Raw genomic sequence first — 57,671 nt, forward strand, 5'->3', positions numbered from 1 at the left:
AGCGGCTGGAAACGGAGCGTGCCCGCCTCGACGGCGAAGTGACGGCCCAGCGGGGCGCCCTGGCGCGCTGCGAAAGCAAGAATGCCCAGCTGTATGCGGCCGGGCAGGACATCCTGCAAGCGTATGAAGGTCTCGACGTGCTGGACGTCATGAAGGCGCGCCAGCCGTTCGCCGCGCAAAGCCGGGTAAAACTCGAGCAAATCGCGCAGCAGTACGGCGACCAGCTGTACCAGGGCCGCTTTGATGCACGTCAAACAGAAACGCCGGCCCCCCAATAATTTTTTTGAAATGAATGGAATGACGATGGAAAACACGAATACCAACTTGCTGACCACCCTGAACGCGGAACAAACGGCCGAGGCCATCAAGGCGGCCGGCTGTGCCGTGACCAGCATCGAACACGACGGCGTCGTGCGCCTGCACAGCGCCAGCCATGGCATTGGCTTCCAGGTGCTGTGGGGCAATGAAGCCGCGCCTGGCCAGTACGCGGATCTGACCCTGAGCTGCCCGCTGCGCGTGCAGGGCGGTGACTTGCCGGCCGGCTTGCTGGCCGAATGGCACCGCAGCAAGCGCTTCGCCCGGGTGGCCCAGCATGGCGATTTCGTCGTGCTGGAGATGGATGTGCTGGTCGCCGGCGGCGTCAGCACGGAGTACCTGAATATCAATCTGCAACTGTGGACGCAGATGATGGGCCAGTTCTTCTTGTTTTTGCGCAACTTTACGCCGGCCGATACGAGCACCGCACCCGTAGTCGAGGCCGCCAGCGTGGCAGAAGAAGAAACTGTGCCGGCTTGATAAGCCGTCCAGTGGAGGAAAAATGGCCCGTGACGGGCCATTTTTGCCGTCTGCGGGCCTCAAGTGTCGTATTAAATACTTATTTTTTAGGCATCGCGCATTAAAACTGCTCAAAGAGCGTGTGTGAATCAAGCCAGCAACGGCTGTATGGCGGATAATATTGCCTGTTGCCGATTTGGATACGACCTTTACACAAAAATGCGCCCCATGGATTTTACCCGCGACGAAACCAGTGAAACCCCAGTTGCCCCGGCCAGCGCGCCGGGAGCGCCTTTGCCGTATGCCGTCGCCACCTGGCTGCAGCGGGTGGAGGCTGCCGCCCATCCGAAGGCCGTGCTGACGATTGCCGAGCCTGATCCCAAACTCAACCAGCACCGCCTGATCTACGTGCTGGCGCCCACCAGCGGTGGCCGCCACGTGGCCCTGTGCCTGTACAAGGCGCGGCTGCGGCCAAATGGCGACGTGGCGGCGGCGTCGCCCATCAGCGAAATCTTTTCCCTGTTGTCGGCGCCGCCCACGTTTTTGACGCCGGCCGACGAAGACCTCGTGCGTTTCTTCGTGGCCATGCGCAGCGGGCAGAATTCGCAGACGGGCAGCGCCACGGAGCCGAAGGGCAAGGTGGGCGCGGCCCTGCTGAAAATGCTGGCCGAGCAGGATAAATTGTTGTGGGCCAATTCCTGGGCCGACGTCGGCAATGGCCTCGTGTATCCGTTGAAGGAAGGTCCCGTGCGTCCCGCCCGCCTTTTTTGGCGCGACGAAGGCAAGACCATGCGCCTGGGCTGGCAAGTGGACCCGCCGGAAGGCGCGAAGCACCATGGCGCCGACCAGATCGACTACATGCTGCCCACCGATCCGCCGTGGTACATCGACAATCTGTCGTGCGGCGTGCTGGAACTGAACCAGGGCGGCTCCGACATTTCCCTGGCCGACTTGCAGGCGCTGGTGGCGCAGGCGCCGCCCCTGAACGCGAACGACAAGGTGCGCGTGTCGCAACTGCTGCTGGCGCAGGGCTTGCAGCATTTGATGCCGCTGCCGCAGCCGTTGCCGCAGCGCTTGCGCAAGGACGTGCCGGCGCAACCGGTCTTGCTGCTCGATAGCGCCATGCTGGCCGATGGCAGCATCCAGCGCTGGAGCGATTTCGCCGTGCTGTCCTACGACTACGACGGCGAGCGCGTCTCGTTCGATCCGTCGCAGCGCGTGGTGCGGCAAGTGGGCGAGGTGACGGAAATTATCCAGAGAAATACGGTCGATGAAGCGCGCGCGCTGGCCACCCTGGCCGAGCTGCAATTCAAGAAGCCGGGCTCAGCCCCCTTGAGCGGCTTGAAGGGCGCTTTGCAACTGCCGTCCCAGGCGGAATGGCTGCGTTTTGCCGAGTCCGGCATCGACGCCTTGCTGGAGCAGGGCTGGATCGTGGAAAAGACGGCCAAGTACCGCTACGACGTGAGCGACGTGGGCGACTGGTACGCGGAAATCGACGACCAGGACCCGGACAGCGGCAACGCCTGGTTCGAGCTGGAACTGGGCATCGTCGTCAACCACGAAAGGGTGCCGCTGCTGCCCGTGCTGGTGCAGCTGATCCGCAATGCGCCCAACGATTTCAACCCGAAAGTCATCGAAGCGCATGCGGACGACGACCAGATGCTGGCAACCTTGCCGGACGGCACGCGCGTGGCCCTGCCGTGGGGCCGGGTACGCCCCATCCTGAACACTCTGGGCGAACTGTATTTCAGCGACAAGATCAAACATGCCGTGCGCATGTCTACCCTCGATGCGGCGCGCCTGGAAGAGCTGGCACGCGGCCTGGAGATGGAATGGACGGGCGGCGAGCAGCTGCGCGCCATGGGCCGCAAGCTGAGCCAGTTCGGTTCCGTGCAAAAAGTGGCGGCGCCAGCCGGCCTGCACGCGACCTTGCGCGACTACCAGGCCGATGGCTTGGCGTGGATGCAATTCCTGCGCGACCATGACCTGGCGGGCATCCTGGCCGATGACATGGGTCTCGGCAAGACCGTGCAAACCCTGGCGCATATCCTGGTGGAAAAGGAAGCGGGCCGTCTCACGCATCCGGCCCTGGTGATTGCGCCGACAAGTTTGATGGGCAACTGGCAGGACGAGGCGGCCAAGTTCGCGCCTTCCCTGAAAGTGCTGCTGCTGCAAGGCAAGGACCGCGCGCAGCAATTCGACCAGATCGACCAATGCGACCTGGTGCTGACGACGTACGCGCTGTTGCCGCGCGACGAGGAAACTTTGCGCGAGCACGATTTCCACCTGGTCATCCTCGACGAATCGCACTACATCAAGAATACGCGCAGCAAGGCGGCGCAAAGCGCGGGCCTGCTGCGCGCGCGCCACCGCCTGTGTTTGTCCGGCACGCCGCTGGAAAATCATTTGGGCGAACTGTGGTCGCAATTCCACTTCCTGCTGCCGGGCTTGCTGGGCGACGAGAAGACGTTCAACACCCAGTTCCGTCATCCGATCGAGCGCCAGGACGACCCGCTGCGCCGCATGCTGCTGAACCGCCGCATCAAGCCTTTCCTGCTGCGCCGCACGAAGGACAATGTGGCCAAGGAACTGCCGCCGAAAACGGAAATGGTGCGCAAGGTGGAATTGACGGGGCCGCAGCGCGATCTGTATGAAACCGTGCGTCTGGCGATGGATCAAAAGGTACGCGAAGAAATCGACAAGAAAGGTGTGGCCCGCAGCCAGATCGTCATCCTGGAAGCGCTGCTGAAATTGCGCCAAGTCTGCTGCGACCCCCGTCTCGTGAAATCCTTGCCGGCGAAGAAGCAGTCGGCCGGCTCGGCCAAGCTGCTCGACCTGATGCAGATGGTGGAAGACTTGCTCGACGAAGGGCGCAAGATTCTTGTGTTCTCGCAATTTACCAGCATGCTGGAATTGATCGAGGAAGAACTCGAGTCGCGCGACATCCCGTACGCGCTGTTGACGGGCGAAACGAAGGACCGGGGCGCGCAAGTGGCGGCCTTCCAGCAGGGCGCCGTACCGATCTTCCTGATCAGCCTGAAAGCGGGCGGCGTGGGCTTGAACCTGACGGCGGCCGACACGGTCATCCACTACGACCCGTGGTGGAATCCGGCGGCGGAAAACCAGGCCACGGACCGCGCCTGGCGCATCGGCCAGGACAAGCCCGTGTTCGTCTACAAGCTGATCGCGAAGGGCACGCTGGAAGAGAAAATCCAGCTGCTGCAGCAAAAGAAATCGGAACTGGCGCAATCGATCCTGGCCGAAGGCGAATCGCAGAAGATGGCCCTCACGCAGGAAGACTTGCAGCAGATTTTCGCCCCGCTGGAAGATTGACGCTGCCGCACGCTTATACTTGGCGATTCTTTCCTGCCAGGTATAACGCATGCTGCCAATTTTCTTACTGCTGCTTGCCGGCGCCATCCTCATGGCGCTGCGTTTCGTCCAGTTGCGCCGCGCCCTGCTGCGCGCGCAGGCGGGCGAAGCGCAGTTCCGCCTGCTGGCCGAACACGGGCGCGACGCGGCCTTCCTGCTCGACGCCACCACCCTCGAATTGCTCTACATCAGCCCCGCCGCGCAGCGCCTGACGGGCCATGACCTGCCTGCCTTGCGCGAGCACGCTGCGCACCTGGCGGCGGACGTGCCGGCCCGGCTGCAGCGCTGGCGCGACGGCGACACCAGCCGTTTGACCTTGCTGCGCGAAGTGGAATTGCCGCATGCGGACGGCCACCAGATGGCGCTGGAAATCAGTTCGACCATCGTGCCCGCGGCGGCTGGCCGGGGCATGACCCTGGCGGGCACGGTGCGCGACGTCAGCGCGGCCCAGGCGCAGGAAGCGGAACGGGAAAAGGAGCAAAAGCGCTTCGCCTCGATGCTGTCGCATGAATTCCGCACGCCGCTGGCCACCATCGACGGCGCCATCCAGCGCCTCGTCTCGACATCGAAAGATGCCGACGAGGCCACGCGCAAGCGCTACGTGAAAATCCAGACGGCCGTCGACCGCCTGCTGGCCATGATCGACGATTATCTGTCGCCCGAACGCATGGCGGCCATCGGCCGCGAGCGTGCCGCCGACGGCATCGCGCCGCTGGCCTTGCTGCAGCAGGCGGCCGCCACCGTGCCCGCCAGCCACCCGGTGCAGCTGGAACTCGACGAAGACTTGCCGGCCCGGCTGCGCTGCGACGTGCCCGGCATGGCCCTGTGCCTGAAGATACTGCTCGACAACGCCGTCAAGTTCAGCCCGCCGGGCAGCGCCATTACCTTGTCGGCCAGGCTGGTGCCCGAAGGCGGCGTGGCGCTGTGCGTGCGCGATGCGGGGTCCGGCTTGCGGGAAGAAGAACTGGCGCAGCTGTTCGAGAAAGGAAGCCGCGGAAGCCATGCGACGCATCCGGGCGCCGGGCTGGGCTTGTACATGGCGCGCGCCGTGGTGGACGTGCATGGCGGGAGCTTGCAGGGGCATAATCTGCCCGAAGGCGGGGCAGTTTTCCGGATTTGGCTGCCGCTTCCTGGCTAGGCAAGGAAAAGCCTTGCTTCCGCTGAAGGCAACCGTGATAATTCCTTGACGTAAACCTATTGTGCCGTCCATCATGGTGCAGAAGTGAATGGCATGGTTTGCCCACGGTAGCTCACTAACGGAAGAATGGCGTTGCAATGACGAAAATACTGATCGTCGAAGACAATCTGGACTACGCCGAAGACATGGCGGAGTTTCTCGTTGAGCTCGAACACGAAGTTCATATCACCAGCTCCGCTGGCGGGATGTGGACGGCGTTGAGTCATGGCAATGTCGGCGTGGTCGTGCTGGACCTGGGCTTGCCCGATGAGGACGGCTTCAACGTCATCCCCCGCATGCGCCAGCTGTATCCGCAAATCGGCGTGCTGGTGCTGACGGGGCGCGTCGCCTTCGACAGCCGCATCCTGGGCTTGCGCCTGGGTGCCGACCACTATCTGACCAAGCCGATCAAATTTCCCGAACTGGCCGCCCACATCGAGGCGCTCGACCGCCGCGTCGGGCCGCAAGACCCCGTGCCCGAGCCGGGCAAGTGGACCTTGAAGGTAAGCGCTCGCCAACTTGAGCTGATGGGCGCCGTCATCGCCCTGACGGAAAAGGAATTCAATTTCCTGCACCTGTTGACCATCAATACCCGCCCCGTGCCGCGCGACGTCATCGTGGCGGGCATGGGCGGCGAAGATCCCGACGCGGGCCGCCGGGTCGACATGCTCGTCTACCGCCTGCGCAAGAAAGCCAAGACGGGCCTGGGCCAGGACTTGCCGCTGCGCAGCGCGTATGGCGAAGGCTACAGCCTGTCGGCCAGTTTCAACCTGTCCTGATTTGCCGTGTTGCGCCGCCCGCAAGTGGTCGGCGCAATAAAAGGGACAGAGTCGGCCATTTTTTTCAGTATGTCAAATAAAACGGGGTCAGAGTCGCGTCTCGCGCGCACAAGTGTGTAAAATCAAGGCCTTAGCCTTTATTTGCCGACTCTTGCCATGGCCCGTTTGCCCCGTCTTATCATTCCCGCACTGCCCCATTACGTAATCCAGCGCGGCAGCAACCGCCAGTCCGTGTTCCAGGACGCGGCCGACTATGCGCAATTCCTCTCCTGGCTGAAAACGGGTGCGAAAATGTTCAAGGTGGCCATTCACGCCTACGTTTTATTGCCTGATCAGCTACATTTATTGGCCACGCCCAGCGATGCGACCGGCCTGGGGCAGCTGATGCAGTGGCTGGGACGCTATTACGTGCCGTATTTCAACCAAAAATACGGCCGTGTAGGGGCATTGTGGCAGGGACGCTACAAAACTTCCGTCATCGATCCCGACAATTTCTTCCTCCTGTGCTGCCGCTACCTGGAATGCGTGCCCGTGCAAACGGGCGTGGCAGCCCAGGCGCTCGACCATGCGTGGTCCAGCTATGCCCACCATGCCGGCGTGCAACCCGATCCCGTCATCACCGACCACGCGCTGTACTGGGCGCTGGGCAACACGCCGTTCGACCGCGAGGCGGCGTATCTGCGCCTGTTCGAGCAAGGCCTGGGTAGCAGCCAGGTGAAAGTGGTGGAACAGGCTGTATTGAAGGGCTGGCCGCTGGGTTCCGAGCCGTTCAAGCAGGCGCTGGAGCAGAAAATGCAGCGCCAAGTGCTGCCAGCCAAGCGGGGCCGTCCCCGCAAAATCGTGGCCGTAGCGGACGTCAATTGAAACCCGTTCGCATTTAAAACAAAAAATGATTCCTTTCTGACGTTTTATTGAAATCGCTTTGACTGTGTCCCTATTAAATTTTCATGGCGACGGAATCGAATTTAATTCGACTCCGACCCTAATTATTGTGGTTGAGTTTTTTGTTGCGTTGCACTACTCTAGTTTTTCGATAGTCATATGCAGCGGAGAAGCCCATGAAAGCGCAAGGCCTGTACGACCCAGCCAATGAACACGATGCCTGCGGCGTCGGTTTCGTCGCCCATATCAAGGGCAACAAGACCCATTCGATCGTCGAACAGGGTTTGCTGATACTGAAAAACCTCGATCACCGGGGCGCCGTGGGCGCCGATGCGCTGATGGGCGATGGCGCCGGCATCCTGATCCAGATTCCCGACCAGTACTACCGTGAAGAAATGGCCAAGCAGGGCGTGGAATTGCCGCCGCCTGGCGAATACGGCGTGGGCATGGTCTTCCTGCCGAAGGAACACGCGTCGCGCATCGCTTGCGAACAGGAAATCGAACGCGCCGTGCGCATCGAGGGACAAGTCGTGCTGGGCTGGCGCAACGTGCCCATCGATACGGACATGCCGATGTCGCCCACCGTGCGCGCCAAGGAGCCCGTCATCCGCCAGATTTTCATCGGCCGCGGCCCGGACATCATGGTCACCGACGCGCTCGAGCGCAAACTGTATGTGATCCGCAAATCGTCGGGTCACGCCATCCAGGCCTTGAAACTGCTGCACGGCAAGGAATTCTTCGTGCCGTCAATGTCGGCCCGTACTATTGTGTACAAGGGCTTGCTGCTGGCCGACCAGGTGGGCGTGTACTACAAGGACTTGCAGGATGCGCGCTGCATCTCGGCCCTGGCCCTGGTCCACCAGCGTTTCTCGACGAATACCTTCCCCGAATGGCCGCTGGCCCACCCCTACCGTTTGATCGCCCACAACGGCGAGATCAACACCGTCAAAGGCAACTTCAACTGGATGCGCGCGCGCGAAGGCGTGATGAAGTCGGCCGTGCTGGGCGACGACCTGCAAAAGCTGTTCCCCCTGATCTATGAAGGCCAGTCCGACACGGCGTGCTTCGACAATGCGCTCGAACTGCTGTTGATGGCCGGCTACCCGATCGCCCAGGCGATGATGATGATGATTCCGGAAGCGTGGGAAAACCACACGACGATGGATGACAACCGCCGCGCCTTCTACGAATACCACGCCGCCATGATGGAACCGTGGGACGGCCCGGCCGCCATGGCGTTCACGGATGGCCGCCACATCGGCGGCACCCTGGACCGCAACGGCTTGCGTCCTGCCCGCTACATCGTCACGGACGACGACCTCGTGGTGATGGCGTCGGAATCGGGCGTGCTGCCGATTCCCGAATCGAAAATCATCCAGAAATGGCGCTTGCAGCCTGGCAAAATGTTCCTGATCGACCTGGAAGCGGGCCGCATCATCGACGACCAGGAATTGAAAAACACCTACGCCAACGCCAAGCCGTATAAAGCGTGGATCAACTCGGTGCGCATCAAGCTCGACGAGATCAAGCTGGCCGAAGGCCAGGCAAAGCTGGACCGCGCGCAGGGAGAAAAAGCCCAGCCGTCGTTGCTGGACCGCCAGCAGGCGTTCGGCTACACGCAGGAAGACTTGAAATTCCTCATGGCGCCGATGGCTGTCGCCGGCGAAGAGGCGACGGGCTCGATGGGCAATGACTCGCCGCTGGCCGTCATGTCGAACAAGCTCAAACCGCTGTATAACTACTTCAAGCAGCTGTTCGCGCAAGTGACGAACCCGCCGATCGACCCGATCCGCGAAGCGATGGTGATGTCGCTCGTGTCCTTCATCGGCCCGAAACCGAACTTGCTCGATACCAACAACGTCAACCCGCCGATGCGCCTGGAAGTGGCGCAGCCCGTGCTGGGCTTTGACGACATGGCCCGTCTGCGCAACATCAGCGCCCACACGGGCGGCAAGTTCAAGTCCTACGAACTGGACATCTGCTACCCGCTGGCCTGGGGCAAGGAAGGTGTGGAAGCCTGCCTGGCCTCGCTGTGCGCGGAAGCCGTCGACGCCGTCAAATCCGGCCACAACATCCTGATCGTCTCGGACCGCGCCATTTGCGCCGACCAGGTGGCGATCCCTGCGCTCTTGGCCACGTCCACCGTGCACCAGCACCTGGTGAGCAAGGGCTTGCGCGCTTCCACCGGCCTCGTCGTGGAAACGGGCTCGGCCCGCGAAACGCACCACTTTGCCTTGCTCGCTGGCTATGGCGCGGAAGCCGTCCACCCGTATCTGGCCATGGAAACCCTGGCCGACATGGCGCATGGCTTGCCAGGCGATTTGTCGGGCGACAAAGCCATCTATAACTACACCAAGGCTGTCGGCAAGGGCTTGATGAAGGTCATGTCGAAGATGGGTATTTCGACCTACATGTCCTATTGCGGCGCGCAAATCTTCGAAGCCATCGGCTTGAACAAGTCGCTGGTTGACAAATACTTCAAGGGCACGGCGTCGAACGTGGAAGGCATCGGCGTGTTTGAAGTGGCGGAAGAAGCGCTGCGCCTGCACGCGCTGGCCTTCGGCAACGATCCCGTGCTGTCGGACAAGCTCGACGCGGGCGGCGAGTATGCGTTCCGCGTGCGCGGCGAAGACCACATGTGGACGCCGGATGCGATTGCCAAGCTGCAGCATTCCACGCGCAGCAACAATTTTTCCAGCTATAAAGAGTACGCACAAATCATCAACGACCAGAGCCGTCGCCACCTGACCCTGCGCGGCCTGTTCGAGTTCAAGCTGGACCCGACCAAGGCCATCCCGCTCGATGAAGTGGAACCGGCCAAGGAAATCGTCAAGCGTTTCGCCACGGGCGCCATGTCGCTCGGTTCGATCAGCACGGAAGCGCACGCAACGCTTGCGGTGGCCATGAACCGTATCGGCGGCAAGTCGAACACGGGCGAGGGCGGCGAAGATCCGAACCGCTACACGCAGGAATTGAAGGGCATTCCGATCCGCCAGGGCGACACCATGGCGTCCATCGTGGGCGCCGAGCAGATCGTCGTCGATATTCCGCTGCAGGAAGGCGATTCCATGCGCTCGCGCATCAAGCAGGTGGCATCGGGACGTTTCGGCGTCACGGCCGCCTACCTGAACTCTGCCGACCAGATCCAGATCAAGATGGCGCAGGGCGCGAAACCGGGCGAAGGCGGTCAGTTGCCAGGCCATAAAGTATCGGAATACATCGCCAGCCTGCGCTTTTCCGTGCCGGGCGTGGGCCTGATTTCGCCGCCGCCGCACCACGATATCTATTCGATCGAAGATCTGGCGCAGCTGATCCATGACTTGAAGAACGCCAATCCGCGCGCCTCGATTTCCGTGAAATTGGTGTCGGAAGTGGGCATCGGCACGGTGGCCGCCGGCGTCACCAAGGCGAAAGCCGACCACGTGGTCGTTGCCGGCCACGACGGCGGCACGGGCGCCTCGCCATTGTCGTCAGTGAAACATGCGGGCACGCCGTGGGAGCTGGGCCTGGCCGAAACGCAACAAACCTTGGTGCTGAACGGCTTGCGCAGCCGTATCCGCGTGCAGGCCGACGGCCAGATGAAGACGGGCCGCGACGTGGTCATCGCCGCCCTGCTGGGCGCCGACGAGATCGGTTTCGCCACGGCGCCGCTGGTGGTCGAAGGCTGCATCATGATGCGTAAATGCCACTTGAACACGTGCCCGGTGGGCGTGGCCACGCAAGATCCGGTGCTGCGCGCCAAGTTCTCGGGCAAACCCGAGTATGTCGTCAATTACTTCTTCTTCGTGGCCGAAGAAGCCCGTCAATTGATGGCGCAGCTGGGCATCCGCACGTATGACGAACTGATCGGCCGTGTCGACCTGCTGGACAAATCGAAGGCGATTTCACACTGGAAGGCGCAGGGCCTGGACTTCTCGGCCATCTTCCACAAGCCGGAAACACCAAGCGGCCAAGCCTGCCGCCACGTGGAGTTCCAGGACCATGCGCTTGAGAAAGCACTGGACCACAAGCTGATCGCGCAAGCGCGCGCCGCGCTGGAAAAGGGCGAGCGCGTCTCGTTCATCTCGCCCGTGCGCAACTTGAACCGCACGGTGGGCACCATGCTGTCCGGCGAAGTGGCGAAGAAATATGGCCACGCCGGCTTGCCGGACGACACCATCCACATCCAGTTGCAAGGCACGGCGGGCCAGTCGGCCTGCGCCTTCCTGGCACACGGCATCACGATCGATCTGGTGGGTGAAGGCAACGATTACGTCGGTAAAGGCTTGTCGGGCGGGCGCATCATCGTGCGGCCCAATACCGAGTTCCGCGGCTGGGCCGTGGACAACATCATCATCGGCAACACGGTGCTGTACGGCGCCATCGCCGGCGAAGCTTTCTTCAATGGCGTGGCTGGTGAACGCTTTGCCGTGCGCAACTCGGGCGCCACCACGGTGGTCGAGGGCCTGGGCGACCATGGCTGCGAATACATGACGGGCGGCACGGTAGTGGTGCTGGGCAACACGGGACGCAACTTTGCGGCCGGCATGTCGGGCGGCATCGCCTATGTGTATGACCCGGCCGGCGACTTTGCCAGCAAGTGCAACGCGGCCATGGTCAGCCTGGACAAGGTCGTGTCGGCAGCGGAACAGCATGTCGACCGCGACGCCTGGCATACGCAGCATCGCGATGGCGTGCCGGAAGCGGACGAGGTCATCCTCAAGCGTTTGATCGAGCGTCATTTCAAGCACACGGGCAGCACCCGCGCCCGCGTCTTGCTGGACGACTGGGCGGCGGCGCGCGGCAAGTTCGTGAAAGTCTTCCCGAACGAATACAAGCGCGCGCTGATTGAAATGGCAGCCGATGCCGCCATGGAAGTCCAAGCCGTCGCCGCCTGAGCCAGCCAAGCTCATTGCCAAATGAATGACCAGGGAGCGGCCCGGCCGCTCCCCGCCAGCCAAATACAAAGGAACTATCGTGGGTAAAATTACCGGCTTCATGGAATTCAAGCGCCAGGACGAACACTATCTGGAGCCTGCCGCGCGCCTGAAGAACTACAAGGAATTCGTCTTGCACCTGTCGGACGCGCAAGCGACCGTGCAAGGCGCGCGCTGCATGGATTGCGGCATCCCCTTCTGCACCACGGGTTGCCCCGTGAATAACATCATTCCCGACTGGAATGACCTGGTGTACCGCGGTAACTACCGCGAAGCGCTCGACGTCTTGCATTCGACGAATAACTTCCCTGAATTTACGGGCCGCATCTGCCCGGCGCCGTGCGAATCGGCCTGCACCCTGGGCATTCATGAAGATCCGGTCGGCATCAAGTCGATCGAACATAAAATCATCGACATGGGCTGGGAGCACGGCTGGGTCACGCCGCAGCCGGCAGGATTCAGTACGGGCAAGAAAGTGGCCATCGTCGGTTCCGGTCCCGCCGGTCTGGCGGCGGCGCAGCAGCTGGCACGCGCCGGCCATGCCGTCACCGTGTTTGAAAAGAGCGACCGGGTCGGCGGATTGCTGCGTTACGGCATCCCCGACTTCAAGATGGAAAAGTCGCACATCGACCTGCGCGTGAAACAGATGGAAGCCGAAGGCGTGGTCTTCCGCACCAGCGTGCTGGTCGGCAAGGATTTCCCGGCCCACGTGAATAACTGGGCCAAGGAAACCATTTTCCCGGAAGACCTGGGAAAAGAATTCGACGCCGTCATCATGGCCGGGGGCGCCGAGCAGCCGCGCGACTTGCCCGTACCGGGCCGCGAACTGAAAGGCGTGCACTTCGCCATGGATTTCCTGCCGCTGCAAAACAAGGTCAACGCGGGCGACAAGCTCAAGGACCAGATCAAGGCGACGGGCAAGCACGTGGTGGTGATCGGCGGCGGCGACACGGGGTCCGACTGCGTGGGCACCTCGAACCGCCATGGCGCCGCCTCGGTGGCCCAGTTCGAACTGATGCCGCAGCCGCCGGAACAGGAAAACAAGCCGCTCGTCTGGCCGTACTGGCCGACCAAGCTGCGCACCTCGTCTTCGCACGAAGAAGGCTGCGAGCGCGACTGGGCCGTGGCCACCAAGCGTTTCGAAGGCAAGGGCGGCAAGGTGGAAAAGCTGATCGCCTGCAGAGTCGAGTGGAAAGACGGCAAGATGAGCGAAGTGCCGAACTCGGAATTCGAGATGAAGGCGGACTTGGTCTTCCTGGCCATGGGTTTTGTTTCACCTGTACAACAAGTTCTGGAAGCGTTCGGCGTCGATACGGATGCGCGCGGCAATGTCAAGGCGACAACGGATGGCGCCGCCTGCTACCAGACCTCGGTGCCGAAAGTCTTTGCCGCCGGCGACATGCGCCGTGGCCAGTCGCTGGTGGTCTGGGCCATCCGCGAAGGGCGCCAGTGCGCGCGCGCCGTCGATGAGTTCCTGATGGGCGCATCGCTGCTGCCGCGCTAAAAAAAACGAGCAATTGTTCGTTTTTTTGACAGGGCCACGGCGCGGATCGCGACGTGGCCCTTGTTATTTTTAGTTATCAAGTCAACAGCCATGCATGCCATCGGGCAGGGACGCGATGTGGCGGCCTAATTTCCACTACAATATCTGACTTTCGATTCATTAGTGTTGTATTCTTCCCCTTTCCGGGGCTGTCCCAAGGGGTGTCTCAGCAGAGGTTGGCGTTTCTGCACTACAATACGCCATTAAAATAGTGAGCTTCGTCGTGCCAAATCTTGTTGAGATCCGTGATTTACACTTTGCCTATGGAGAACGTTCGATTTTATCGGGCCTTCAAATGGATTTCCCACGTGGAAAAGTTGTGGCCGTCATGGGTGGCTCCGGCAGTGGCAAGACGACCGTACTGCGCCTGATCGGCGGGCAGCTGCGCCCCAGTTCCGGTTCCGTGAATGTGGACGGCCAGATCGTGCATACGCTGGGGACCGACGAGTTATACCAGCTGCGCCGCAAGATGGGCATGCTGTTCCAGCACGGCGCGCTGTTTACGGACTTGACGGCGTTCGAGAACGTGGCGTTCCCTCTGCGCGAACACACGGACTTGAATGAAGAGCTGATCCGCACCCTGGTGCTGATGAAGCTGCACGCTGTGGGCTTGCGCAATGCGGCGCAATTGAAGCCGGCGGAAATCTCGGGCGGCATGGGCCGCCGCGTCGCGCTGGCGCGCGCCATCGCGCTCGACCCCGAACTGATCATGTACGACGAGCCGTTCGCCGGCCTGGACCCGATTTCCATGGGCGTGACGGCCAATTTGATCCGCAATTTGAACGATGCGCTGGGCTCCACGTCTATCCTGGTATCGCACGATGTGAAGGAGTGTTTCGCCATCGCTGATTACGTCTATTTTCTGTCATCGGGCAAGATCGTGGCGCACGGCACGCCGGCCGAGATGGCCGTGTCGACGCATCCGTACGTCAAGCAGTTCGTCAATGCCGAGGCCGATGGCCCCGTGCCCTTCCATTATCCGGGCAAGTCGCTGGCCGACGACCTCGGTCTGCAGGCGGGGGGCGGCCGATGATCGCGCGTTTCCTGGCGTCGATCGGAGCGTGGTTGCGTCGTTCGGTACAAGACCTCGGCTTTGCCGTGCGTTCGTTTTTTATCATCATCGCCTCGTCGGGCGGCCTGTGGCGCCGTCCGCGCCTGGTGATTGAGCAACTGTTTTTTATCGGCAACCGCTCGCTGGTGATTACCGCCGTCTCCGGCCTGTTCGTCGGCATGGTGCTGGGTTTGCAAGGCTATTACACCTTGACCACGTATGGCGCCGAGCAGTCGCTGGGCTTGCTGGTGGCGCTGTCGTTGACGCGCGAACTGGGCCCCGTCGTGACGGCGCTGCTGTTCGCCGGCCGTGCCGGTACGTCGCTGACGGCGGAAATCGGCCTGATGAAGGCGGGCGAGCAATTGTCGGCCATGGAAATGATGGCCGTGAACCCGATCCAGCGCGTGCTGGCGCCCCGTTTCTGGGCCGGCGTGATTGCCATGCCGATTCTGGGCGCGATCTTCACGGCCGTCGGCATCATCGGCAGCTATTTGGTCGGCGTGGTGCTGATCGGCGTCGATGAAGGCTCGTTCTGGTCGCAGATGCAAGGCGGCGTGGATGTCTGGAAAGAAGTGGGCAACGGCACCATCAAGAGCCTGGTGTTCGGCATCGCGGTGACGTTCATCGCGCTGTTCCAGGGGTACCAGGCACAGCCGACGCCGGAAGACGTGTCCGGCGCCACCACGCGCACGGTGGTTATTTCGTCGTTGATGGTGTGGTGGCTCGATTTCATGATGACGGCGTTGATGTTTAGCAAGTAATTGCCCATAGGCGAAAAAATTATCGGCCTGGGCAGTGTTCTGCGCAGGTGGCGGCAAGTAAAAATTATTTAGGATTGTTTATGCAACGTAAATCTTTGGATGTCTGGGTCGGCTTGTTCGTCTTGCTGGGTGTGGCGGCATTGATGTTTCTGGCGCTCAAGGCCGGCAATATGAGCTCGCTGTCTTTCAGCAAGACGTATACCATTAGTGCCAAGTTCGACAATATTGGCGGCCTCAAGCCGCAGGCGCCCGTCAAGGGCGCTGGCGTGGTGGTGGGCCGGGTCTCGGAAATCGTCTTTGACGACAAGACCTACCAGGCGCTGGTGAAACTCGACATCGAAGATGGCTACAAATTTCCGAAAGACAGCTCGGCCAAGATTTTGACGGCCGGTTTGCTGGGTGAGCAATATATCGGCCTGGAAGCAGGCGGCGATCTGGCGAACCTGGCAGAGGGCGACAAGATCGCCCGTACTCAATCGGCCACAGTGCTGGAAGACCTGATCAATCAGTTCATCTACAGCAAGGCAGCGGAAGGAAAGGACAGCAAATGAGCGAGTCGACCAAACAATCCCAAGGCAGCCTGGCGCGTATCGGCCTGGCCCTGGCCATCGCCGCCAGCGTGAGTGCTTGCGCCACCGGCACCAATCCGCGCGACCCGCTGGAAGGGTATAACCGCGCGATGTTCAAGTTCAACGACACCGTCGACCAGGTGGCCTTGAAGCCAGTCGCCACGGCCTACAAGAAGGTGACGCCATCGTTCGTGCAAACGGGCGTGGGCAACTTCTTCGGCAACTTGTCCGATGTGTGGAGCGCCGTGAACAACTTGCTGCAAGGCAAGGGTGAAGCGGGCTTGCAAGACGTCGTGCGCGTCAGCATGAACTCGACTTTCGGTATCTTCGGCCTGATCGACATCGCCTCGCAGGCCGGCATTCCGAAGCATAACGAAGACTTTGGCCAGACCCTGGGCTGGTATGGCGTCCAGTCGGGTCCGTACGTGATGCTGCCGCTGCTGGGTCCGTCGACCGTGCGCGACACGGCGGCCCTGCCGCTCGATATCGCGGGCGACCCATGGCGCTACAAGGATCCGGTCAATGTGCGCAATATCGGCACCGTGACGCGCGTGGTCGACAAGCGCGCCGCGCTGCTCGACGCGACCAATTTGATGGAAGCGGCCGCGCTGGACCGTTATGAATTCATCCGCGACGGTTTCCTGCAGGCGCGCGAAAGCAAGGTTTTCGATGGCGATACGGACCGCCGCGACCGCAAAGTGCCAAAAAACGACACCAGCGATTACGAGCCGGAGTACGAGGCAAAACCGCAGCCTGCCAATGACGCGCCTGCGGCGACGGCCGCCGCCGTGCTGGCGCCTGCGGATCTCGTAACATCTGGTAGCAATACCGTTGCTTCCGAGGCAAAGCCGCAGGAGTAAACTGGACGCAAGAACACCACGGCTGCGATCAACGCCAGCCGGTGCATAGCAACACCATGAAAGGTAAAACCATGAAATTGATGAAACAACTGCTGGCGATGGCCACCATCGCCTTTGCCACCGCCGCCCAGGCCGCCCCTGCTGTCGAAGCGCCGGACGTCCTGGTCAAACGCATCAGCCAGGACGTGATCGACACGGCCAAGGCCGACAAGGGCATCCAGGCTGGCGACATCAAGCGCGTCACCGAATTGGTGGAAAGCAAGATCTTGCCGTACGTGGATTTCCAGCGCATGACGTCGCTGGCCGCCGGCCGCCACTGGCGCGACGCCACGCCTGACCAGCAAAAGCAGCTGGCTGCGGAATTCCGTACCCTGCTGATCTACACGTACTCGGGCGCCCTGTCGCAGATCAAGAACGAAACGGTGGAATTCAAGCCGCTGCGCGCCGACCCGGCCGACACGGAAGTGGAAGTGCGTTCGCAGGTGAACGTGGCGCGCGGCGAACCCGTGCCCCTGAACTACCGCGTGGCGAAAACCCCGTCCGGCTGGAAGATCTATGACATCAACGTGCTGGGCGCGTGGCTGGTGGAAACGTACAAAAGCAGCTTTGCCAGCGAGATCAGCAAGGGCGGCATTGATGGCCTGATCAAGACCTTGCAGGCAAAAAACAAGGCCCTGGCCAGCCGTCCCGCTGCCAAAGCCAAATAATCGGCTATCATATAGCTCCTGACCCAGCTCCAGACCAGCGCAGCCCGACGCCATGCCCGACTCTCTCGACACCTTGCAGTCCCTGACTTCCCTGACCGTGCACAATGCCACTTCGGCATTGGAGCAGGGTCTGGACGCCATCCGCTCGGGTCAGACGAAGTTCGACTTGCGCAACGTCAAGGCCGTCGATTCGGCCGCCGTTTCCGTCATGCTGACGTGGCAGCGCGCCGCGCAGGACGCCGGCGCCGTGCTGGAGCTGAAAAACCTGCCGAACAACCTGAAAAACCTCACCAAGCTGTATGGCGTCTGCTCGCTCGTCTCGAGCACCTTGAGCGCCGACGACTGCGGCAGCGCCGGCGGCCACGCCGAACGCAGCCCGTCCGACCTGCATCATCATTGATCCTGTCCCACTCCCCGCATCAGCAGTAGCTTTCAAGCCGGCAGGCCAGCAGCGTCGCCGGATTGATCTCCAAGTGTTCCACGAATTTTCCAACTATAATTGACTGTTGCGCCGTCCTCGCCTGAAGGTGGCGCCCTGCACCGGCCTGCCGGCCTGGATGTCTCCGGCAACTGGCGCATCACACCAGACGCATTACACTTGAAACAAGCACATGACCGCAATTCAAATAACGAATGTAGAAAAGAGCTATAAATCGCTCAAGGCGCTGGGCGGCGTGTCGCTGGCCATCGAAGAAGGCGAGTTTTTCGGCCTGCTCGGTCCCAACGGCGCAGGCAAGACCACCCTCATTTCCATCATCGCCGGCTTGATACGCCCCGACGCGGGCACCGTCAAGATCCATGGCCACGACGTGGTCAAGGACTTCCGCAACGCGCGCCGCAACCTGGGCGTGGTGCCGCAGGAACTGGTGTTCGATCCGTTTTTCACCGTGCGCGAAACCCTGCGCCTGCAGTCCGGTTATTTCGGCCTGCCGAACAACGACAAGTGGATCGACGAGGTCATGGAAAACCTCGACCTGACCGGCAAGGCTGACACGAACATGCGCGCCCTGTCCGGCGGCATGAAGCGCCGCGTGCTCGTGGCGCAGGCGCTGGTGCACAAGCCGCCCGTCATCGTGCTCGATGAACCGACGGCCGGCGTCGACGTGGAACTGCGTCAGACCTTGTGGAAGTTCATCTCGCGCCTGAACCGCGAAGGCGGCCACACGGTCGTCTTGACCACGCACTACCTGGAAGAGGCGCAAGCCATGTGCCAGCGCGTGGCCATGCTGAAGACGGGCAAGGTGGTGGCGCTCGACACCATGTCGGCCCTGATCCGCCGCATCGCCGGCTCGCAGCTGCAGGTGCACCTCAAAAACGGCAGCCTGCCGGACGACCTGCGGCACCTGGTGCTGCATGCGGAAGAACCGCGGGCGCCGAACAAGTTCAGCCTGCGCGTCAACGAATACAGCGAAGTCGAGAAAATCCTCGCCCGCCTGCGCGAAGCGGGCGCCGAGATCGATGAAATGCAATTGCAACAAGCCGACCTGGAAGATATCTTCTTGCAGATCATGGATAAAGGTACCGTATGATTTCGACAGGATTTCGCACCCTCGTCTACAAAGAGACGCTGCGCTTCTGGAAAGTGGCGACGCAAACCGTGGCCGCGCCCGTGCTCACGTCGATGCTGTACCTGCTGGTGTTCGGCCATGTGCTCGACGGCCGCGTCGAGCCGAGCCCCGGCGTCAGCTACACGGCCTTTCTGATTCCCGGCCTGGTGATGATGAGCGTGCTGCAAAACGCGTTTGCCAATTCCTCGTCCTCGCTGATCCAGTCGAAGATCACGGGCAACCTGGTGTTCGTGCTGCTGACGCCCCTGTCGCACTGGGAAATCTTCTCGGCGTATGTACTCGCTTCCGTCGCGCGCGGCCTGGCCGTGGGCTTTGGCGTGTTCGCCATCACCTGCTGGTTTGCCGACCTGTCGTTTGTCGCGCCGCTGTGGATCGTTGTCTTCGCGTTTCTCGGCGCCGCCATGCTGGGCACCATGGGCTTGATCGCCGGCATCTGGGCCGAGAAATTCGACCAGCTGGCCGCCTTCCAGAACTTCCTGATCATGCCGGCCACCTTTTTGTCGGGCGTGTTCTATTCGATCCATTCGCTCCCCGCCTTCTGGCAGACGGTGTCGCATCTGAACCCCTTCTTTTACATGATCGACGGCTTCCGCTACGGCTTCTTCGGCGTGTCCGACGTCAGCCCGTGGCTCAGCCTTTCCATCGTCGCCGGCTTCCTCGTGATCCTGGCGCTGGCGTCGATCCGCCTGCTGAAAAGCGGCTACCGACTGCGACACTAATTGCGCCGTTGATTGCGGCATATCACATCACTACATTATTCAATATCAAGGACTTATCGTGACCACCACTCCAGAACTGATCCACGGCTATCTGTCGGCCGGCCTCGAATGCACGCACCTCGAAGTGGAGGGCGATGGCCAGCACTTCCAGGCCGTGATCGTCTCGCCCGCGTTTGCCGGCAAGCGCCTGATCGCCCGCCACCAGATCGTCTACGCGGCGCTGGGCGACCGCATGCGCGAAGAAATCCACGCGCTGTCGATGAAAACCCTGACACCTGAAGAATTCCAAGGATAAGCACATGGACAAGCTCCTCATCAACGGCGGCAACCGCCTGAACGGCGACATCGCCATCTCCGGCGCGAAAAACGCCGCCCTGCCCATTCTGTGCGCGGGCCTGCTGACCGCGGGCGACCTGGACCTGACCAACGTGCCGCATCTGCACGACGTGGCCACGATGCTGAAACTGCTGGGTCAGACTGGCCTGAAAGTGCAACAGGACGGCGACCGCGTGGTCCTCAACGGCAGCGCCATCGACACCCTGGAAGCGCCGTATGAACTGGTGAAAACCATGCGCGCCTCGATCCTCGTGCTCGGTCCCATGCTGGCGCGCTTCGGCGAAGCCAAGGTCTCGCTGCCGGGCGGCTGCGCCATCGGTTCGCGTCCCGTCGACCAGCACATCAAGGGCCTGGAAGCGCTGGGCGCCGAGATCCGCATCGAAGCGGGCTACATCTACGCCAAGTGCGCCAAGCTCAAAGGCGCGCGCATCGTCACCGACATGATCACCGTCACCGGCACCGAGAACCTGCTGATGGCCGCGACCCTGGCCGAAGGCGAGACCATCCTGGAAAACGCCGCCTGCGAACCGGAAGTGACGGACCTGGCCCACCTGCTGGTGGCCATGGGCGCGAAGATAGACGGCATCGGCACCAGCCGCCTGGTGATCCAGGGCGTGGACGCCTTGCACGGCGCCTCGCACGCGGTGATCGCCGACCGTATCGAAACGGGTACCTTCCTGTGCGCCGTGGCGGCCACCGGCGGCGATATCACCCTGCGCAACGTGCGCACCGATATCCTCGACTCGGCGCTCGACAAGCTGCGCGCCATGGGCCTGACGATGACCTTCGGCGCCGACTGGATCCGCGCCGAGATGTCGGCCCGCCCGAACCCCGTCAGCTTCCGCACGACGGAATACCCGGGCTTCCCGACTGACATGCAGGCGCAGTTCATGGCGGTGAACACCATCGCGAATGGCGCCAGCCGCGTCACCGAGACGATTTTCGAAAACCGCTTCATGCACGTGCAGGAAATGAATCGCCTGGGCGCCGACATCACCATCGAGGGCAACACGGCCATCATCGCCGGCGTCAAGCAGCTGCGCGGCGCGCCCGTGATGGCGACGGACTTGCGCGCGTCGGCGTCGCTGGTGATCGCGGCCCTGGCCGCCGATGGCGAAACCCTGATCGACCGCATCTATCACCTCGACCGCGGCTACGACCGCATGGAAGTGAAACTGTCGGCCGTCGGCGCGAACATCGTACGCATCAAATAACAAGGAACGAGCATGAACGGATCGAACAACGGTGACAGCTCCCAGCTGATCTTGGCGCTCTCGAAAGGCCGTATTTTTGAGGACACCATGCCGCTGCTGGAGGCGGCCGGTATCAAGGTGCTGGAAAACCCGGAGACCTCGCGCAAGCTGATTTTGGCCACCAACGATCCGAACGTGCGCGTCATCATCGTGCGCGCCAGCGACGTGCCGACCTACGTGCAGTACGGCGCGGCCGATTTCGGCGTGGCGGGCAAGGATGTCTTGCTCGAACACGGCGGCGAAGGCCTGTACCAGCCGATCGACCTGAATATCGCCGCCTGCCGCATGTCGGTGGCGGTGCAGGCCGGTTTTGACTACGAAAAGGCCGTGCACCAGGGCGCGCGCTTGCGCGTGGCCACCAAGTTCGTGCACACGGCGCGCGAGCACTTCGCCGCCAAGGGCGTGCACGTCGACCTGATCAAGCTGTATGGCTCGATGGAGCTGGCGCCTTTGGTCGGTTTGTCCGACGCCATCGTCGACCTGGTCAGCACGGGCAGCACCCTGCGCGCGAACAACCTCGTCGAGGTCGAGCACATCATGGAAATTTCGTCGCGCCTGGTGGTCAACCAGGCTGCGCTCAAGCTCAAGCGCGAGCGCTTGCAGCCGATTATCGAGGCGTTTGAACGCGCTTCGCAAGCCTAGACATTCAGTAGCAGAAAGCCGATTATGCCGATACAGATACGCAAGCTCGATTCAAGCCAGGATGGTTTCCAACAATCGCTCGACACCTTGCTGGCGTTCGAGGAGGGGGCCGATGCGGCGATTGAAACGTCGGTCGCAAAAATCCTGGCCGACGTGAAAACGCGCGGCGACGCCGCCGTACTGGAATACACCAACCGTTTCGACCGCATCCCGCATGGCGGCGCGGCGGAAATGGCGGCCTTCGATATTTCGCAGGCCGAATTGCAGGCGGCCCTGAACGGCTTGCCGTCGGCCCAGCGCGAGGCGCTGCAGATCGCCGCCCAGCGCATCCGCGCCTTCCACGAACGCCAGCGCGAAGAACTGCGCGGCTTTACCTACACCGAGCCCGATGGCACGGTGCTGGGCCAGAAGATCACGCCGCTGGACCGGGTCGGCATCTACGTCCCGGGCGGCAAGGCCGCGTATCCGTCGTCCGTGCTGATGAACGCCATTCCCGCGCACGTGGCGGGCGTGAGCGAGATCATCATGGTGGTGCCGACGCCCGATGGCGTGAAAAACCAGATGGTGCTGGCCGCCGCTGCGATCGCCGGCGTGACGCGCGTGATCACCATCGGCGGCGCGCAAGCCGTCGGCGCGCTGGCGTATGGCACGCAGACGATTGCCGCCGTGGACAAGATCGTCGGTCCCGGCAACGCTTATGTGGCGGCCGCCAAGCGCCGCGTGTTCGGCATCGTCGGCATCGACATGATTGCCGGGCCTTCCGAAATCCTCGTGCTGTGCGATGGCACGACGGATCCGGACTGGGTGGCCATGGACCTGTTTTCGCAGGCCGAGCACGACGAACTGGCGCAAGCGATTTTGCTGTGCCCGGACGCCGATTACATCGCCAAAGTCGAAGAGAGCATCGCCAAGCTGCTGCCGACGATGCCGCGCCAGGCCACCATCAGCACCTCGCTGGTGGACCGCGGCGCCCTGATCAAGGTGCGCAGCATGGAAGAAGCGTGCGAGATCGCCAATGCCATCGCGGCCGAGCACCTGGAAATCTCGGCGGAAAACCCGCAGCAGTGGGCCGAGCAGATCCGCCACGCGGGCGCCATGTTCCTCGGCCGCTTCTCGTCCGAATCGCTGGGCGACTATTGCTGCGGTCCCAATCACGTGCTGCCGACGTCGCGCACGGCGCGTTTTTCGTCGCCGCTGGGCGTGTACGACTTCCAGAAGCGCTCGTCCATCATCTACGTGAGCGAAGCGGGCGCGCAAACCCTGGGCCGTGTCGCCGCCACCCTGGCGTACGGCGAAGGCTTGCAGGCGCACGCGCGCAGCGCCGAACTGCGCCTGAAGCCGCAGCCATGACGAAGTTGGCGGAGCAGCCGGACTGGGTCAACCGGGTCTATTGCGAAGATGCGCTGGCGGGGCTGGCGCGCATTCCCGATGGCTCGGTGGACCTGATCCTGACGGATCCGCCGTACAACCTGGGCAAGGATTACGGCAATGCCTCGGACCAGCAATCGGTGGCCGACTACCTGCGCTGGACGGAAGAGTGGATCGATGCGGCGCTGCCCAAGCTGAAGGCCAACGGCAGCCTGTATATCTTCTTGACCTGGCGCTATTCGCCGGAGATCTTCGTCATGCTGAAACAGCGCATGGCGATGATGAATGAAATCATCTGGGACCGCCGCGTGCCGTCCATGGGCGGCAGCGTGCGCAGCTTTTCATCGGTGCACGACACCATCGGCTTCTTCGTCAAGCGCAAGGATTACTACTTCGACCTTGACGCGGTGCGCATTGCCTACGACGCGGCCACCAAGAAAGCCCGTTCGCGCTCGATCTTCATCGGCGCCAAATGGCTGGAAGTGGGCTACAACCCGAAAGACTTGTGGAGCGTATCGCGCCTGCACAAGGAACACCCGGAACGGGCCGACCACCCGACGCAAAAGCCGCTCGAAATCATCGAGCGCATGGTCAAGGCGTCGTGCCCGCCCGGCGGCGTGGTGCTCGACCTGTTCATGGGCAGCGGCACCACGGCCCTGGCGGCAAAGCGCTGCGGGCGCGATTTCGTCGGCTTTGAATTGAACGCCGACTATTGCGCCATCATCGAACAGCGTCTGGCGGCGCTGACGCAGGAACTGGCCGAACCGGCCACATTGGCCGTGCCGAAGGCCGCCAAGGCGGCAGCGAAAAAGCCGGTGGCGGCCAAAAAGCCTGCCGTCGTGAAGAAACCGCCCGCCGTGAAAAAAGCGCCGGCCCGCAAGGCGCGCAGCGTCGCCGTGCCGGAAGACGTCGTCATTTAGTCTCCATTTAATTCCATCAGGAGTGTTTGCAGCATGTCTTTCCTCGATCAGTTAATCAGCAACACCGTGCGGTCCGATGTGCGGGCCGTCAAAAGCTACCAGGTCGCCGATGCCAGCGGTTACATCAAACTCGATGCGATGGAAAACCCGTATCCGCTGCCGCCGCATCTGCGCGAGGAACTGGGCGCGCGCCTGGCCGGCGTGGCGCTGAACCGCTATCCGCCGTCGTACGCCAGCCTGCAGGCGGCCATTTGCGCCAAGCTGGGCGTGCCCGCCGGCTACGATGTCATGCTGGGCAACGGCTCCGATGAACTCATTTCCATCCTGGCCATGGCGTGCGCCCATCAGGAGCCAGGCAAGCGCGCCGTGCTGCTGGCGCCCGTTCCCGCCTTCGTCATGTATGCGCGCTCGGCGCAGTTTGCCGGCATGGATTTCGTCGGCGTACCCTTGTTGCCGGACTTCAGCCTGGACATGCCGGCCATGCTGGCGGCCATTGAAGAACACCGCCCGGCGCTGGTCTTCCTCGCGTATCCGAACAACCCGACGGGCAACCTGTTTGCCAGCGCCGATATCGAGCGCATCCTGGCCGCCTTGGGCGACACGGGCATCGCCGTCGTCGACGAAGCATATGAGCCGTTCGCGCAGCACAGTTTCATGGGCCGTTTGCCCGAGTTCGAGAACCTGGTGGTGATGCGCACCGTGTCGAAACTGGGCCTGGCCGGCATCCGCCTCGGCTACATGTCGGCCGCGCCGGCCCTGCTGGCGCAATTCGAGAAAGTGCGCCCGCCGTACAATGTGAATGTACTGACGCAGGCGGCGGCCGAATTCGCGCTCGATCACATCGACGTGTTGAATGCCCAGGCGGCCTTGCTCAACAGCGCGCGCGACGCGCTGGCGCTGCGCCTGGCGGAACTGCCCGGTGTGACGGTATTTCCCTCGAAGGCAAATTTTCTTCTGATTCGTGTGGCTGATTCCGACGATGTTTGCGCAAAACTGCTTGCCCGCAGGGTTTTAATTAAAAATATGAGTAAAATGCATGCTGCGCTGGCCAATTGCCTGCGCATCAGCGTCAGCACCCCGGAAGAAAATTCCCTTTTTTACGATGCCTTCAAGGCATCCCTCGTTTAGCCTACCGCCAGAGCCTCCCATGAACCGCACCGCAGAAATCACGCGCAACACCAATGAGACGCAAGTTCGCGTCGCCCTCAACCTGGACGGCACGGGCCAGCAAAAGCTCAATACCGGCGTGCCCTTCCTCGACCATATGCTGGACCAGATCGCCCGCCACGGCTTGATCGATCTCGATATCGAAGCGACGGGCGACGTGCATATCGACAACCACCATACGGTGGAAGACGTGGGTATCACCCTGGGCATGGCCGTGGCCAAGGCCATCGGCGACAAGAAGGGCATCCGCCGCTACGGCCATGCATACGTGCCGCTGGACGAGGCGCTGTCGCGCGTGGTGCTCGATTTCTCGGGCCGCCCTGGCATCGAATACCACATCCCGTTTACGCGCGCCATGATCGCCGGTTTCGACGTCGACCTGACGCTGGAATTTTTCCGCGGCTTCGTCAACCATGCGGGCGTGACCTTGCATATCGACAACCTGCGCGGCACGAATGCCCACCATCAATGCGAAACCGTGTTCAAGGCTTTTGGCCGCGCGCTGCGCATGGCTGCCGAGCTCGACGAGCGCGCGGCCGGCATCATTCCATCGACCAAGGGCAGCCTGTAAGCGCCCGCGAACCACTGTAGATTCCGAGATCAAACATGAATAAAATTGTGGTGGTGGATTACGGCATGGGCAATTTGCGCTCGGTGGCGCAAGCGTTGCGTGCCGTGGCGCCCGAAGCCGACGTGCGCATTTCCGGATTGGCGCAAGACATCGACAGCGCCGACCGCATCGTCTTGCCTGGCCAGGGCGCCATGCCCGACTGCATGCGCAGCCTGCGCGAATCGGGCGTGCTCGAAGCGCTGCTGCGCGCCGCCGACAGCAAACCTGTGCTGGGCGTGTGCATCGGCGAGCAGATGCTGTTCGACGGCAGCGAAGAGGGCGATGCGGCCGGTTTGAGCTTGCTGCCAGGCAAAGTCGTGCGCTTCCAGCTCGATGGCCAAGTGCAGGAAGACGGCTCGCGCTTCAAGGTGCCGCAAATGGGCTGGAACCAAGTGCGGCAAACGGCGTCCCATGTCATGTGGAATGGTATCGACGACAACGCGTATTTTTACTTTGTGCACAGCTATTTTGCTCAACCTCAAGAGGCGTTGCACACGGTGGGCGAGACTGTCTATGGTGCGCCGTTCGCTTGCGCCGTCGCCCGTGATAATATTTTCGCCACACAGTTCCACCCTGAAAAAAGTGCTGCCGCTGGCTTGCAGCTGTACAAGAATTTCGTTCACTGGCAACCTTAACGTTAGCTATCCGGCTTTTTTTCGCTTCCCACTCACTCTGATACCACACTGACCATGCTGCTCATTCCCGCCATCGACCTGAAAGACGGTCACTGCGTACGCCTGAAACAAGGCGATATGGAACTTGCCACCGTATTTTCCGAAGACCCGGCCGACATGGCCCGCCATTGGCTGATGCAAGGCGCGCGCCGGCTGCACCTGGTCGACCTGAACGGCGCTTTTGCCGGCAAGCCGAAGAACGAAGGCGCCGTCAAGGCCATCCTGAAGGCCGTGCAAGATTTCGCCGTGGAAAACGACATCGAGGAAATCCCCGTGCAGCTGGGCGGCGGTATCCGCGACCTCGACACCATCGAGCGTTACCTCGACGCCGGCATCACCTACATCATCATCGGCACGGCGGCCGTGAAAAGCCCCGGCTTCCTGCACGACGCCTGCAGCGCTTTCCCGGGCCACATCATCGTCGGCCTCGATGCCAAGGATGGCAAGGTGGCAACGGATGGCTGGAGCAAGATGTCGGGCCACGAAGTGATCGACCTGGCGAAAAAATTCGAAGCCTACGGCGTCGAATCGATCATCTACACGGACATCGGCCGCGACGGCATGATGGGCGGCATCAATATCGACGCCACCGTCAAGCTGGCGCAAGCCGTCAAGATCCCCGTCATCGCTTCGGGCGGCCTGCACAATATCGGCGACGTGGAAGCGCTGTGCGCGGTCCAGGCCGAAGGCATCGAAGGCGTCATCTGCGGCCGTTCCATCTATGAGGGCACGATCGACCTGGCGCAGGCGCAAGAACGCGCCGACGAACTGACCGACGCCGCCGTTTAAGCCTGCCCGGCCGGGAGCGTGCCTGCGCACGCCCTGGCCTGGCGACAATCTGGATACCATCATGCTTGCAAAACGTATCATCCCCTGCCTCGACGTGACCAATGGCCGCGTCGTCAAAGGCGTCAATTTCACGGAATTGCGCGACGCCGGCGATCCGGTGGAAATCGCCCGCCGCTATGACGAGCAGGGCGCCGACGAAATCACTTTCCTCGACATTACCGCGTCCAGCGACAACCGTGGCCTGATCTTCGACATCATCGAAGCCGTGGCGTCGCAAGTGTTCATTCCGCTGACCGTCGGCGGTGGCGTGCGCGTGGTGGAAGACGTGCGCCGGTTGCTCAACGCGGGCGCCGACAAGGTCAGCATCAACACCTCGGCCGTGACGAATCCTCAACTGGTGTACGAGGCGTCGCAGAAGCACGGCTCGCAGTGCATCGTCGTCGCCATCGACGCCAAGCAGGTGTCGCCCGGCAAGTGGGAAGTGTTTACGCATGGCGGGCGTACCGCCACGGGCCTGGACGCGTTCGCGTGGGCCAAAAAGATGGAAAGCCTGGGCGCCGGCGAAATCTTGCTTACCAGCATGGACCGCGACGGCACCAAGGTCGGCTTCGACCTGGGCCTGACGCGCGGCGTGTCCGACGCCGTCAGCATCCCCGTCATCGCCTCTGGCGGCGTGGGCGGTTTGCAGGACCTGGTCGATGGCATCAAGGTGGGCCGCGCGGACGCCGTGCTGGCCGCCAGCATCTTCCACTATGGCCAGCACACGGTGCAGGAAGCCAAACGTTTCATGGCGCAGCAGGGCATCCCCATGCGCCTGGCGTAAACAGAAGCAGTAAAATCAGCAGGATAGAAGAACATGCAAAACGGAACCATCGTAGCAAGCAATGCCAAGTGGCTGAAAAAGGTCAAATGGGACGAGCACGGCCTGGTGCCCGTGATCGCGCAGGAAGCGGGCAGCAATGACGTGCTGATGTTTGCCTGGATGAACCGCGACGCGCTGGCGCGCACGGTGGAACTGGGCGAAGCCGTGTACTGGAGCCGTTCGCGCAAGAAACTGTGGCACAAGGGCGAAGAGTCCGGCCACACGCAAAAAGTGCTGGAAATCCGCCTCGATTGCGACGAAGACGTGGTCTTGCTGAAAATCGAGCAGGCGGGCGGCATCGCCTGCCATACGGGCCGCCACTCGTGTTTCTTCCAGAAATTTGAAGGCGATGAAAAAACGGGCGAATGGCAAGTCACGGACCCCGTCCTGAAAGACCCTGAGACGATTTACGCGGAAAGCAAGAGCAAATGAGCGAAACCCTGAAGCGCCTGGCCGCCGTGATCGAATCGCGCAAGCTGGCCAACGGCGGCGACCCCGCCACGTCGTACGTCGCGCGCCTGTTTGCCAAGGGCGATGATGCGATTTTGAAAAAAATCGGCGAGGAAGCGACGGAAACCGTGATGGCCGCCAAGGATGCGCGCCGCGACAACGACCCGTCGAAGGTCCTGTACGAGTGCGCCGACCTGTGGTTCCACTCGCTGGTGATGCTGGCGCAGTTCGACCTGACGCCGCAGCAGGTGCTCGACGAGCTGGCACGCCGCGAAGGCCTGTCCGGCCTGGAAGAAAAGGCGGCGCGCAAGGACGAGCTGCGCGACGCCGGCGAAACAGACAAACACTGACCTACTGGAGCGTGCGTGGATAACTGTATTTTCTGCAAGATTGCTGCAAAACAAATTCCTTCGACCATCGTGTATGAAGACGAAGACTTGCTGGCCTTCAAGGACATCAACCCGGCCGCGCCCGTGCACCTGCTGCTGATCCCGAAGCGCCACGTGGCCAGCCTGTCCGACTGCGACGATAGCCATACGGACATGCTGGGCAAGTTGCTGCGTTTGGCGCCGAAACTCGCTGCCGAGTTCGGCTGCGCCGTCACGTATGACGCCGATGGCGTGCCTGCCGGCGGCTTCAAGACCATGATCAACAGCGGCCCGAACGGCGGGCAAGAGGTGTATCACCTGCACATGCACGTGTACGGCGGTCCCCGTCCCTGGCGCGGTCAACACTGATTTCGCTGTGCGCCGGGTTCACGTGTATACTACCGGCATTGGTTGATGCTATTCGGGCACCGTCCCGCAAGGAGAATGTGATGGGTTCATTGAGTATTTGGCACTGGGTGATCGTTCTGGTCATCGTGATGCTGGTCTTCGGCACCAAGAAACTGGGCAATATCGGCGGTGATATCGGCAAGGCCGTCAAAGGCTTCAAGGACGGCGTCAAGGGCGACGATGACGCGCCGGCAGCCAATACCCCTCCTGCTGCGCCATCGCAAGTGGCCGACAAAAGCACCATCGACGTCGAGACGAAAGAGAAAAGCAAGTCCTGATAGCGTGGCGGGGCGCTTGCCTCGTCCGGTAACAGCCCTTGTCCGCTTATGATCGATCTCGGTCTCTCTAAAATCGCCATCATCGGCGTGGTTGCGTTGATAGTCATCGGCCCTGAAAAGTTGCCGAGAGTGGCACGCATGGCCGGTACCCTGTATGGCCGCGCGCAACGCTACCTGAACCAGGTGAAATCCGAAGTCTCGCGCGAAATTGAAATGGAAGAGCTGAAAAACCTGCAGAAGGAAGTGCAGGATGCAGCCCATTCCGTCAAGCAAAGCGTGGAGAAATCCATGCATGGCGTGGAAAATTCGATCTCCGGCAATCTGGCCGAGGTGGAAAACGCCTGGCGCGGCGATTCGAGTTCGTATGATGAGCATCACGATGCCCATGAAGCCATGCTGCGCGCCACCAATGAAGACCTGGCTCGCAAGGCGCGCGAATTCCGCCGCAAGAAGCTGGTGCGCAATTCCGCCATCCCTGGCTGGTACAAGCAGCGCCATGGCGGCAAGCTGCACGTGCAGTCGGCGGCCGCCCGCGTGGCGCGCTTCCGTCCGCGCGCCAGTTCCTCCTCCTTTTACTCATGAGTAGCAAATCCCCGGTGGAAGAAACTTTTATCTCGCATCTGGTCGAGCTGCGCAACCGCCTGGTCAAGGCCTCGATCGGCATCGCCGTCGTCTGCGCCGTGCTGTTCTACTGGCCCGGCCCTTCTCACATCTACGATTTTATTGCGGCGCCGATGATCGCCTCGCTGCCGGCCGGCTCGAAAATGATCGCCACCGGCGTTATTTCGCCATTCCTCGTGCCGATGAAAGTGACCCTGGTGATCGCCTTCATCGTCGCCTTGCCCTGGGTGCTGTACCAGATGTGGGCGTTTATCGCGCCCGGCCTGTACACGCATGAAAAGCGTCTGATCGCGCCGCTCGTCATCTCGTCTTCCCTGCTCTTCATGGCCGGCGTGGCCTTTTGCTATTTCTTTGTGTTTGGCCGCGTCTTCCACTTCATCAGCGACTTTTCGCCGTCGTCGATCGCCGTCACGCCCGATATCGAAAACTACCTCGATTTCGTCATGTCGATGTGCCTGGCCTTTGGCGCCACCTTCGAAGTGCCCGTGGTGGTGGTGATCCTCGTGCGCATGGGACTTGTTTCCATTGCGAAACTCAAGGAAGTGCGCCCCTACATCATCGTCGGCGCCTTCGTGATTGCCGCCATCGTCACGCCGCCGGACGTCGTGAGCCAGTTCTCGCTGGCCATACCGATGTGTTTGCTGTTCGAGCTGGGCCTGCTGGTGGCGCCCATCTTCGTCAAGGCCACCCAGGCGCCGGAAGAAGCGTCCTAGACGGTTTGCAATACGCGCAAGCAAAAGCCGCTGGCCTCTTTCGGGAGCAGCGGCTTTTTCTTTGGGCAGTCACTTGGTGCGTGCTTACTGCAGCATCAGTTTGCTGAGGATGCCCAGGTTCAGCAGGATCAGGGTGCTCATCATCCAGTACACGTGCTTCATGTCCGCGCCATGGCGCAAGTCCATGCGTTCCAGGCGGGCGTCGAATTTTTGCTCCAGTGCATCTATTCTGGTATCGAATTTCAGTTCCAGTGCATCCACTCTGGTATCGACCTTTTGCGACACCAGCTTGATTTCCCCCAGCATATTGCGCTCCAGGGCCGCCAGTTCGCCATGCACGACCACGGCCGAGCCCAGTACTTCGCCCAAGGCCGTGGCATGGGCTTCCGCCTGCTGCGTGGGCACGCCGGCCGAGGCGAGGCGTTTGGCGTAATCGAGGGTGTCGAACTGGATGGGCATATGCATGGACGCTCCTGATATCCAGCCTAGCAGGAAAATCGGCAATTGCCAGTGAGGAGTGCGGTGGCGCCTGCCTTCCCGTCAGCGTAATGGACAGGGCAGCCGGTGGTTTGCGGTGGCGCAAACGCATGCAAAAAGGGCGCCGCGGCGCCCTTTGCAAGGAGAGGATGCGTACGAGTTAATTCATCAGTTCCTTGATGACTTTCACGGGCGCGCTGCCGTAGCTGAGGAATTGTTCGTGGAAATCCTTCAGCACGAACTTGCTGCCCAGCGCCTGCTTGCGCTGTTCGCGCAAGTCCATGATTTCGCTGTAGCCGCTGAAATAGCTGGTCAGTTGCACCGAGCTCAGTTGCACGCGGCGCCATTTTTCCTTGGCTTCACGCTGGGTCTGGAAGGCCTGGCGCGTCAGCAGGTCGAGCGCTTGCGCTTCCGTCATGCCCAGCACGTGCACGCTGTAGTCGAGGATGGTGTTGGTGACGCTGCGCAAGTTCCACTTCGAATACATCAGCCACATTTCCGGCGCGTTATTGCCATAGCCCGATTCGAGCATCATGCGTTCGCCATACACGGCCCAGCCTTCGATCATGGCGCCATTGCCGAAGATGGACTTGACTAGGGACGGCGACTTGTTGGCGTAGACGAGCTGCGTGTAGTGGCCGGGGATGGCTTCGTGGATATTCAGGATCTGCAAGATCCAGTGGTTGTATTCGCGCAAGCTGCTTTCCGCCTGTTCCGGCGTTTCGCCATCGAGCGGCGTCACGTTGTAATAGGTGCGGTCCTGTGGGCGGTACGGGCCGGGCGCCTCGATGCTGGCGCCGGCCACGCCGCGCTGGTAAGCGGGCGTTTCACGCACGACCAGGGGCTTTTTCGGGTCCATCGTCAGCAGGTTGTGGCTGGTGACCCATTCCTGCAGCTCGGGGATCTGGCGGCGGATTTCCGGCACGAAGTCGGCGGCCGCCACGTGGTTGCTGGAGAGTTTGTCGATCACCATGCCGATCTTTGCCGTGCGGTCCGCCGGCTTGGCCGTTGCGCCCATGGTTTTCACCCACAGCTCGTCGGACAGGCTATCCATGTGCTCGAGCAGCTTTTCGCGCGCGGCCAGGGCCTTCTGGTACATCTGCTCGGCGCTCACGCTGGCCTGGATATCGTAGGCAAATTTCTGTTCATACAAATCCTTGCCGATGCGGAAGGAGCGCGCATTGCCGTTCTGCGCCAGCGCCGCATCCTGTTCCGTCAGCCAGGCCGCGTAGCCTTGCACGGCCGTGCGGGCTGCGGCGATGCGCGCGTTGTACAGCTGTTTTTCCGTCGGCGTCAGGATGGAGCCCTGTGCCGTCTTGTTCAGGTCGTCAAGCACGCTGAGCACGCCGGCGCTCTGGGCGATGGCCAACTGCGTGTGTTCGCGCGTGGGATTGACGATGCTGGCGCGCGCGGCCGCATAATATTGCGGCACGGTGGCGATGCGCTTGAGCAAGGTGCGCAGGCGCTGCGGCTGGGCCGCGTATTCCGTGTTCAGGATGAAGTCGATGGAACCGGCCACGTTGTACTGGGCGGGATTCCATTCGAATTCGCGGAAGGTGGTCAGATACCAGCGGTCCGATTGCAGTTTATTCGTCAGCAAGGCCAGGTCGGTACGCTGCTTGTCCGACATTTTGCCGGCATTCAGCTTGCCGAACTTGCCCAGCCATTCTTCGATGAAGGCCAGTTGCTTCTGGCGGCTGGCCGCGTCGGGAATGCTCAGGTTGGCGGCGCCATCGTACTTGCCGACGGAAATCGCGCTTTCCGGGTCCAGGCGCCACAGGGCCGTGAGGAATTGGCCGCTCAGGTTATTCATGGAGCGGTCGCTGCTGTTCTCGCTGGCGACGGCCGCGACCGTGGCTGCCGTGGCCGCCGTGACGACGGCCGCTTTCTTGGCGACGTTTTTCTTCTTGCTGCTGCTGGTGCTGGCCTTGCCGCTTTTCTGCGGCTTCTTGGCGGCGCTGGCCGGTGTCAGGGTAAAAGCCATCATCAATGCGGCGAGCGCAACTTTATTTCTTGTCAGCATAGTTTATCTCTTGAATATTTTGGTGTTTGTCATCATCAGAAAATAATAAACTGATAATATGAGTAACAAACAACTATTGAAAGGTTGGCCTTGCTTGCCTGGGCGGCCCAAAGATTAGCACTAATTGTCCATGCGGCGCTAGACGATGATGGCGCTGCCGTGCAGCTGCTCCTGGTGGCGCGCATTGATGGCCGCCACGGCATCCTTGCCGCGCGCCATGCCGGTGGCGTGGATTTCCGTTTCCTGCGTGTAGCGCTGGCTGACGCGTACCGTGTAGGACTGGAACAGCCAGCTCCAGAAGTTCGTTTCATAGACGGCTTCATCCATGTCGCGCCATTTGACGCCCGTCAGTTTCTTTTTCCACGGCAAGATGCCGGACGCCAGCCACACGCCCGCCTCATCAATGTACAGCTGGTAGCTGCGGATGGTCAGCAGGCGGTAGCCGACGATCAGGGCCGAGCCGATCAGCACGACAAAAGCGGCGCGCGCGTTGTACTTGAAGGCCAGCGGCAGGGCGGCAAAAAACAGCAGCACGGCGATGATGAACGTGCTGACATAGGCGGTCCAGGATTTGCCGCACAAAAAGGTGGCGCGCTGGCCGGCGCTGGTGGCGATATAGTCGGTCATGGCGTGGGAGAGCAACAGGAAAAATGGATCATCGCATGGAACGCGGCGGCGCCGTTCATTTTTTCAACCCCTCCTGCAGCATGCCCAGCATGTCATTGGCCGACATGCGCGCGGCCGCGTCGCTGCCTTCCAACAGACTGTCGGCCAGGTCGCGCTTGTGCTGGTGCAATTCGACGATGCCTTCCTCGATCGTGTGCTTGGCCACCAGCCGGTAAATGGTGACAGGGCGCAATTGGCCCATGCGGTGGGCGCGGTCCGAGGCCTGGTCTTCCACGGCCGGGTTCCACCAGGGGTCCATGTGGATCACGTAATCGGCCGCCGTCAAATTGATGCCCATGCCGCCCGCCTTCAGGCTGATGAGGAAGACGTCGCCGTCGCCCGCCTGGAAGGCATCAACGCGGCGCTTGCGTTCCTGCATGGGCGTGCTGCCGTCGAGATACTGGTAACTGACGCCATGCTGCTCCAGGTGCTGGCGGATCAGGGTCAGATGGTCGACGAACTGGCTGAAGACGAGCACCTTGTGGCGATTTTCCAGCAAGCCCGACAGCAATTGGGCGAAGGCCGCCAGCTTGCTGCTGGCCAGGCCCAATTCCGGCGCCACCAGTTGCGGATTGCAGCAGGCGCGGCGCAGCTTCATGATCTCGGCCAGGATCTGGATGGCTTTCTTGGATGCCGGCCCTTCCACCATGGCCAGCTTTTCCAGCGCTTCGCGGCGCAACGATTCGTACAGTGCCGTTTCCTGCGGCGACAATTCCACTTCCAGCACGATTTCCGTGCGCGACGGCAATTCGGACAGCACTTGCGTCTTCGTGCGGCGCAAGATGAATGGCGCGATCAATCGGCGCAAGCGCAGGCGCGCACCGGCCGCCGCCCGCTTGTCCTGATCCTTCTCAATGGGACCGGCGAAGCGCAAATTGAACTGGTCGAGGGTGCCCAGCAAACCGGGGTTGATGAAGCGGAACAGATTCCACAATTCGCCCAGGTGGTTTTCCAGCGGCGTGCCGCTGGCCACCATGCGAAAATCGCCTTGCAAGGCCATCACGGCTTGCGAGCGCTTGGTGGCGCCATTCTTGATCGCCTGCGCTTCGTCGAGCACGATCGTATGCCAGCGCACGCCGGCAAACATGGCCGCTTCCTGCTGCAGCAAGCCATAGCTGGCCACCACCACGTCGAAGGGCTGCAATGTGTCCAGCATGTCGGCGCGGTCGCCGCTGCCGAACAGTTTGATGTTCAAGGTGGGCGCGAAGCGTTGGGCCTCACTGATCCAGTTCATGCACACGGACGTGGGGGCGACAACGAGGGTGGGGCCATTCGGCGCACGCGCCAGGATCAGGGCCAGCGCCTGCAAGGTCTTGCCGAGTCCCATGTCGTCGGCCAGGCAGGCGCCCACGCCCCAGTGCGCCAGGCGCGCCAGCCATTCGTAGCCGGCCAGCTGGTAGTCGCGCAAGTCCGCCTGCAGTGTGCTGGGCAGCTGCGGTTGATAGTCGTCGAGGGCGCGCAGGCGCAGCAAGTGTTCGCGCCACAATTTGTCGGCCTTCACTCCACCCGCGTCATTGGCCAGCTCTTCCAGCGCGAAGGCGGCCAGCGGGTGGATGTGCACGCCGTCGGCATGCGCCTCGCCATACGCGGCCAGTTCCGACAGACGGCGGTGCAATTCGTCGCTGAGCGCCAGGAACTGATTGTCGCCCAAGGCCACGAAGCGGCTTTTATTGTTCTGCATCAAGTCGAGCAGGGCGCGCAAATCCATCACCTTGTCTTCATCGATCTGCACTTCGCCGCTGGCGGCAAACCAGTCTTTTTCGCTCTTGATGTTCAGGCGCATCTGGCCGCTGTCGATGCGTTTCGACACGCGCATGGTTTCGCCTTCCGGCCAGGCCAGCACGATGCCAGCGGGGTCGAGCGCCTGCAGCTCGACCAGCAGTTGCAAGCCCAGCGCAGGCTGGCCCAGCAGCCACTCGCCATGCTCTTCTTCCGCCTCTTCCAGCACCAGGCATTTACCAATGAGCTGGCGCTGCGCTTCGCGCTCCGCGTTCAGGTCGCGCCGCGCCTGCACGGCCCGGCCCGCCACGTCGGCAAACACGCTTTCGGCGCCGCTGCCCGGTGCGTAATAGGCGCCGTTGTCGAGTAGCGGGCGCACTAAAATCTGCATTTTCAAGCCTTGCTGGTAGGGCAGCAGGTGCACGTGCAGGCGGTGGTCGGCCGTGATCGCTTCCGCGTCGCCGGCGCCGCCGCCGATATCCGATTGCACAGTGACCATGGACGAGATGGCGCCGATCGCCTGCATCACCTGTTTCTCCGCATGCAGGGGCACGGACAGGCCCAGGCCCACGATGGCGCCGATGCGCCGGTGCTCGTCGAGGATGTGCACGACGCGCAAGCGCGTCGGCGTCTCGCGCTGCACCACGACATTGCTGCCGCTGTCGGGCAGGGGCGGCTGCATGCCCAGCCACAGCTGCCCCTCGTGCGACTTGATCAGGAGCTCGGGCGCGCCGGCGATCAGTTCCACGCGCGTGTCGGGGTTGTCGAGCCAGAACACGAGCGGGTGGCCGACGAGCAGGACGGCGGCCTTGTCCAGCTCGACTTCGTAGCGGGGAGCCGATGAATAGTATTGTTTAAAAGGTGCGATGCTGCCCGCCGCGCGGGCGTCTTGCGGCGTGAGGAAATCGATGTCGCCCGCTTCCTCGGCCAGGCGTTTGAGACCCATGGCGCGACCCTTGCTCCAGCCGCCGCGCGCGTCGCGTTTCTGTTCGCGCACTTCCACGGCCGTGAGACCAAAGCGCGGGTCGAACGCCACCAGCCACACGAGGCGTGACACGCCGCCCAGCGCTTCGGCGGGCGCGTTCTGCTGCAGGTTGATGAGGGCGCTCAACTGGCGCTGCCACGCTTCCTGGCGCTCGAACCACGGCGCCATGTCCGTCAATCCATGCTGCGCCCGCTTGGCCGTGGCATAGCGCTCCTGCTGCGGCTCGCCCATCAAGCCCAGCAAGCCGGCCGCCTGGGCCGCGATCAGATCGTAGCCGGCCGCGTCGGCCTGCTGCACCAGCGCTCGCAACTGGTCCTTGCGTTCGGTCAGTTGCGGCAGGGCCAGCCAGTAGTACAGCAAGGCCTGGAACAGCTGTGCCTGCAGTGCCGTTTCCCAGCTGCGGGTGGAAATGCTTTCCGCCTGCTGCACGCCGGCGCGCACGAGGCGCAAGGTGTTGAGTTGCTGGTAGACGATGCTGTCGTGGTTCGGCTGCGCGTGCAGCGCGATATCGAGATAGGTTTCCGCGCTTTTCAGCAGCTTGGCGTCGTTGCCGCGCAGCAGGGCCAGCACGTACAAATGGCCGCCGATGCCCGTAAAGCACAGCTTGCGCTTGCCCGCGTCCTTACGCAGCCCTTTCAAGGCCGTTTCGAAGCCCGCCACGGCGTGCGCATGTTCGCCGCGCAACAGGGCGATACTGCTGTCGACAAATAGCGCCTGCGGTCCCTGCTGGCCTGCCAGGTAACGGGCGGCTGCGTCGAGTTCGCCGCACAGCAGGGCGTCTTCGGCCAGGGCCAATGGCAGGGCGGCGCCGATATGGTCGCCGGCCGCCGCCTGGCGCGCGTGGTGGGCGCGTGAATACGTGCGGATGGCGTGCGCCGTGCCTGGTTCACGGGGGGCGTTGCCCAGCAGCACGGCGAGGATGTCATCCTGCAGCTGCGGCATGACGAAAGACAGCATTTCCGGCTCGAACGGCCGGCCGAAAATCTCGATCAGCGGATGCAGTTGCTGCGCTTCATAGCAGGCCATGCAGGCGGCCAGGATGGCGGCCACATGGCGTACCTCGTCATTGCGCAGCAGGGCGATGCGCAGGCGCGCGACGCCCTGCCGGTAGCTGCGCAATTCGACATAGCCATCCCAGTTGCGGCGCACGGGGTTGATCAGCTCGATGGCCTGGCACAGGTCGCGAAACACCAGGTGTTCGATGGCCGCGCGCATGGCGGGCCAGCGCAATTTTGCTTCGCAGGCGAAGCCCCGTCCCACCACTTCGGACGCCAGCGCCTGCCGCGTCAAATGCTGCAGCATGTTCGTGACGGTGAGCAGGGCGAACGGCGTGCCGTCCGGCTCGACGACATTGGCGCGCTGCAAGTGTTCATACACGGCATGTTTGCCCACCGGTTCGCCCGCGATGGCCAGCAAGGCCAGGATCATCTGTTCGTGCTGCTCCAGGGCGGCAAACTCGTCAAGCAAGAGCTGGTCTTTCATGCGGGCAAATTGGCGATGTGGACGGGCGGCTCGCCGGCCGCCACGGGCAGGCCGAACACGCGCTGGTAGAAATACAGTTCCGCGTCCAGGGTGCGCACGATGTTTTCCGCCTTGCGGAAGCCGTGTCCTTCGCCTTCCAGCGGCACGTACGCGACAGGTACGCCGCGTGCCTGCAGGGCGTCGACCATCAGCTGCGACTGCTGCGGCGGCACGACCTTGTCGTCGAGGCCCTGGAAGAAGATCATCGGGCGCGACAGTTTATCCGTGTGGTGGATGGGCGAGCGCTCGCGGTACAGCGCCTCGGCCTGCGGCTGCGAAGCGATCAGGTAATCGGTGTAGCGCGATTCGAACTTGTGCGAATCGTCGTCCAGGCCTTTCAGGTCGGATACGCCATAGTAGCTGGCACCGGCCTTGAAGACGTCGTGGAACGTCAATGCGCACAGGGTCGTCAAGCCGCCCGCGCTGCCGCCGCGGATGATCAGGCGCTCCGGGTCGGCCAGGCCGTTGGCGGCCAGGTAGCGCGCGCCGGCGATGCAGTCTTCCACGTCGATGATGCCCCATTGCCCGCGCAGCGCGTCGCGGTATTCGCGGCCGAAGCCGCTGCTGCCGCCATAGTTGACGTCGAGCACGCCGATGCCGCGGCTGGTCCAGTACTGCGTCGCCAGTTTCAAGGTATTGCTGGCCATGCTGGTGGGGCCGCCATGGCTGATGACGATAACGGGCGGTAACGTTCCTGCGGGCGCCTCGACGTCGCCATTGGTCGGCGCATAAAAGAAGGCGTAAGCCGTGCGGCCATTGCTGCTCGGGAAACTCAAGCTGCGCGGCACGGACAGATACTCGAGCGCGGGCAAGTGTGCGATCGATTGCGCCAGCACTTCCAGCTCATGGTTAGCTAAATCGATGCGCGCCAGTTCCAGCGCAATGGTCGGGCTGCCGCCCAGCAGCGCGGCGAAGCCGGAACCCACGCGCAGTTCGCGGATTTCCTGATACGGGTGGGGAATCGGCTCGAGCTTGGCCGCCGCCACGTTCAATTGCGCCAGGTAGCTGATGCCGGCCTGGATATACGTGCAGACGATCTCGTCGTCGGACAGGAAACCGTACATGCTGCCGCCGAAGGTCCAGTGCGGCGTGGCAAATTCCGCTTCCATCGGGCACAGGGCCTCGATGTCGGCGCCGTGCAGGCGGTACAGATTCCACCAGCCGCTGCTGTCGGAGACGAAGTGCAGCAAGCCGTTCGGCGACCATTCCGGCTGGCAGATCGATTCGCGGGCACCGCCGGCGATCAGGCGTGGCGAACCGAGGCTGCCGTCCGCGTGCACGTCGGCCAGCCACAGTTCCGTGCCTTGCCACGGCAGGCGCGGGTGATCCCAGCTGATCCAGGCCAGCTGGCTGCCGTCCGGCGACAAGCGCGGTGCCGCATAGAAATCGTGGCCCCGTGCCAGCACCGTTTCGCGCCCGTCGAAGCCGACGGCGGCCAGGCAGTTTTCCGGCTGCGCATGGCCTGCGTCCGGATGCTGCTCGCGCACGGCGATCAGGCGGGAACGGGCCGCATCGACAACGAAGTCCGCGTGGCGCGTGTTGCCGCCCGTGGTGAACGCTTCGGGTGCGCCGTCGCCGGCCACGCGGTACAGGCAATTGTCGGCAAAATGCGAGAAATACACGGTATCGCCGGCCACGGCATACGCGCCGCCGCCGTATTCATGCACGCGGGTGCGCACATTGAACGGTGCCGGCGTCAGTTCGTCGACACGCGCGCCGCGCTGGCGCAGCAGGGTGTTGCGGCCCGCCTCGCTGGCGCGTCCGGCCAGCCAGAACACGTCGGCCCCATCCGCACCGCCCAGGGCCAGCTGCGTCAGCGGCGAGGCGCCGGCGGCGACGATGGCCGCGCTGATCGGCGATGGCCAGATGCCATAAGGGGTGCTGGATGCGGTCGAGGTCATGCGGGCTCCGTATAGTGAGGGGATCAAGGGCCGCCAGGCAGGGTCAGGGCGCGCGGCGGCGTGCATCATCATAATGGAAGGGCAGGCACAACGAAAGTCATCGCTGTGCGTGGCAAATGCTGCAAAGCGGCACCGGAATCAATGAAATGGCGGCGATTGGATGCGATAATACCGCTTCTCCAAGCTATTGATTGCCTTCCATGCCACAATTTGCTCCGCTCCAGAATGATACTTTCCTGCGCGCCCTGCTGCGCCAGCCGACCGAGCATACCCCTGTCTGGCTGATGCGCCAGGCGGGCCGCTACCTGCCCGAATACCGCGCCACGCGCGAGCGGGCCGGTTCTTTCCTGGGCCTGGCAAAGAATCCCGATTACGCCACCGAAGTGACCTTGCAACCGCTGGAGCGTTTCCCGCTCGACGCGGCGATTCTGTTTTCCGACATCCTGACGGTGCCGGACGCCATGGGCCTGGGCCTGTACTTTGCCGATGGCGAAGGGCCGAAATTCGAGCGTCCGCTGCGCACGGAGCAGGACGTGAAGGCGCTGCAAGTGCCGGACCTGGAGTCGCTCGACTACGTCTTCAAGGCCGTCACGCAAATCCGTACGGAACTCAACGGCCGCGTGCCGCTGATCGGTTTTTCCGGCAGCCCGTGGACCCTGGCGTGCTACATGGTGGAAGGCGGCGGTTCGAAAGAATTTCACACCATCAAGAAGATGCTGTACAACCGCCCGGACCTGATGCACCACATCCTGGCCATCAACGCCACTTCCGTGGCGCAATACCTGAATGCGCAAATCGATGCCGGCGCGCAAGCCGTAATGATTTTCGATTCCTGGGGCGGTGCGCTGGCCGATGGCGCCTACCAGGAATTCTCGCTGGCCTACATGCAGCAAGTGGTGGCGCAGCTGAAACGCGACAAAGATGGCGTCAAGATTCCCGCCATCGTGTTTACCAAGGGCGGCGGCCAGTGGATCGAGCAGATCGCCGACATCGGCGCCGATGCCGTGGGCCTGGACTGGACCGTCAACCTGACGCGCGCGCGCCAGCTGGTCGGCCATAAAGTAGGCTTGCAGGGCAACCTCGACCCGGCCATCCTGTTCGCCAGCCCGGATCAGATCCGCGCCGAAGTGGCGAAAGTGCTCAACGCCTTCGGCGCGCCATCGGCCGGCACGGGCCACGTGTTCAACCTGGGCCATGGCATTTCCCAGTTCACGCCGCCGGAATCCGTGGAAGCCATGGTGGAAGCCGTGCACAGCATGAGCCGCGCCATGCGCAGCGGCCAGTAAGCATTCGTTTTCCCCTGGCGCAGGGGCAGAAAAGGCAGGCTTCCACTGGAAAGCCTGCCTTTTTCTTTGCTGCGCCTTAGCAAGAAATACCGACTTATGCACAATTTTTTTTGCTGCGGAAATAAGAGGCAGTGTCAAAGCCATGCCCGGGGACGCTCCGCAAGTACTTGATTATTAAGACATAAAAAATCCATTGATCGGCGGACTTTGTTGCTATTGATAAGGTTATTCTTTCGTTCGCCTTCCTTATTCCTTCATTGTCCACAAAGTTATCAACAGATTCTGTGGATAAAATTGAAAAGTATTTTGTTATCCGATACTTAGCGCCGATGTTCAGGTTTCACGTGAAGTGTATGTTGCACTGCATGATAATTGAACAATGTTTCGCCGGCCGGCAGATAAAAACGAACGCTTGCCCGGCAATTGTCAACTTTGCCGCATGCCGCTCCCGTTTTTCCCGTTCGGACGCCTCTAAAGGGTGCTGATTTCTGTATAAATACATTACAAATGGTTCAGTTATGCACAGCGGCGGGAATGCCCTGCGGATTTCCAGCCTCCCGGGCGTCAATTTTTAAGTCATTGATTTTAAAAGATTAATTTTTCTTGCGTGCCGCTCTTGACGGCGATCGAAATTTTCTGTCCACATTTTTCTGAAAGTTAATTTTGCTTTGTCCACAAAGTTATCCACAGAATTTTCTTCAGGCACGATGACATGCTGCCCTGTTCGCCGTTAGGCGTTTGATGGACGGAACAAGTATCATGGCCCGCTGGCTTGATGCCTGACATTCCGCGCGCCATCGATCTGGCGGCGCGCTTTTTTATTGAGATAGGCCCACCCCCCATGTCGCAGTGCATTTTGACGTCGTGCATCCTGAAAATCGCGCTCGACACGCCCTTGAACGCCCTGTTCGACTACCGCTGGAACGCGGCGGCCGATGCCGGTGCGGACGCCGCCGCACCGCTGCCGCAAGTGGGGCAGCTGGCGCTGGTGCCGTTCGGCCGGCGCGAAGTGATGGGGCTGATCGTCGGCGTGTCCGACAGCACCGACGTGCCCGCCGCGAAATTGAAGGACGTGCTGGCCGTGCGCAGCCAGCTGGCGCCGCTGTCGGAACAGTGGCTGGCGCTGGCCGCTTTTGCCGCCGATTACTACCAGCGCCCGCTCGGTGAAGTGGCCCTGCCGGGTCTGCCGAAGAATTTGCGCGTGCTCACCACGGTGGCGCTGGACCGCGCCATCAAGAAGCTGGCCAAGCTGGCCGATGCGCACGACGGCACGCCGCTGAACATGCCGGCCCTGAATGCCGCCCAGCAAGAAGCGGCAGACGCCATCGGCGGCGCCCAGGGTTTCAAGCCCACCTTGCTGTACGGCGTGACGGGCAGCGGCAAGACGGAAGTGTATCTGCAAGCCTGCGCCCAGGTGCTGGCGCGCGAGGACGATGCGCAAATCCTGATTCTGGTGCCGGAAATCAACCTCACGCCCCAGTTGGAAGGCAATATCCGCGCGCGCTTTCCCGGCGTCATGCTGGCCACCTTGCACAGCAGCCTGTCCGAAGGCGAGCGCATGCTGCACTGGCTGGCTGCCCACCAGGGCCAGGCGCGCATCGTGCTTGGCACGCGACTGGCCATCCTGGCGTCCTTGCCGAAGCTCAAACTGATCGTCATCGACGAGGAACACGACCCATCCTACAAGCAGCAGGAAGGCTTGCGCTACTCCGCGCGCGACCTGGCCGTGTGGCGCGCCTGGCAATTACAGATTCCCATCGTGCTCGGTTCGGCCACGCCATCGCTGGAAAGCTGGCACCACGCACAGACGGGGCGCTACCGCAAGCTGGAATTGCGCGAGCGGGCCGTCAAGAATGCGGTGTTGCCGCGCGTCAAGATTTTGGACATGGAGCGCGACAAGCCGAAAGATGGCCTGACTTCGCATCTGGTAGCCGCACTAAAACTGCGCATGGAGCGGGGGGAGCAGTCGCTGCTGTTCCTGAACCGGCGCGGCTATTCGCCCGTCATCTGCTGCGAATCGTGCGGCTGGATCAGCAATTGCACGCGTTGCACCTCGTTCATGGTGCTGCACAAGCCCGAACATCGCTTGCGCTGCCACCATTGCAGCCTGGAGTTGCGCATTCCCCGCCATTGCCCCACGTGCGGCAACGTCGACTTGCAGCCGCTGGGCCGCGGTACGCAAAGGGTGGAAGAGGGCTTACAGCAATTGTTTCCCGAGGCGCGCATCTTGCGCATCGACGCCGATTCCACGCGCAAGAAAGGCAGCGCGCAGGAGGCGTTCGACACCGTGCACCGGGGCGAAGTGGATATTCTGATCGGCACGCAGATGGTGGCCAAGGGCCACGATTTCAAAAAGCTGACCCTGGTCGGCATTTTGAATCCGGATACGGCCCTGTTTTCGCAGGATTACCGGGCCAGCGAACGGCTGTTCGCGCAATTGATGCAGGTGGCGGGCCGGGCCGGGCGGGCCGCGCAGACGGAAGGGGGCAGCGTCAGTGAAGTGCTGATCCAGACGCGCTATGCGCGCCACCCGCTGTACGACGCCGTCGTCAACCACGATTACGACCACTTCGCCACGACCTTGCTGGAAGAGCGGGCGCAGGCGGCGCTGCCGCCGTATCTGTTCCAGGCCCTGCTGCGCGCCGAAGCGCCCGAGCTGGCCACGGCCATCGAATTCCTGCAAGCGGCGAAAGAGTGCATGGAACACCCGCAGGTGACCATCAATGACCCGATTCCCATGAGCATGACGCGCGTCTACAACGTGGACCGCGCCCAGTTGCTGCTGGAATCGAGCTCGCGGCCCGCGCTGCAGGCGTTCCTGAAGGAGTGGCTCACTGAATTGCGCGCCATGAAGACGCGCGTGAAATGGTCGCTGGAAGTGGACCCGCTGGATATTTGAATTACTGCAGGTAATCGCGCGCCGACTTGACGATCTGCTCGGACAGCAGCTTGGTAAACGGCGTGTCCAGGGTCCAGGCGTGCCAGCTCAGCGGCACGTCCAGGGTGTTGCCGGGCATCAGATCGACCAGTCTTTCCGTCGCCAGCGCTGGCGCTGCCAAGCGCTGCGGCATCAGGCCGTAGGCCAGGCCATCCTGGACGCAGCCGCGGCGCGCCGCTTCCACCGGTAAAGTATGGTGCGGAAACGGTTCGCGCATGCTCAATTGTTCAGCGAGGAAACGCGCCAGCAAACTGTGCTGGCCCACGACGGCGGGCGCCAGTTGCACCGCCTCGGCAATAAAACCATCGCCGAACCAGTGGCCGGCAAACACGGGTGTTGCCACGCAGACATAGCGCAGGGTGCCCAGCGGCGTGACGCTGGTGGCGGCCGCCGCGTCGATGGCCGTGCCGGACTCGGCTGCCACGCAGCCAAACACGGAGCCGTCGCGCACCATCTGCAAGGCGCTGTCGCTGTCGGCCAGGCGCACGTCGAGCTGGCAGCGCGGCGGCGCCAGCAGGGCGGGCAAGGTGTCGGGGAACCACGTGGCCAGGCTGTCGGCATCGATGGCGATGGCGATTTCCGGCATGCTGACGCTGTTGCCCAGGTCGATGTCGAGCGACGCTTCCATCAGCTTGACGTTGCGGTGATGCACGATCAGACGCTGGCCCAGGCCCGTCGGCACGGCCGGCTGGCCACGGATGATCAGCAATCGCCCGCTGGCGTCTTCCAGCGCCTTGATGCGCTGCGAGACGGCCGACTGGGTGATGCCCAGCGCCAGGGCGGCCTTGTCGAAACTGCCATGGCTGGCCACGGCGTCCAGCACGGCCAGCGCGCGATAATCAAGTGATCCCATTAGCTCAGCTTATAAATTTTGAAAATGATTAGTTATACTAATGCATATATTGCTGCAAAGTAAAACCTTATTTTTGGCAAACGGGTAGTATCGAACGCTGTGAGCAACCTCAATGAGATGGATAGCACCATGAAGACGATACAAGTGGATGTGGCCGTGATCGGCAGCGGTACGGCCGGCATGACTGCGCACAGGGCGGCGCGCATGCAGGGCAAGCGCGTGTTGATGATCGAAAGCGGGCCGTACGGCACGACCTGCGCCAGGGTGGGCTGCATGCCCAGCAAACTCCTGATCGCAGCGGCCGAGGCGGCCCACGCCGTGGCCGCCGCGCCCGGTTTCGGCGTGTATCCGGGGCCCGTGCGCATCGATGGCCGGCAAGTAATGGCCAGGGTGCGCAGCGAGCGCGACCGCTTTGTCGGCTTCGTGCTCGACGGCGTCAACGCCATCCCCGACGAAGAAAAACTGCGCGGCCATGCACGCTTCATCGGACCAGGCAAGCTGCAGGTGGATGAGCATACGATCGTCGAGGCCACCAGCGTGGTCATCGCCACCGGCTCCACGCCCATCGTGCCGCCCGAGTGGCAAGCGGCGGGCGAGCGTGTCATCACCAGCGATGCCGTGTTCGAGTGGACGGATTTGCCCAGCTCGGTGGCCGTGGTCGGCAGCGGCGTCATCGGCCTGGAACTGGGCCAGGCGCTGACGCGGCTGGGCGTGCGCGTGACTCTGTTTGCGCGCGGCAATAAAGTCGCGCAGCTGACGGACCCGCTGGTGGTGCGCGAGGCGGACGCCGTGCTGGCGCGCGAACTCGATATCCGTTTCATGACCAAGGTCGCGCGCATGGAAAAAACCGTCGATGGCAGCGGCATCCTGCTGACCAGTAGCGATGACGCCAGCGTGGAAAAAACCGAGCAGTTCGAGTATGTGCTGGCCGCCATCGGCCGCGCACCGAACGTGGACAAGATCGGCCTGGAAACGGCTCAAATCGAGCTCGACCGCCATGGCGTTCCCCTGCATGACCCGCACACCATGCAATGCGGCAAGAGCGCCATCTTCATCGCCGGCGATGCCGACAACGAACTACCGCTGCTGCCCGAAGCGGCCGACGAGGGTCGCATCGCGGGCGACAACGCGGCGCACTTTCCCAATGTGAAGCCGGGCTTGCGCCGCACGCCGTTGACGATTGCCTTCACGGAGCCGCAGATCGCCACCCTGGGCGCCACGTACCAGCAATTGTGCGTGAGCCACGCGGGCCGCTTTGCCGTCGGCGCCGTGTCGTTCGGCAACCAGGGCCGCAGCCGCGTGATGCTGCAAAACCAGGGCTTGCTGCGCGTGTATGCGGAGTTCGGCAGCAAGCGTTTTCTCGGCGCCGAGCTGATCGGCCCACGGGCGGAACACCTGGGCCATTTGCTGGCCTGGGCGTGCCAGGCCCAGTTGACGGTGCCGGCCATGCTCGACATGCCGTTTTACCACCCCGTCATCGAGGAAGGCGTGCGCACGGCCTTGCGCGAACTGGCGCTGCACCTGGAAAAAGACCCGGAACATGCGCCCGGCTGCGCCGATTGCACACCGGGACCTTGAAGGCAACTTTATGATTTACATAATTTTGTAGACAAGCTCACATGATTGCGCGATCATCGCTGCCACATTGAAATATTGATTAAAAGCAAAAAACATTTCAATTGGCATATGCCGCCCATGCCGCAATGGTAAAAAGGGCAGCGGCTGGCGATGACACGGAGACGATGTGAAAATTCGGCGCATTTACGCGGGAGAACTCGCCCTGGGCGTGGCCCTGCCTTGGGACGTGCATGGCGAGACGGGCAGCTTGCTGGCCAGGCTGGGCCATGTCATCAGCAGCGAGAACCAGATCGCATTGCTGCTCGCGCGCGGCGTCATCGCCGATACCAGTGCCGACGTGCCGCGCACGGCCACGGAAGCGCCGTCGGCGCTGCGCATGCTGAACCTTGTCACGGCCGGCCTGGCCCTCGTCTTGCCGGCCATTGCCGCCGGGCAGGCGGGCAGCCATGCATCCCTCGCGCCGCTGGCGCAGCTGGTGGAAGAGGCCGTTGTTCTGGACGCCGACGTGGCGCTGGCCTGTATTTTGCACAACCAGGGCGCGGGCGACTTTGCCGTGCGCCACAGCGTCGACACGGCCGTCATCACGGCCCTGCTGGCGCGCGCCCTGAAACTCGATGACGGCGTGATCCGCAGCGTGGTGCTGGCCGCGCTGAGCATGAATGTGGGCATGCTGGAACGCCACGCCCATTTTCAGCACAAGGCGGGCCCGCTGGACGCGCAGGAACGGGCCTATTTGCGGGCCCATCCGCAAGCGGGTGTCGACTTGCTGCGCGCGGCGGGCGTGACGGACGCCGTCTGGCTGCAAGCCGTGCTGCAGCACCATGAAAATATCGATGGCAGCGGCTATCCGCTGGGTACGCAAGGCGAGGCGATCGGCATCGGCGCGCGCCTGATCATGCTGGCCGACCGCTATTGCGCGCGCGTGTCGAAGCGCAGCTATCGCCAGCCCTTGCTGCCGAACGTGGCCCTGCGCGAAATGCTGATGGCCGACAAGGCTACCCTGGATGCGCCGCTGGCGTCCCTGCTGGTGCGCGAACTGGGCATCTACCCGGTCGGCACCTTCGTCAAACTGTTGAATGGGGAGGTCGGCGTCGTCACGCGCAAGGGGCTGAATGCCACCACGCCCCATGTGCAGTCGCTGGTCGGCCCCCGCGGCGCGCGCCTGGAAGTGCCGCTGCGGCGCGATACGCGCGTGGACTTGCATGCGATTCGCGAAGTGCTGAGCGCGGAGCAGGCGGGACTGCAGTTTCGCCCCGATCAGTTGTGGGGCCGCAGCGCGCGAATTTGATTTAGTTCAGCAAGCCCGCATCGAGCCGTCCTTCGAGCGCCAGTTCGCGCATGATGCGCACGGTGTCGATATCGGATTCCTTGTAGGCCGAGCGGCGGAAGTCGTCGTACAGGGCGTTGGCCGCATCGGTGGCTGCGTCGTGGCCGTCGTCGTACTGGAAGCGCACCCACATGCTCGCTTCATCGGGCATTTCGATGGTCATCACCAGCGAGGACGCGCTGATATCCTGTTGCGCCGGCACTTCGTAGCGCACCTGCAGTTGCGGTATCAGCACCACCTTGTCGTTGATGACCAGCTCGCCATAGCGCAGGCTGCGCGCGAAACCGGCATCGCTGCGCTCGCTGATCTGGCATTCGTCGAGGTGCGGCACGAACAGCTTCGGCGACTCGGCGCGCAAGACCAGGCCGCGCCAGACTTGTTCCAGGGTCAAGGTGTCGATCAGCGGGTTCAAGGGATCGTTGATTTCAATCAGGTGTTCAAATTTCATGGGACTGCCATTCGGTAAGTGGGCGCGCACGGGCGATATAGGCGGAATGGTACTCCAGGCGTGGCATCGCCGCACGCATTGAATCGGCCAAGATGGCGGCATATGGCGATATATCAATGCCATTGCCTGTTGTTCGGGCAGGGTTCGCCATGCAAATAGCCTGCGCGACGCTGTTACAATGGGCTGCTGTTCCCTGCGGAAATACCCTGATGTCCAAAGCACCACAGTTCGGTCTGAATGCGCCCCAAAGCGAAGCGGTTACCTACCTCGACGGCCCTTGCCTCGTGCTGGCGGGCGCCGGTTCGGGCAAGACGCGCGTGATCACGCAAAAGATCGCCCATCTGATCGAAGACCGGGGCTATGACCCGCGCACCATCGCCGCGCTGACCTTCACCAACAAGGCGGCGCTGGAAATGCAGGAACGCATCGCCAAGCTGTTGAAACAGCCGCGCCAGGCCAAGCAGTTGACAGTGTCGACCTTCCACTCGCTGGGCGTGAAAATCCTGCGCCAGGAAGCCAATGGCGTGGGCTTGAAGGACCGCTTTTCCATCATGGACAGCGACGACTGTTTTTCCCTCGTGCAAGATCTTGCCATTACCACCGATAAACAGGTCATACGCGGCATCCAGAATGCCATGTCCCTGTGGAAAAATGGCCTGATCGATCCGGACATGGCCCTGGCGCAAGCCAAGGATGAGGACGAAGCGAATGCGGCGCGCATCTACCGCAGCTATGTGGCCACCCTGTCCGCCTACCAGGCCGTCGATTTCGACGATCTGATCCGCCTGCCCGTGGAACTGTTCCGCAACAACGGGCCCGTGCGCGACAAGTGGCAGCGCCGCTTGCGCTATCTGCTCGTCGATGAATACCAGGATACGAACACTTGCCAGTACGAACTGGTGAAACTGATGGTGACGGGCATCGGCAAGAAGCCGATGTTTACGGCCGTGGGCGACGACGACCAGGCGATTTACGCGTGGCGCGGCGCCACCGTGGAAAATCTGAAAACCCTGGAAACGGATTTCCCCGATCTGCGCGTGATCAAGCTGGAGCAGAATTACCGTTCCACCATGCGCGTGCTGAACGCCGCCAATGCCGTCATCGGCAACAATCCTAAACTGTTTGAAAAGTCGCTGTGGTCGGAACACGGCCTGGGCGAGCCGATCAAGGTGCTGGGCATGCAGACGGACGAGCAGGAGGCGGAGCAGGTCGCCATCATGATCTCGGCCGACCATTTTGAACGCAAGAACAAATTTTCCGATTACGCGATTTTGTACCGGGGCAACCATCAGGCGCGCATCATCGAGCAGTGCCTGCGCAAGGAGCGCATCCCGTACACGATCTCGGGCGGCCAGAGCTTCTTCGACAAGGCCGAGATCAAGGACATCATCAGCTACCTGCGCTTGTTGGCGAATGAAGACGACGACCCGGCCTTCATCCGCGCCGTGACGACGCCGCGCCGTGGCGTGGGCCAGTCGACTTTGGAGGTGCTCGGTGCGTTCTCGGGGCAGTGGCAGTGCTCGCTGTTCCAGGCCGTTTTTAAAGGCGGCATCGAGGCCAAGCTGACGGACCGCCAACTGGGACCGCTGCGCGACTTCTGCAACTTCATCAACGACCTCGAATCGCGCGCCAGCCGTCCCGGCGCGGCCGGCAGCGGCGACAACGCGGCCGAAGTGCTGGACGACATGATGAAGGAAATCCACTACGAATCGTATCTGTACGATGCTTTCGAGGAACGCCAGGCGCAAAGCAAGTGGCAGAACGTGTTGGAATTCGTCAACTGGCTCAAGGAACGGGGCCGGGGCGGCAAGGACCGCGACGGCGAAGAAAAGAACGTGCTGGAACTGACGCAGATGGTGGCCTTGATGACCATGCTCGAGGGCAAGGACGAGGAACAGGACGCCGTGCGCATGTCCACCCTGCACGCGTCGAAAGGGCTCGAGTTTCCGCACGTGTTTCTGGTGGGCGTGGAAGAGGGGATCTTGCCGCACAAGGGCGACCCTGACGCGCCGGCCGAAACCATCGCCGCGCGCATCCAGGAAGAGCGGCGGCTGATGTACGTGGGCATCACGCGGGCGCAGCGCACCTTGCACATCACGTGGTGCAAGAAGCGCAAGCGGGCCGGCGAGCAAGTCCATTGCGACCCGTCGCGCTTCATCAAGGAAATGCAACTCGACGTGGGCGATGCCGTGCCGACGGAGGCGGAAGTCATTTCGCCGAAAGAACGCCTGGCGCGCATGAAGGCCTTGCTGGCCGCGCCGAAGGGCTAAGCGGCGTTTACGCTTCCACGGTGCCGTCGGGCGCGGTTTTCGGCACGATGGCCAGCTGCATGCCCAGCGCATCGAGCATCTTTAAAATGGTTTCAAAGCGCGGTTTACTGCCTTCGCGCAAGGCTTTATACGCGCCTTCACGCGTGATGTCGGCCCGGGCCGCCACCTTGCCCATACCGTAGGCGCGCACCACGTCGTTCATGGCGGACTGGAACAGTTCGGCGTTGCCGGTAGCGACGATTTCGCTCATGTAGGCGGCCACGGCTTCCTTGCTGGTCAGGTGTTGCGTCGGATCAAATTTGCTCAATCCCAGCGCGTCGAGGTCGTCGAGGTCGAAGGTATCGCCATGGATGTCTTGGTTCATGTCTTTCGTGCTCCTGTCGATGGGCTGGCTGCCGCTTTTTGCTTCCGGATGGCCGCCTGTTGGGCTTTCAATGTTTTCAGTATCGCTTGCGCGTGCTTGATGTCGCGCCGCTGGCTCGACTTGTCGCCACCGAGCAGCAGCAAGATCAGGGTGCCCAGGTTGGTCTCGTGAAAATACACGCGCCAGCCCGGTCCCGTCTGTAAAAAACGCAGCTCGCACACGCCTTCGCCCACGGGCCGCCAGTCGCCCTTTTTACCGTGCTGCAAATGCTTGATGCGCGCATCAATGGCGGCGGCAGCCACGTCGTGCAGGGAGTCTTCCCAGCGGCGGTATTCAGCCGTCTTGCGCGTGTCGATCAGGTCAGGCAAAGTAGATACGTCCATTGTAATCGTTTGTTCTCATTCGTCAAGCGGTTTGATTCAGTCATAAGGGAAGAATAGGCAGAAATGGCCGCCTGACCGATGAGAATGGACGAGGTTTGTCCTGGCTCACGCCGCTGCGGCGGTAGAATGCCGCTTTCAGTCAGGAACCACCGAGAGCACCATGGACAATGCAGAACAGATGGAAATACGTTTCGTCGATATCGAAATCAAGCTGGCGCAGCAGGAAGACCTGGTCGAATCGCTGAACCAGATGGTGTACCAGCAGGGCAAGCGCATCGACCAGTTGGAAGCGATGCTGCACAAGCTGGGCGAACATGTGCGCGATGGGGCACAGCAGGCAAATGGCGGGCTGGTGAACGAGCGTCCGCCACATTACTAAATCGGCATCGTGACGCGGGACACATGAAAACCGTTCCTCACTGGCGGGCGCGCTACCATCGGTAGTTGCTGGTGACGCAAGTGTTTCAGGCTGTTATTATTTCAGGCTGGCCCGCGACACAATCGCGGCTCTCTTGCGTTTCTTGAAAGAAGACATGACCCGTCCAACAATGCTCGTCATCGCCGCCAGCCTGATGCTGGCGCCAGCCGCCGCTTTTGCCGCCACCGCGGCGCCTGCCACTATCGCTACCGCGGCGGCAACGCTGCCTGCCTCGAACCCGTTTGCGCAAGCGAGCAGCCTGCCATTCAACTATCCGCCGTTCGACAAGGTGCAGGACGCGGACTACGCGCCCGCCTTTACGGCAGGCATGGCCGCCAACCTGGCGGAAATCAGTGCGATTGCGAACAACAAGAAACCAGCCACGTTCGACAACACCATCGTGGCCATGGAGCGCTCGGGCCAGTTGCTGAGCCGTGTGCGCACCGTATTTTCCGTGATGTCCGGCTCGAATACGAATGACACGATCCAGGGCCTGGAACGCGAGCTGGCGCCGAAAATGGCGGCCCACAGCGACGCGATCATGCTCAACGACAAATTGTTCAAGCGCATCGACACCCTGTACGCCAAGCGCGACAAGCTGGGCCTCGATGCCGAATCGAAACGCTTGCTGGAGCGTTACCACACGGACTTCGTGCGCGCCGGCGCCAAGCTGTCGGCGGCGGACAAGGAAAAGCTGCGCGCCTACAACGGCCAGCTCGCTGCCCTGTCGACCAAGTTCGCACAAAATGTGCTGAAGGAGTTGAACGCCTCCGCCGTTGTCGTCGACACGCGCGAAGAACTGGACGGCCTGTCGCCTGCCGCCATCGAAGTGGCTGCCGGCCTGGCCAAGAAGCGCGGCCTGGACGGCAAATACGTGATCGCCCTCGTCAACACGACAGGGCAGGCGCCGTTGTCGCTGCTGACCAACCGCACCTTGCGCGAACGCATCATGGCCGCTTCGCAAGCGCGCGGCAGCCGTGGCGGCGAGTTCGACAACACCCAGGAAGTGCTGGAACTGGCAAAACTGCGGGCCGAACGTGCCGCGCTGATGGGCTACCCGAACTACGCGGCGTATTCGCTGGAAGACCAGACGGCGCACGACACTACCGCCGTGAACGCCCTGCTGGGCGAGTTGGCGAAGCCGGCCGTCGTCAATGCGCGCCGTGAAGCGGACGATATCCAGAAGGTCATCGATGCAGGCAAAGGCGGCTTCAAGGTGGGCGCCGCCGACTGGGCCTTCTATAGCGACAAGGTACGCGCCGAACGCTACAACTTCGACGAGACGCAGTTGAAACCGTACTTTGAAATGCACAGCGTGCTGACCAAGGGCGTGTTCTTTGCCGCTGGCAAGTTGTACGGCCTCACGTTCAAGCAGCGCACCGACTTGCCCGTCTACACGTCCGACATGCTGGTCTACGACGTCTTCAATGAAGACGGCACGCAGCTGGCGATTTTCACGCTCGATCCTTACGCGCGCAGCAACAAGCGCGGCGGCGCTTGGGCGAATGCCTATGTAGGCCAGTCGACCTTGCTGGGCCGCAAACCCGTCATCGCGAATAACCTGAACATTCCAAAGCCGGAAGCGGGCCAGCCGACCCTGATGACGTTTGACGAAGTCAACACCATGTTCCACGAATTCGGCCATGCGCTGCACGGCATGTTTTCGAACGTGAAATACCCGCGCTTTGCCGGCACCAGCGTGCCGCGCGACTTCGTCGAGTACCCGTCGCAAGTCAATGAAATGTGGGCGCTGTGGCCGGAAGTACTGCAAAACTATGCCAAGCATTATCAGACGGGCGCGGCGATTCCCGCCGAACTGCTGGCGAAAGTGACGGCGGCCGACAATTTCAACCAGGGCTACAAAACCACGGAATACCTGGCGTCGGCCCTGCTGGACCAGCGCTGGCACCAACTGACCCCGGCGCAAATCCCCACCGACGTGCTGGCGTTTGAAAAAGCCGCCTTGACGGATGCCGGCGTCGATTTCGCCCCGGCGCCGCCGCGCTACCGCACCACCTACTTCTCGCACGCGTTCGCGGGCGGCTACTCGGCCGGCTACTACGCGTATTTGTGGTCGGAAAAGCTTGATGCCGACACGGTCGAGTGGTTCAAGGAAAACGGCGGCCTGACGCGCAAGAACGGCGACTGGTTCCGTACTAAACTGCTGTCGCGCGGCGGCAGCGCCGATGCGCTCGACATCTACCGCAACTTCCGCGGCCGCGATGCGAAGATCGAGCCGCTGCTGGAACGCCGTGGCTTGAACGGCAAGTAATCCTCGTACCCTTCACCGGCCTGGCCGGTGATGAACATCAGTGGCCGCCAAGCAATGGGCGGCCATTTTTATTTGGCGAATCGCCACGCAGACCGTGGTAAACCGCGCAGTTGGCGTGATGCACCACAGGATCGCCCATGTTGGATGACGCCTGTGTGACAGGCTGCTATGATCTGCCACTGGCCCGCGACGCGATCGCGGCTCTTCCCCGCGCTTTCAGAAAGATGTCATGATCCGTCCACAACTGCTCGTCATCGCCGCCAGCGTCATGCTGGCCCACGCCGCTCCGTCCGCCATGGCTGCCGCCACCGCAAAATCGGCGCCCGCCGCTGCCATCAGCGCCCAGAACCCCCTGCTGAAAGCCAGTCCGCTGCCATTCCAGATGCCGCAATTCGGCCTGATCAAGGATGAGCACTACGCGCCGGCGTTTGCCGAAGGCATGAAACGCCAGCTGGCTGAAGTCAACGCCATTGCGAACAATCGCCAGGCGCCCACGTTCGAGAACACCATCGTGGCGCTCGAGCGCACGGGGCAGCTGCTGCACCGCGTGAATAGCATCTTCAGCAACATGACCTCGACCAATACCAATGCCGTGCTGGAAGCGGTGGAAGTGGACGTGTCGCCAAAACTGGCCGCGCATGGCGATGCCATCACCTTGAATCCGAAATTGTTTACCCGCATCGACACCCTGTACGCCAAGCGCGACAAGCTGGGCCTCGATGCCGAATCCCTGCGCTTGCTGGAGCGCTACCACACGGACTTCGTGCGCGCCGGCGCCAAGCTGTCCGATGCGGACAAGGAAAAATTGAAAGCCTATAACGCCGAGCAGGCAGGCCTGGAAACGGCCTTCGCGCAAAACGTGCTGAAGGAAACGAATGCCAAGAGCATCGTCGTCGACACGCGCGCCGAACTGGCCGGCATGACCGACAGCGATATCGACACGGCCGCCGCCGCCGCCAAGGAACGCGGCTTGACGGGCAAGTTCGTCATCGCCCTCGTGAACACCAGCGGCCAGCCGCCGCTGGCCGTATTGACGGATCGTAAGACACGCCAGCGCCTGATGGATGCGTCGCTGAACCGGGGCAGCCAGGGCGGCGAGTTCGACAACCGCGCCATCGTGCTGAAGCTGGCGAAACTGCGCGCCGAACGGGCCACCTTGCTCGGTTACGCCAACTACGCCGCGTATTCGCTGGAAGACCAGACGGCCAAGACGACGACGGCCGTCAACACCCTGCTGTCGGAACTGGCGAAACCGGCCGTCGCCAACGCGCGCCGCGAAGCGGCCGACCTGCAGCAAGTGGTCGATGCGGAAAAGGGCGGTTTCCAGGTGGCAGCGGCCGACTGGGCCATCTACACGGACAAGCTGCGCAAGCAGCGTTTCAATTTCGATGAAAACGAGCTGAAACCGTACCTGGAATTGAATAGCGTGCTGAACAACGGTGTCTTCTTTGCCGCCAATAAACTGTACGGCATCAGTTTCAAGGAACGTAAAGATCTGCCGGTGTACAACCCGGACGTGCGCGTCTACGACGTGCTCGACTCCGACGGCAAGCCGCTGGCCCTGTTCATCGCTGACTTCTATGCGCGCGGCAACAAGCATGGCGGCGCGTGGATGAATGAATACGTGTCGCAGTCAATGCTGATGGGCACGCACCCGGTCGTGGCCAATCAATTGAACATTCCAAAGCCGCCGGCCGGCCAGCCTACCTTGCTGACCTTCGACGAAGTGACGACCATGTTCCACGAATTCGGCCATGCGCTGCACGGCATGTTTTCGAACGTGAAATATCCGCGCTTTGCCGGCACCAGCGTACCGAGCGACTTCGTCGAGTATCCATCGCAAGTCAACGAAATGTGGGCCGTGTGGCCGGAAGTGCTGCAAAACTACGCCAAGCACTATCAGAGCGGCGCGGCCATGCCGCAGGAATTGCTCGACAAGGTCACGGCGGCGAAGAAATTCAACCAGGGTTTCATGACGACGGAATACCTGTCGGCAGCGTTGCTGGACCAGCGCTGGCATCAGCTGGCGCCAAGCCAGATCCCGACCGACGTGCTGGCTTTTGAAGCGGCGTCGCTGAAAGACGCTGGTGTCGATTACGCGCCCGTGCCGCCGCGCTACCGCACCAGCTACTTCTCGCACAGCTTCTCGGGCGGCTATTCGGCCGCGTATTACGCTTACCTGTGGTCGGAAAAACTGGATGCGGAATCGGTCAACTGGTTCAAGGAAAACGGCGGCCTGACGCGCAAGAATGGCGACTGGTTCCGCAGCAAATTGTTGTCGCGCGGCGGCAGCGTCGATGCGCTGCAACTGTTCCGCGACTTCCGCGGCCGCGATGCCACCGTGGAACCGCTGCTGGAACGCCGCGGCTTGAACGCGAAGTAAGACGCCCTCATCAGAAGCTTGCGTTGCGTTGACATGGCGCACGCAAGCTTTCCGTGCCGGCGGCGTAGAATTGAGTAAGATGTAATTAAGAAGGCAGTCGAAAGAGTATATGAGTCAGCAAGATTTGAATGGCATTACCCTGGAAGGTATCGTGACGCGCCTGCAAGCCCACTACGGCTGGGACGGCCTGGCCAAGCACATCGATATCAATTGCTTCATCAGCGATCCCAGCATCAAGTCGAGCCTGAAGTTTTTGCGCAAGACCCCGTGGGCCAGAAGCAAGGTGGAACAATTGTTCCTGGACACGCAATTTACTGACTGACAGGAAAAAACATGGATAGCAAACTCAAGGAATCGTTGCAACAACTGCATTCGACACTGGAAACCAGCGGCCCCGTCGATGAAGAACTGCATGGTTTGCTGCAAAAACTCGATGTCGACATCAAATTGCTGATGGAAAAGCGCGCCGCGCAGGAACAGGAAGAAGAGTCGACCACCTATGGACTGGCCGAGCGCAGCCAGGAATTGTCGGCCAAGTTTGCCGTCAAGCACCCGAAACTGGAGCCGGCGCTGCGGGAACTTGGTGAAATTCTTGCCAACATGGGTATTTGAATAAATTGCGGGAATTGTCGGGCCTTGTCCTGCCGGGACGGGCCTTCTTTCTCCCAAGTAATTGAAAAATAAACGTTTTTTGTACTGAAATCCAACAGTAAAAAGCAGGC

Annotated in this window: 50 protein-coding genes and 1 pseudogene; 42 read left to right on the forward strand and 9 right to left on the reverse strand. The window is 62.0% G+C overall.

Annotated elements, in window-relative coordinates:
* From VM94_RS08880 to tatC, 32 genes and pseudogenes are all read left to right on the forward strand, one after another.
* A pseudogene (locus tag VM94_RS08880) lies at positions 1 to 278 on the forward strand (hypothetical protein); the annotation flags it as partial.
* Between the two features lie 25 nt (positions 279 to 303).
* On the forward strand, positions 304 to 795 hold the full coding sequence (locus VM94_RS08885) for a YbjN domain-containing protein (protein ID WP_052755691.1): 492 nt from the start codon (positions 304 to 306) through the stop codon (positions 793 to 795).
* Between the two features lie 207 nt (positions 796 to 1,002).
* Positions 1,003 to 4,107 carry a DEAD/DEAH box helicase gene (locus VM94_RS08890; protein WP_046683183.1) on the forward strand — a complete coding sequence of 1,035 codons (3,105 nt, stop codon included), beginning with the start codon at positions 1,003 to 1,005 and terminating at the stop codon, positions 4,105 to 4,107.
* Positions 4,108 to 4,156: 49 nt separating this feature from the next.
* Positions 4,157 to 5,284, forward strand: coding sequence for a PAS domain-containing sensor histidine kinase (locus tag VM94_RS08895; protein ID WP_052755673.1), 1,128 nt, complete (start codon positions 4,157 to 4,159; stop codon positions 5,282 to 5,284).
* 137 nt (positions 5,285 to 5,421) lie between these two features.
* Positions 5,422 to 6,102, forward strand: coding sequence for a response regulator transcription factor (locus VM94_RS08900; RefSeq protein WP_034753797.1), 681 nt, complete (start codon positions 5,422 to 5,424; stop codon positions 6,100 to 6,102).
* Between the two features lie 156 nt (positions 6,103 to 6,258).
* Entirely contained in the window at positions 6,259 to 6,966 is a 708-nt protein-coding gene (locus VM94_RS08905) for a transposase (RefSeq protein ID WP_046683184.1), read from the forward strand.
* A 194-nt stretch (positions 6,967 to 7,160) separates the two neighbouring features.
* Entirely contained in the window at positions 7,161 to 11,861 is a 4,701-nt protein-coding gene (locus VM94_RS08910) for a glutamate synthase-related protein (protein ID WP_046683185.1), read from the forward strand.
* A 79-nt stretch (positions 11,862 to 11,940) separates the two neighbouring features.
* The gene (locus VM94_RS08915; RefSeq protein ID WP_046683186.1) at positions 11,941 to 13,404 is read left to right on the forward strand and encodes a glutamate synthase subunit beta; all 1,464 of its coding nucleotides are present in this window, start codon (positions 11,941 to 11,943) and stop codon (positions 13,402 to 13,404) included.
* Between the two features lie 262 nt (positions 13,405 to 13,666).
* Positions 13,667 to 14,476 carry an ABC transporter ATP-binding protein gene (locus VM94_RS08920; RefSeq protein ID WP_034753922.1) on the forward strand — a complete coding sequence of 270 codons (810 nt, stop codon included), beginning with the start codon at positions 13,667 to 13,669 and terminating at the stop codon, positions 14,474 to 14,476.
* Positions 14,473 to 15,255 carry a lipid asymmetry maintenance ABC transporter permease subunit MlaE gene (mlaE, locus tag VM94_RS08925; protein WP_046683187.1) on the forward strand — a complete coding sequence of 261 codons (783 nt, stop codon included), beginning with the start codon at positions 14,473 to 14,475 and terminating at the stop codon, positions 15,253 to 15,255. The genes VM94_RS08920 and mlaE overlap by 4 nt, the downstream gene beginning before the upstream one ends.
* Before the next feature lie 80 nt (positions 15,256 to 15,335).
* A complete protein-coding gene (gene mlaD, locus VM94_RS08930) occupies positions 15,336 to 15,806 on the forward strand; it encodes an outer membrane lipid asymmetry maintenance protein MlaD (RefSeq protein WP_034753810.1) in 471 nt (156 codons plus the stop codon).
* Positions 15,803 to 16,684 (forward strand): MlaA family lipoprotein, encoded by an 882-nt coding sequence (locus VM94_RS08935; RefSeq protein WP_046683188.1) that lies wholly within the window; start codon positions 15,803 to 15,805, stop codon positions 16,682 to 16,684. Before mlaD ends, VM94_RS08935 begins: the two co-directional genes overlap by 4 nt.
* Before the next feature lie 71 nt (positions 16,685 to 16,755).
* Positions 16,756 to 17,391 carry an MlaC/ttg2D family ABC transporter substrate-binding protein gene (locus VM94_RS08940; protein ID WP_046683189.1) on the forward strand — a complete coding sequence of 212 codons (636 nt, stop codon included), beginning with the start codon at positions 16,756 to 16,758 and terminating at the stop codon, positions 17,389 to 17,391.
* Positions 17,392 to 17,443: 52 nt separating this feature from the next.
* Positions 17,444 to 17,791, forward strand: a complete 348-nt coding sequence (locus VM94_RS08945) for an STAS domain-containing protein (RefSeq protein WP_046683190.1) — start codon at positions 17,444 to 17,446, stop codon at positions 17,789 to 17,791.
* A gap of 211 nt (positions 17,792 to 18,002) precedes the next feature.
* The gene (locus tag VM94_RS08950) at positions 18,003 to 18,920 is read left to right on the forward strand and encodes an ABC transporter ATP-binding protein (RefSeq protein ID WP_046683191.1); all 918 of its coding nucleotides are present in this window, start codon (positions 18,003 to 18,005) and stop codon (positions 18,918 to 18,920) included.
* A complete protein-coding gene (locus tag VM94_RS08955) occupies positions 18,917 to 19,678 on the forward strand; it encodes an ABC transporter permease (RefSeq protein ID WP_034753822.1) in 762 nt (253 codons plus the stop codon). The genes VM94_RS08950 and VM94_RS08955 overlap by 4 nt, the downstream gene beginning before the upstream one ends.
* Positions 19,679 to 19,736: 58 nt before the next feature.
* Positions 19,737 to 19,973 carry a BolA family protein gene (locus VM94_RS08960; protein ID WP_010402134.1) on the forward strand — a complete coding sequence of 79 codons (237 nt, stop codon included), beginning with the start codon at positions 19,737 to 19,739 and terminating at the stop codon, positions 19,971 to 19,973.
* A gap of 4 nt (positions 19,974 to 19,977) precedes the next feature.
* A complete protein-coding gene (murA, locus tag VM94_RS08965) occupies positions 19,978 to 21,228 on the forward strand; it encodes a UDP-N-acetylglucosamine 1-carboxyvinyltransferase (RefSeq protein ID WP_046683192.1) in 1,251 nt (416 codons plus the stop codon).
* Between the two features lie 12 nt (positions 21,229 to 21,240).
* Entirely contained in the window at positions 21,241 to 21,909 is a 669-nt protein-coding gene (gene hisG, locus VM94_RS08970; RefSeq protein WP_034753828.1) for an ATP phosphoribosyltransferase, read from the forward strand.
* A gap of 24 nt (positions 21,910 to 21,933) precedes the next feature.
* Positions 21,934 to 23,259, forward strand: coding sequence for a histidinol dehydrogenase (hisD, locus tag VM94_RS08975; protein ID WP_046683193.1), 1,326 nt, complete (start codon positions 21,934 to 21,936; stop codon positions 23,257 to 23,259).
* Positions 23,256 to 24,197 (forward strand): DNA-methyltransferase, encoded by a 942-nt coding sequence (locus VM94_RS08980; RefSeq protein WP_046683194.1) that lies wholly within the window; start codon positions 23,256 to 23,258, stop codon positions 24,195 to 24,197. The genes hisD and VM94_RS08980 overlap by 4 nt, the downstream gene beginning before the upstream one ends.
* Positions 24,198 to 24,230: 33 nt before the next feature.
* A complete protein-coding gene (gene hisC, locus VM94_RS08985; RefSeq protein WP_046683195.1) occupies positions 24,231 to 25,325 on the forward strand; it encodes a histidinol-phosphate transaminase in 1,095 nt (364 codons plus the stop codon).
* 19 nt (positions 25,326 to 25,344) lie between these two features.
* Entirely contained in the window at positions 25,345 to 25,935 is a 591-nt protein-coding gene (hisB, locus tag VM94_RS08990; protein WP_010402123.1) for an imidazoleglycerol-phosphate dehydratase HisB, read from the forward strand.
* 35 nt (positions 25,936 to 25,970) lie between these two features.
* On the forward strand, positions 25,971 to 26,609 hold the full coding sequence (gene hisH / locus VM94_RS08995) for an imidazole glycerol phosphate synthase subunit HisH (protein ID WP_082127639.1): 639 nt from the start codon (positions 25,971 to 25,973) through the stop codon (positions 26,607 to 26,609).
* Between the two features lie 54 nt (positions 26,610 to 26,663).
* Positions 26,664 to 27,437 carry a 1-(5-phosphoribosyl)-5-[(5-phosphoribosylamino)methylideneamino]imidazole-4-carboxamide isomerase gene (gene hisA / locus VM94_RS09000; RefSeq protein WP_034753842.1) on the forward strand — a complete coding sequence of 258 codons (774 nt, stop codon included), beginning with the start codon at positions 26,664 to 26,666 and terminating at the stop codon, positions 27,435 to 27,437.
* 61 nt (positions 27,438 to 27,498) lie between these two features.
* Entirely contained in the window at positions 27,499 to 28,260 is a 762-nt protein-coding gene (gene hisF / locus VM94_RS09005; RefSeq protein WP_035823098.1) for an imidazole glycerol phosphate synthase subunit HisF, read from the forward strand.
* A gap of 33 nt (positions 28,261 to 28,293) precedes the next feature.
* Positions 28,294 to 28,731 (forward strand): phosphoribosyl-AMP cyclohydrolase, encoded by a 438-nt coding sequence (gene hisI, locus VM94_RS09010; protein ID WP_034753847.1) that lies wholly within the window; start codon positions 28,294 to 28,296, stop codon positions 28,729 to 28,731.
* A complete protein-coding gene (locus VM94_RS09015) occupies positions 28,728 to 29,099 on the forward strand; it encodes a phosphoribosyl-ATP diphosphatase (protein ID WP_034753849.1) in 372 nt (123 codons plus the stop codon). Before hisI ends, VM94_RS09015 begins: the two co-directional genes overlap by 4 nt.
* A 15-nt stretch (positions 29,100 to 29,114) precedes the next feature.
* Positions 29,115 to 29,486: a histidine triad nucleotide-binding protein gene (locus VM94_RS09020; RefSeq protein ID WP_046683196.1), complete on the forward strand. Its 372-nt coding sequence runs from the start codon at positions 29,115 to 29,117 to the stop codon at positions 29,484 to 29,486.
* A gap of 80 nt (positions 29,487 to 29,566) precedes the next feature.
* Entirely contained in the window at positions 29,567 to 29,803 is a 237-nt protein-coding gene (gene tatA / locus VM94_RS09025) for a Sec-independent protein translocase subunit TatA (protein ID WP_046683197.1), read from the forward strand.
* A gap of 48 nt (positions 29,804 to 29,851) precedes the next feature.
* Positions 29,852 to 30,385, forward strand: coding sequence for a Sec-independent protein translocase protein TatB (gene tatB / locus VM94_RS09030; protein WP_046683198.1), 534 nt, complete (start codon positions 29,852 to 29,854; stop codon positions 30,383 to 30,385).
* Positions 30,382 to 31,137: a twin-arginine translocase subunit TatC gene (gene tatC, locus VM94_RS09035; protein WP_035823092.1), complete on the forward strand. Its 756-nt coding sequence runs from the start codon at positions 30,382 to 30,384 to the stop codon at positions 31,135 to 31,137. The genes tatB and tatC overlap by 4 nt, the downstream gene beginning before the upstream one ends.
* Before the next feature lie 84 nt (positions 31,138 to 31,221).
* Here the strand turns inward: tatC and VM94_RS09040 are convergent, their stop codons facing one another.
* The 5 genes from VM94_RS09040 to VM94_RS09060 all read right to left on the reverse strand — a co-directional run bounded on the left by VM94_RS09040 (position 31,222) and on the right by VM94_RS09060 (position 40,429).
* Positions 31,222 to 31,602: a hypothetical protein gene (locus VM94_RS09040; RefSeq protein ID WP_046683199.1), complete on the reverse strand. Its 381-nt coding sequence runs from the start codon at positions 31,600 to 31,602 to the stop codon at positions 31,222 to 31,224.
* A 172-nt stretch (positions 31,603 to 31,774) separates the two neighbouring features.
* Positions 31,775 to 33,634: a DUF885 domain-containing protein gene (locus tag VM94_RS09045; protein ID WP_046683291.1), complete on the reverse strand. Its 1,860-nt coding sequence runs from the start codon at positions 33,632 to 33,634 to the stop codon at positions 31,775 to 31,777.
* A 141-nt stretch (positions 33,635 to 33,775) separates the two neighbouring features.
* A complete protein-coding gene (locus VM94_RS09050; RefSeq protein ID WP_046683200.1) occupies positions 33,776 to 34,264 on the reverse strand; it encodes a hypothetical protein in 489 nt (162 codons plus the stop codon).
* Between the two features lie 55 nt (positions 34,265 to 34,319).
* On the reverse strand, positions 34,320 to 38,489 hold the full coding sequence (locus VM94_RS09055; RefSeq protein ID WP_046683201.1) for a DEAD/DEAH box helicase: 4,170 nt from the start codon (positions 38,487 to 38,489) through the stop codon (positions 34,320 to 34,322).
* The gene (locus VM94_RS09060; protein ID WP_046683202.1) at positions 38,486 to 40,429 is read right to left on the reverse strand and encodes a dipeptidyl-peptidase 5; all 1,944 of its coding nucleotides are present in this window, start codon (positions 40,427 to 40,429) and stop codon (positions 38,486 to 38,488) included. Before VM94_RS09060 ends, VM94_RS09055 begins: the two co-directional genes overlap by 4 nt.
* A gap of 200 nt (positions 40,430 to 40,629) precedes the next feature.
* Here VM94_RS09060 and hemE point away from each other — a divergent pair, with 200 nt between their 5' ends.
* On the forward strand, positions 40,630 to 41,715 hold the full coding sequence (gene hemE / locus VM94_RS09065) for a uroporphyrinogen decarboxylase (protein WP_035823084.1): 1,086 nt from the start codon (positions 40,630 to 40,632) through the stop codon (positions 41,713 to 41,715).
* 841 nt (positions 41,716 to 42,556) lie between these two features.
* The gene (locus tag VM94_RS09070) at positions 42,557 to 44,614 is read left to right on the forward strand and encodes a primosomal protein N' (protein WP_046683292.1); all 2,058 of its coding nucleotides are present in this window, start codon (positions 42,557 to 42,559) and stop codon (positions 44,612 to 44,614) included.
* A 1-nt stretch (position 44,615) separates the two neighbouring features.
* On the opposite strand, the gene VM94_RS09075 is transcribed toward VM94_RS09070, so the two are convergent.
* Entirely contained in the window at positions 44,616 to 45,506 is an 891-nt protein-coding gene (locus VM94_RS09075; RefSeq protein WP_046683203.1) for an ArgP/LysG family DNA-binding transcriptional regulator, read from the reverse strand.
* A 129-nt stretch (positions 45,507 to 45,635) separates the two neighbouring features.
* Here VM94_RS09075 and VM94_RS09080 point away from each other — a divergent pair, with 129 nt between their 5' ends.
* Complete coding sequence (locus VM94_RS09080) at positions 45,636 to 47,084, forward strand: dihydrolipoyl dehydrogenase (protein WP_046683293.1); 1,449 nt, start codon at positions 45,636 to 45,638, stop codon at positions 47,082 to 47,084.
* Positions 47,085 to 47,250: 166 nt separating this feature from the next.
* Positions 47,251 to 48,372, forward strand: coding sequence for an HD-GYP domain-containing protein (locus VM94_RS09085; protein ID WP_235432884.1), 1,122 nt, complete (start codon positions 47,251 to 47,253; stop codon positions 48,370 to 48,372).
* 1 nt (position 48,373) lies between these two features.
* On the opposite strand, the gene VM94_RS09090 is transcribed toward VM94_RS09085, so the two are convergent.
* The gene (locus VM94_RS09090) at positions 48,374 to 48,859 is read right to left on the reverse strand and encodes an SRPBCC family protein (protein ID WP_046683204.1); all 486 of its coding nucleotides are present in this window, start codon (positions 48,857 to 48,859) and stop codon (positions 48,374 to 48,376) included.
* 209 nt (positions 48,860 to 49,068) lie between these two features.
* Between VM94_RS09090 and VM94_RS09095 the strand changes: the two genes are divergently transcribed.
* Positions 49,069 to 51,129, forward strand: a complete 2,061-nt coding sequence (locus VM94_RS09095) for a UvrD-helicase domain-containing protein (RefSeq protein WP_046683205.1) — start codon at positions 49,069 to 49,071, stop codon at positions 51,127 to 51,129.
* Between the two features lie 7 nt (positions 51,130 to 51,136).
* On the opposite strand, the gene VM94_RS09100 is transcribed toward VM94_RS09095, so the two are convergent.
* Positions 51,137 to 51,493, reverse strand: coding sequence for an addiction module antidote protein (locus VM94_RS09100; protein ID WP_046683206.1), 357 nt, complete (start codon positions 51,491 to 51,493; stop codon positions 51,137 to 51,139).
* Positions 51,490 to 51,876, reverse strand: coding sequence for a type II toxin-antitoxin system RelE/ParE family toxin (locus tag VM94_RS09105; protein ID WP_200899209.1), 387 nt, complete (start codon positions 51,874 to 51,876; stop codon positions 51,490 to 51,492). The genes VM94_RS09100 and VM94_RS09105 overlap by 4 nt, the downstream gene beginning before the upstream one ends.
* A 160-nt stretch (positions 51,877 to 52,036) precedes the next feature.
* Here VM94_RS09105 and VM94_RS09110 point away from each other — a divergent pair, with 160 nt between their 5' ends.
* The 5 genes from VM94_RS09110 to VM94_RS09130 all read left to right on the forward strand — a co-directional run bounded on the left by VM94_RS09110 (position 52,037) and on the right by VM94_RS09130 (position 57,561).
* Positions 52,037 to 52,255, forward strand: a complete 219-nt coding sequence (locus tag VM94_RS09110; protein WP_046683207.1) for a SlyX family protein — start codon at positions 52,037 to 52,039, stop codon at positions 52,253 to 52,255.
* 154 nt (positions 52,256 to 52,409) lie between these two features.
* Complete coding sequence (locus tag VM94_RS09115; protein ID WP_235432885.1) at positions 52,410 to 54,566, forward strand: M3 family metallopeptidase; 2,157 nt, start codon at positions 52,410 to 52,412, stop codon at positions 54,564 to 54,566.
* Between the two features lie 229 nt (positions 54,567 to 54,795).
* Entirely contained in the window at positions 54,796 to 56,949 is a 2,154-nt protein-coding gene (locus tag VM94_RS09120; protein ID WP_046683209.1) for a M3 family metallopeptidase, read from the forward strand.
* A gap of 109 nt (positions 56,950 to 57,058) precedes the next feature.
* On the forward strand, positions 57,059 to 57,271 hold the full coding sequence (locus VM94_RS09125; RefSeq protein WP_034753881.1) for a VF530 family DNA-binding protein: 213 nt from the start codon (positions 57,059 to 57,061) through the stop codon (positions 57,269 to 57,271).
* An 11-nt stretch (positions 57,272 to 57,282) separates the two neighbouring features.
* A complete protein-coding gene (locus VM94_RS09130) occupies positions 57,283 to 57,561 on the forward strand; it encodes a DUF4404 family protein (RefSeq protein ID WP_034753883.1) in 279 nt (92 codons plus the stop codon).
* The last annotated feature ends 110 nt before the right edge of the window (positions 57,562 to 57,671 follow it).

Origin of the sequence: Janthinobacterium sp. KBS0711 (assembly GCF_000988085.1) — a bacterium.
GTDB classification, from domain to species: domain Bacteria; phylum Pseudomonadota; class Gammaproteobacteria; order Burkholderiales; family Burkholderiaceae_D; genus Janthinobacterium; species Janthinobacterium lividum_E.

Bases quoted from the DNA above. Each gene is read 5' to 3' on its own strand.
- VM94_RS09110 (WP_046683207.1), top strand. From the start codon at position 52,037: ATGGACAATGCAGAACAGATGGAAATACGTTTCGTCGATATCGAAATC.
- VM94_RS08945 (WP_046683190.1), top strand. From the start codon at position 17,444: ATGCCCGACTCTCTCGACACCTTGCAGTCCCTGACTTCCCTGACCGTG.
- VM94_RS08940 (WP_046683189.1), top strand. From the start codon at position 16,756: ATGAAATTGATGAAACAACTGCTGGCGATGGCCACCATCGCCTTTGCC.
- VM94_RS09130 (WP_034753883.1), top strand. From the start codon at position 57,283: ATGGATAGCAAACTCAAGGAATCGTTGCAACAACTGCATTCGACACTG.
- VM94_RS08935 (WP_046683188.1), top strand. From the start codon at position 15,803: ATGAGCGAGTCGACCAAACAATCCCAAGGCAGCCTGGCGCGTATCGGC.
- tatA (WP_046683197.1), top strand. From the start codon at position 29,567: ATGGGTTCATTGAGTATTTGGCACTGGGTGATCGTTCTGGTCATCGTG.
- hisA (WP_034753842.1), top strand. From the start codon at position 26,664: ATGCTGCTCATTCCCGCCATCGACCTGAAAGACGGTCACTGCGTACGC.
- VM94_RS09075 (WP_046683203.1), bottom strand. From the start codon at position 45,506: ATGGGATCACTTGATTATCGCGCGCTGGCCGTGCTGGACGCCGTGGCC.
- VM94_RS08950 (WP_046683191.1), top strand. From the start codon at position 18,003: ATGACCGCAATTCAAATAACGAATGTAGAAAAGAGCTATAAATCGCTC.
- VM94_RS08885 (WP_052755691.1), top strand. From the start codon at position 304: ATGGAAAACACGAATACCAACTTGCTGACCACCCTGAACGCGGAACAA.
- VM94_RS08955 (WP_034753822.1), top strand. From the start codon at position 18,917: ATGATTTCGACAGGATTTCGCACCCTCGTCTACAAAGAGACGCTGCGC.
- VM94_RS08900 (WP_034753797.1), top strand. From the start codon at position 5,422: ATGACGAAAATACTGATCGTCGAAGACAATCTGGACTACGCCGAAGAC.
- VM94_RS09105 (WP_200899209.1), bottom strand. From the start codon at position 51,876: ATGGACGTATCTACTTTGCCTGACCTGATCGACACGCGCAAGACGGCT.
- mlaD (WP_034753810.1), top strand. From the start codon at position 15,336: ATGCAACGTAAATCTTTGGATGTCTGGGTCGGCTTGTTCGTCTTGCTG.
- VM94_RS09115 (WP_235432885.1), top strand. From the start codon at position 52,410: ATGACCCGTCCAACAATGCTCGTCATCGCCGCCAGCCTGATGCTGGCG.
- VM94_RS09040 (WP_046683199.1), bottom strand. From the start codon at position 31,602: ATGCATATGCCCATCCAGTTCGACACCCTCGATTACGCCAAACGCCTC.
- VM94_RS09125 (WP_034753881.1), top strand. From the start codon at position 57,059: ATGAGTCAGCAAGATTTGAATGGCATTACCCTGGAAGGTATCGTGACG.
- tatC (WP_035823092.1), top strand. From the start codon at position 30,382: ATGAGTAGCAAATCCCCGGTGGAAGAAACTTTTATCTCGCATCTGGTC.
- VM94_RS09070 (WP_046683292.1), top strand. From the start codon at position 42,557: ATGTCGCAGTGCATTTTGACGTCGTGCATCCTGAAAATCGCGCTCGAC.
- hisI (WP_034753847.1), top strand. From the start codon at position 28,294: ATGCAAAACGGAACCATCGTAGCAAGCAATGCCAAGTGGCTGAAAAAG.
- VM94_RS09060 (WP_046683202.1), bottom strand. From the start codon at position 40,429: ATGACCTCGACCGCATCCAGCACCCCTTATGGCATCTGGCCATCGCCG.
- tatB (WP_046683198.1), top strand. From the start codon at position 29,852: ATGATCGATCTCGGTCTCTCTAAAATCGCCATCATCGGCGTGGTTGCG.
- VM94_RS09050 (WP_046683200.1), bottom strand. From the start codon at position 34,264: ATGACCGACTATATCGCCACCAGCGCCGGCCAGCGCGCCACCTTTTTG.
- hisD (WP_046683193.1), top strand. From the start codon at position 21,934: ATGCCGATACAGATACGCAAGCTCGATTCAAGCCAGGATGGTTTCCAA.
- hisC (WP_046683195.1), top strand. From the start codon at position 24,231: ATGTCTTTCCTCGATCAGTTAATCAGCAACACCGTGCGGTCCGATGTG.
- VM94_RS08890 (WP_046683183.1), top strand. From the start codon at position 1,003: ATGGATTTTACCCGCGACGAAACCAGTGAAACCCCAGTTGCCCCGGCC.
- VM94_RS08910 (WP_046683185.1), top strand. From the start codon at position 7,161: ATGAAAGCGCAAGGCCTGTACGACCCAGCCAATGAACACGATGCCTGC.
- VM94_RS09095 (WP_046683205.1), top strand. From the start codon at position 49,069: ATGTCCAAAGCACCACAGTTCGGTCTGAATGCGCCCCAAAGCGAAGCG.
- hisB (WP_010402123.1), top strand. From the start codon at position 25,345: ATGAACCGCACCGCAGAAATCACGCGCAACACCAATGAGACGCAAGTT.
- VM94_RS09080 (WP_046683293.1), top strand. From the start codon at position 45,636: ATGAAGACGATACAAGTGGATGTGGCCGTGATCGGCAGCGGTACGGCC.
- VM94_RS08905 (WP_046683184.1), top strand. From the start codon at position 6,259: ATGGCCCGTTTGCCCCGTCTTATCATTCCCGCACTGCCCCATTACGTA.
- VM94_RS09120 (WP_046683209.1), top strand. From the start codon at position 54,796: ATGATCCGTCCACAACTGCTCGTCATCGCCGCCAGCGTCATGCTGGCC.
- hisH (WP_082127639.1), top strand. From the start codon at position 25,971: ATGAATAAAATTGTGGTGGTGGATTACGGCATGGGCAATTTGCGCTCG.
- VM94_RS09015 (WP_034753849.1), top strand. From the start codon at position 28,728: ATGAGCGAAACCCTGAAGCGCCTGGCCGCCGTGATCGAATCGCGCAAG.
- hisF (WP_035823098.1), top strand. From the start codon at position 27,499: ATGCTTGCAAAACGTATCATCCCCTGCCTCGACGTGACCAATGGCCGC.
- hemE (WP_035823084.1), top strand. From the start codon at position 40,630: ATGCCACAATTTGCTCCGCTCCAGAATGATACTTTCCTGCGCGCCCTG.
- VM94_RS09055 (WP_046683201.1), bottom strand. From the start codon at position 38,489: ATGAAAGACCAGCTCTTGCTTGACGAGTTTGCCGCCCTGGAGCAGCAC.
- mlaE (WP_046683187.1), top strand. From the start codon at position 14,473: ATGATCGCGCGTTTCCTGGCGTCGATCGGAGCGTGGTTGCGTCGTTCG.
- VM94_RS09100 (WP_046683206.1), bottom strand. From the start codon at position 51,493: ATGAACCAAGACATCCATGGCGATACCTTCGACCTCGACGACCTCGAC.
- VM94_RS08895 (WP_052755673.1), top strand. From the start codon at position 4,157: ATGCTGCCAATTTTCTTACTGCTGCTTGCCGGCGCCATCCTCATGGCG.
- murA (WP_046683192.1), top strand. From the start codon at position 19,978: ATGGACAAGCTCCTCATCAACGGCGGCAACCGCCTGAACGGCGACATC.
- VM94_RS09090 (WP_046683204.1), bottom strand. From the start codon at position 48,859: ATGAAATTTGAACACCTGATTGAAATCAACGATCCCTTGAACCCGCTG.
- VM94_RS08980 (WP_046683194.1), top strand. From the start codon at position 23,256: ATGACGAAGTTGGCGGAGCAGCCGGACTGGGTCAACCGGGTCTATTGC.
- hisG (WP_034753828.1), top strand. From the start codon at position 21,241: ATGAACGGATCGAACAACGGTGACAGCTCCCAGCTGATCTTGGCGCTC.